This window comes from Stutzerimonas urumqiensis, assembly GCF_003640395.1.
Lineage (GTDB): Bacteria > Pseudomonadota > Gammaproteobacteria > Pseudomonadales > Pseudomonadaceae > Stutzerimonas > Stutzerimonas urumqiensis.
On sequence record NZ_RBZQ01000006.1, the window covers coordinates 56,672 to 113,523 of the forward strand.

Here is a 56,852-nt window from a genome sequence, read left to right on the forward strand (position 1 = left end):
GGTGGCGTTGGCACCGACCAGCACGCCGTTCCAGGGCGCCGGCAGCCAGTCGAATTTCTGCGAGTAGGCCAGCTCCAGGCCGTAGAGCTTGGCGCTGTCGCCATTGGCGAAGCTGTCGGCCTCATCGAACGCGGCCCAGTCGCCCGTGCCGGCGAGGTCCGTGTTGTAGATGAAGTGGTCGATGTCCTTGTAGAAGACGTAGGCCGACACCACGCCGGCGCGGCCGAGGTAGTGCTCGATGCCGAGGTCCAGGTTCATCGATTCCAGCGGGTCGAGCGTCGGGTTGCCGAAGCTCGCCTCGTCGCCGTCGATGACGAAACCGGGCGCGAGCTGGCCGAAGGTCGGGCGCACCACCGAATTGGTCCAGGCGGCGCGCGCCAGGGTGTCGTCGGTGAGCTGGTAGCGCAGGTGCAGGCCCGGCAGCCAGTGGTGGTAGTCGTTGTTTTCCTCGACCGCCTCGAAGGCGCCGTCGCGCAGGCCGGTGCCCTTGGCGCTGAACTCGGTACCTTCGAAACGCACGCCGGCGATGATGCGCAGCGCATCGATGTCGATGGTGTTCATCAGGTAGGCGGCGTCGATGTCTTCCTGCATGGTGAAGTCGTTCACCCGCGATTCTTCGGCGTTGTAGTAGTCGTCGCGGTCGAGCCCGGCGAGCAGCCGCTCGATGGCACCGGCGCTGATGCCGGGGCCGAAGTTGCCCAGGCCATAGTCGACGCGACCGTCGCCGAACTGCGTGAGGTTCAGCTCGGCATCGCTGAAGGCGTCGTCCAGGTCCTCGTACACCCAGGCTTCGAGGTCGTTGTCCTTGTCGCGGCGGCTCAACTTGCCGCCGAACTTCACCTGGCTCCAGTAGCCGTTGACGTCGTAGTCGCGGGCGAGGTCGAGGCGGATGTTCTTCTCGGTGTCGGTGGTGTCCTGCGTTTCCCACTCAACTTCGTCGAGCGTGAAGTTGCTCGCGTCGTAGAACGCGGAGCCGATCGACAGCCGCGGCTTGCGGGTGCCGCTGAAACCGGCGTCGGCGAAGTCGTCGTTGCCTTCGAAGGTGGCGCTGGCGAGGTGGCCGGGGGTGTCCTCGCTGGAGCGGCTGTAGCCGACCTGGCCGCTGACCGTCCAGAGGTCGATCATGCGCTCGCCGCCGAACACGTAGGACTGGATCTCCTGCGTCTCCTCGCGGCTCTTGAGTTCCCGCGCGCCTTCGGCGTCCCCGCGCTCGCCGGGCAGCTGCGCATCGGCGAACTCGATCACGTTGGCGTGGCGGGTCTCGGTGTCCTTGAAGCGACTGTAAAGGGTGCGCAGGTAATAGCTGGAGTAATCGTCGGGGCGGTAGTCGAAGTTGAGCCCAAGGCCGCTGCGCTCGCGCTCGATCTGGTAGTCGCGCTGCTCGAACTCCTCCAGCCGGGCGCCGTCTTCGAAGTCCCAGGCACCGCCGGTCTCGACGTTGTCGGAGCCGAACTCGCGTTCCTGCCAGCTGAAAGCGGCCGCGACGCCGAAGTTGTCGACGCCGTCGCCAAGGCTGAAGCGCTCGCTGATGGCGCCGGACAGCTTCGGGCTGGTCTCGCCGGCGTTCTCGTCGTAGCTGGCCTCGGTGCCGAGGGTATAGAACAGCCCGTCATGATCGAAGGCCGAGAGGCTCTCGACCTCGACCGTTCCGCCGAGGGAGTTGGCGTCCATGTCGGGGGTGAGGGTCTTGACCACCGACAGCGACTGCACCAGCTCGGCCGGCAGCACGTCGAGCGCCACGGCACGGCGGTCGCTTTCCGGCGCCGGCACCAGCGTGCCGTTGATGGTCACCGCGCTCAGGTCCGGCCCCAGGCCGCGCACGCTGACGAAGCGGCCTTCGCCCTGGTCGCGCTCCACCGAAAGGCCCGGCAGCCGTTGCAGCGCTTCGGCGGCATTCTCATCCGGCAGCTGGGCCACGCCGTCGGCGTGCACCACGCTCTTGACGCTGTCGGAGGCGCGCTGGTCATGCAGCGCTTCGCTGATGCTGGCGGCCTGGCCGATCACCTCGACGTGTTCGAGTTCGATCGGCTCGGCGGCCAGCAGCGGGCCGGCGGCGATGGCGAGGGTGAGGGCGCTGATGTGGAAGCCGGCGCGGCGCGCGGCGGTTGGGAACGATCGCATGGGTGGGGTCCTCCCGGTCTTTCCAGGCCGGGCGACGGCCCGACGACTGGGAGCGGACGCTAGGTGCGGCAGATGACGGTGCCGTGACAGCGATGGCCCCGCCCGCCGCAAACACCGGCGATGAAGCGCTTTTGCCGGGCCATTTGCGCCGAAATGACCCGTCGGACCGCTCGGATCGGCGGAAGAACGGCCAGCGTTCGGCCGGCTTGTCGATCATTCGCGCCAGCAACCGCGGGCGTTGCTACGGTCACCGCGTCGACAGCCGGCGCCGAATCGCAAAAATGGGCTGAGCCGAAATGACCTCCCGCCCTGCCATCTGGCTGTCATGTGGCTTTGCTCTGCTGGCGTCCGTTCACATCGGAGTGCCTATGACCGCCCTGTCCACCGTGCCGGCCCTGTTCAAGCTGCATCGCCTCAAGTTCGCCGGCCTGTTGCTGATCGCCAACCTCGCGCTGCTGGCGCACCTGTGGCTCGGCGACTCGCTGCCGGTTTCGCAATGGAGCTGGACGGACATCGCCGGCGAGGGCGGCTCGGCGCTGCTGGTGCTGGTGTGGATCGGCCTGCTGCTGCGGGGCCGTCCGGCCGGGCAGGTGACCACCTTGCTGTTTCTGGGGCTGGCCTGCCTGTTCTTCTCGTTGTGGATCGACACGCTCGACGAGGTGGTGGAGCTGCCTTTCGGCACGCGCTGGGACAAGTGGCTGGAGTCCGGGCCGATGCCGGTGGGCTTCATCCTCATGACACTGGGCATCTACCACTGGCACCGCGAGCAACTGGCGATCACCGCGCAGATGGAAAAGCGCGAGCGGCTGTTTCGCGAATACCGGTTGTTCGACAGCCTGACGCCGCTGTGCGGTGCCGAATACCTGCGTCTGCAATTGCAGCAGGCGCTGGCGCAAGCACGCGACGATCGCCAGCCGCTGTCGCTGGCCATGCTCGATATCGACGACTTCAGCGCGCTCAACCGCGCCTACGGGCACGCCGAGGGCGACCGCGTGTTGCAGGCGGTCAGCCAGTTGCTGGTACTCAACCTGCGGCGGCAGGACCTGCTCTGCCGGCTGGCGGGGGATCGCTTCGTGGTGCTGATGCCCAACACCGGCGAGCAGCAGGCGCGGGTGCTGGCCACCGAGCTGCGCGAGGCGGTGTGCCACCTGGCGCACCGCAGCAGCGAGCACGGCGAGCGGTTGCCGCTGTCGACCAGCGTCGCGGTGGTGATGGCTCAGCACGATGATCCGCAGACCTTGCTGGAGCGGCTCAACCTGGCGCTGGCACGGGCACGGCAGCCTGTCCAGGCCCGGCGCGCCTGATCGCATGAACGCGGCGGCCGGCTGGTTCGAGTGCGACACGCGCTTCATTCCGGGGCATTTCCAGCCCGGCATGCTGATCGACCTGGCGCTCGGCCGCGGGCTGAACAGCCACCGCCTGCTGCGCGGGACGGGCCTGTTCTACGAAGACATCGTCGCCGGCACCGCGCGCCTTTCCCCGCAACAATGGCTGGCGCTGATCGGCAATGTGCGCACCTTGCCGGCTGGCGAGGACATCGGCTTCCTGCTCGGCCAGCGTTCGCTTCCCGGGCATTTCGGCGCGGCCAGCCATGCCTTCGCCCAGGCCGCGCACCTGCATGATGCGCTGGACGTGCTGATCGAACAGCGCGCGCAACTCAGTCCGCTGCTGACGCCGCGGCTGGAAGTCGACGACAACCGGCTGCAACTGCACTGGCTCGACGCCTACGGCTGCGGCGAGCAGTACCGGTTCGTGCTCGAGGCGAGCATGGCGGCAGTGGCATCGGCGACGCGCTGGCTATCCGGCGAGCGCCTGCCGTGGCGCTTCGAGTTCCGCCAGGCGCAACCCCGGCACATCGAGCAGTACTGGGTCCACCTGGGCGATGCGCTGCGGTTCGAGCGCCCGCGCGACAGCATGGTGCTGCCCCGCGAGTGGCTGCATCGGCCATGGCCCGGCGCCTCGACCATCGCCGCGCAGGGCGCCCGGCTGGAGAGCCAGCGCCAGCTCGCCGAACAGCGTCTGCACAGCAGCCTGCTCGACCAGCTGCACGACTACCTGCTGGCGCATATCCGCGATCCGCTCAACCTGGAGCGCGTCGCCACGGCGTTCGGCCTCAGCCCGGCGACGCTCAAGCGCCGGCTGCAAAAGCACGGCACGCACTTCCAGGAGCAGCTCGACCTGGCCCGCCTGCACGTCGCGTTGCACCTCTACGAAGCGCGCGGCTACAGCAACGATGCCGTCGCCGCCTACCTGCGCTTCAACGACACCACCAACTTCCGCCGCTCGTTCAAACGCTGGACGGGCCAATCGCCCAGCGCCCTGCGCCAGCTGCTGGGGTGGGCGCCAGGGTAGGTTTTTCAGACAGCACGGTGTTTCCGCTCCTCGTAGGAGCGAGCTTGCTCGCGAACCGGCCGCGACCGTTGCCCCGTAGGGTGCATTCGCGAAGCCATGCACCGGTTTCGCCGTGTCGTGGCCCCGGTGGTTAAGCCGTGGTGGTGCCCCGGCGGATTGTTCGCTGCGCTCCTGAATCCGCCCTACGGAGCACGGTGGTTCCGCCTCGCGTAGGAGCGAGCTCGCTCGCGAACCGGGCACGACCGTTACCCCGTAGGGTGCATTCGCGAAGCAATGCACCGGTTTCGCCGTGGCGGTGCCCCCGGTGGATTGTTCGCTGCGCTCCTGAATCCGCCCTACGGACAGCGCGGTGATTTCGGCTTCTCTTAGGAGCGAGCTTGCTCGCGAACCGGCCGCAACCGGTAAACCCGTAAGGTTTACCAATTGCCCTGACGCGGAGGTCGGTCGTGCGGCAGTCCGAGCGAGATCAATGCCGCCAGCGCCACGAAGGCGCTCGAAATCCACAGGCAGGCCACCAGCCCGTAGGCCTGGTACACCCAGCCGGACAGCAGCGTGCCGAGCAGTCGTCCCATCGCGTTGGCCATGTAGTAGAAGCCCACGTCGAGCGATACCCCGTCGGCCTTGGCGTAGCTGACGATGAGGTAGCTGTGCAGCGACGAGTTGATGGCGAACAGCGCGCCGAACAGCAGCAGCCCGCCGATCAGGACCGGCTGCTCCGCGAGCTCGCCGGCGAGCCCCAGCCCGATCAGCGCCGGCAGGCCCGCCAGCACGGCCGCCCAGGCGAACGCCGTGCGCCCATCCGGCACCTGCCCGCGCGCCTTGCCGGTCACGCGCGGCGCGAACGACTGGACGACGCCATAGCCGATGATCCAGAGCGCAAGAAAGCCGCCGACCTGCCAGTGATCCCAGCCGAACGAGGTGGCGAGGTACACCGGCAGCGCCACCACGAACCAGACGTCGCGCGCGCCGAACAGGAACAACCGTGCCGCCGAGAGCAGGTTCACGGCCCGGCTCTTGGACAGCAGGTCGCGAAACTTCGGCGCGTTCTTCGCCTTGCCGAGGTCTTTTTTCAGCGACACCAGGCTGGCGACGAACACCAGCGCCAGCGCCGTCGCCATGACCGCCAACGCGCCCCGGAAGCCGAGCCCGGTCAGCAGCGCGCCACCGAGAAAGAAGCCCACGCCCTTGAGTGCGTTCTTCGAACCCGTCAGCACGGCGACCCAGTGATAGAGCCGACCCTGCTCGCCGTCCGGCACGAGCAACTTGAGGCTGCTCTTGGCCGACATCTTGTTGAGGTCCTTGGCGATGCCGGACAGCGCCTGGGCGCCCATCACCCACGGGACGCTCAACCAGGCGACCGGGACCGCCAGCATGGCCAGCGCGACCACCTGCATCGCCAGGCCGACATTCATGGTGCGGTTGAGCCCCAGGTGCGCGCCGAGCCAGCCGCCGATCAGGTTGGTGACCACGCCGAAGGCTTCGTAGAACAGGAAGAGCGCGGCGATCTGCAGCGGTGTGTAGCCCAGCTGATGGAAGTGCAGCACCACCAGCATGCGCAACGCGCCATCGGTGAGGGTGAAGGCCCAGTAATTGCCGGTGACGATCAGGTACTGGCGAACGGCGGGGGAGAGCGGTGGCATGGGTCGGTTCACAGATGGGATGAGTTACCGGTCGGAAACGGCGAGACACGGCGTGGCGGCGGGAAGGCGGTCGGCGCGGCTCGGCAGGCGGAGCGAATCCCGGTTAACCTTCGGCGTCCTCGTCATGTCGAACTGTCCGTGAAAAACGCTTTGCTGACCTACATCGTGCGCTACCCCTCGGCCGGATTGCTGTTCATCCAGCTGCTCGGCATCGTGCTGTACCCCTTCATGGAAGACACCACGCTGGGCCGCGCCGCCTTCGGCGCCTTTGGCGTGGTGGTGCTGGTGTCGGCGCTGCGCATGGTCAGCCGCAGCCCGACGCTGCACTCGGTCGCCTTCGTGCTCGCCGCCTCGATCCTGGCGCTGACGGTGATGGTCGAGCTGACCGACTCGCCGACCTTGCGGCTGGTGCTGGTCGTGCTGGAGTCGGCGTTCTACTTCTACGCGACCTTCAGCCTGATCGGCTACATGACGGAGGACCAGCGCACCACCACCGACGAGCTGTTCGCGGTCGGTGCGACCTTCACCTTGCTGGCGTGGGCGTTCGCCTACGCGTTTGCCGCCTGCCAGATCATCGCGCCCGGCAGCTTCACCGCGCTGCTCGATCCGGACCAGCCGCGCACCTGGCTCGAGCTGCTGTTCCTGAGCATCACGCTGCTGTCGGGGGTGGGGCTGGGCGACATCCTGCCGGTGCGGCCGATGGCCCGTGCGCTGGTCATGCTCGAAGAAATCGCCGGCCTGATGTACATCGCGCTGGTGGTATCGCGCGTGATCGGCCTGACCATCCGCCGCTGAGCCTGTCCGAACGTCGCGCCTCGGCCCGGGCGATCGCTCGTCGGGCGCGGCCGGTGCAGCCGGAACCTTCTGCGCTCGGCGGGTTTCCTCTGAAGACAACCGCTGCGCGCGGTGGCCACGCGTTCCGTGCCGCGGGGCAGGCGTCGCTGCCGCGCCGGTAGACGGACACTTCAAAGGAGTAATCCCATGACCCGTGACGAACGTATTCGCGAACTGGCTGACCAGATGTGGAATTCGGCAGGCCGCCCGGAAGGCCAGGAGAAGCGTTATCTCAAGCAGGCGCAGGACATCGTGACCGGCTTCGACGGGCCGGATGGCGGCGAGCGCATGCGCGAAGGCAGCATCCAGAGCAGTGTCGCGCCGCCGATGCCCAAGTCGGACAGCCAGGGCTGACGAGCGCGCGGCCGGCGCGGTAATCGACCGCCGTGCCGGCCCGTCCGCCTTCACGCCAGCCCGACCTTGCGTGCCAGTTCCATGGTGCGGTTGGCGTAGCCCCATTCGTTGTCGTACCAGGCATAGAGCTTCACTTGCGTGCCATTGACCACCATCGTCGACAGCGCATCGATGATCGATGAGCGCGGGTCGGTGCGGTAGTCGATCGACACCAGGGGCCGCGTCTCGTACCCGAGGATGCCGTTCAGGGGCCCTTCGGCGGCCTCTCTCAGGCGGTCGTTCACCTCCTCCGCCGTGGTGGCACGCTCCACCTCGAACACGCAGTCGGTCAATGACGCGTTCGCCAGCGGCACGCGCACGGCGTGGCCGTTCAGCCGCCCCTTCAGTTCCGGAAAGATCTCGGCGATCGCCGTCGCCGAGCCAGTGGTCGTGGGAATCAGGCTCATGCCCGACGCCCGCGCGCGACGCAGATCCTTGTGCGGCTGGTCCAGAATGCTCTGGGTGTTGGTCAGGTCGTGGATGGTGGTGATCGAGCCGTGGCGGATACCGAACGCCTCGTGGATCACCTTTACCACCGGCGCCAGGCAATTGGTGGTGCAGGACGCTGCGGTGACGATGCGGTGCCGGGCCGGATCGAACGAGCCGTCGTTCACGCCCATGACGATGTTGAGCGCGCCCGGCTCCTTCACCGGGGCACTGACGACCACGCGCTTGACGCCCTGGTCGAGGTAGCCCTGGAGCACGGCGACCGTCTTCATCTTGCCGCTGGCCTCGATCACCAGATCGCAACCGGACCAGTCTGTGTCGGCGATGGCCTTGTTGGCGGTGACGCGGATGCGGCGACCATCGATCACCAGCGCGTCGCCGTCGCTGCTCGCCTCGTGCTGCCAACGGCCATGCACCGAATCGAAGTTGAGCAGATGGGCATGGGTGGCGGCGTCGCCGGCCGGGTCGTTGATCCGGACGATCGCCAGCTCGGGCCAGTCCCAGGCAGCGCGCAGCGCCAGCCGACCGATGCGGCCGAAGCCGTTGATACCGACAGTGAGTGTCATGGGTGCTCCTTCGAAGGGGTTAGGCACGCGGGGCGAACATGATGATGGCCATGCCGAGGCCGGCGATGCCGGCGCCGAGCAGGTCCCAGCCCGTCGGGCGGATGCCGTCGACCAGCCACAGCCAGATCAGCGCCACGCCGATGTAGATGCCGCCATAGGCTGCATAGACGCGGCCGGCGGCGGTCGGGTGCAACGACAGCAGCCAGGCGAACAGGGCCAGCGACAGCGCGGCCGGCAGCAGCAACCAGGCGCTCTTGCCCTGGCGCAACCAGAGATAGGGGAGGTAGCAGCCGACGATCTCGGCCACGGCGGTCAGGGCGAACAGCGCGAAGGTCTTGAGCATGCGCGTCAGATCGTCCGCTGGTTGACGCGCTGGGAGAGCGCTTCGGCCGATTCCTTGCGCTCGGAGTAGCGGTCGACGAGGTAGTCCGCCCGTTCGCGCAGCAGCAGGGTGAACTTGACCAGTTCCTCCATCACGTCGACCACGCGGTCGTAGTAGGGCGAGGGCTTCATTCGGCCGTCGTCGTCGAATTCGAGGTAGGCCTTGGGCACCGAGGACTGGTTGGGGATGGTGAACATGCGCATCCAGCGTCCCAGCACGCGGAGCTGGTTGACCGCGTTGAAGCTCTGCGAGCCGCCGCTGACCTGCATCACCGCCAGCGTCTTGCCCTGCGTCGGGCGAACCGCGCCGAGCGCGAGCGGCACCCAGTCGATCTGGGCCTTGAAAACCGCGGTCATCGCTCCGTGCCGCTCCGGCGAGCACCACACCTGGCCTTCGGACCACTGCATCAGCTCGCGGAGTTCCTGCACCTTGGGGTGCTCGGCCGGGGCATCGTCGGGCAGCGGCAGGCCCGAGGGATCGAAGATGCGCGCGTCGGCGCCGAAGTGACGCAGCAGGCGCGCCGCTTCCTGGGTCAGCAGCCGGCTGTAGGAGCGCTCGCGGATCGAGCCATAGAGCAGCAGGATGCGCGGTTCGTGCGTGAAGGTGCGGGTGACGGCGAGCCTGTCGGTATCCGGCAGATCGACGCAGCGGGGATCGAGGTTGGGTAGATCGGTCATGGCGATTCGGAGGGCGGCCGCTTGGGGAATAAAGGCTCCGACTATACGGACTGTCGCCGCTCCGGCTAAAGCGTTGCCGCGAACGGCGCCCATTCGCGAGCAGGCTCGCTCCTACGAAAAGCCGAGCCGGCGGGACTTCTGTAGGGCTCGCGAAAGCGGGGCGTGGGCGGGCGATGGTTCGTGGATGGCTTTCTGCGATCGAGCCGACGATCGGTCGTACACGGGCCTTTATGCGGACGTGATGGCGCGCCGCTCTAGCGCGGCGATTGTTTCGTGCCGTCGGCATGGGATTAAGCCGAAGTCGGCGATTGGATGGCTCGGCCTAATCTTTTGGATGGATATCGGCGGCGTAAACGCGACGAGCAGAATCGATCCGCCCGTCGCGCCATCGGGTCGCGGCGGTGCTTGCAAAGGAGTGTCTCCCATGAAAATGCCCTCGCTGTCGTCCTCTCGTTTGCCGTTCTCCCTCTCGTTGTCACTGCTGGCGTCGTTGAGCGCCACCGGTGCGCATGCCGAAAACAACGATGCCTACCTCCAGCAATACGGCGCCGACAATGTGTCGGCCACCCTGCAGACCGGCGACGGCAACATCGCCGCGGTCACGCAGTACGGTGTGTTGAACCAATCGCAGGTCGTTCAGACCGGCGTCTCGAACGAGGTCTCGGTGATCCAGTCCGAAGAGGGTTATCCGCACGTCTCGCAGATCGAGCAGCAGGGCGACACCAACCTCATCGACCTGCAACAGCACATGGGATCGGGTTCCTACGCCACGCTGTACCAGGAAGGTACCGGCAACGTCTTCCTGATCGATCAGCAGTTTTACGCCAACAGCCTCGATGCCGCCGCGGTCGGCACGGGCAACCGACTCGAGGTGATGCAGTTCAGCTACGGCTCCGGCGAAACACGGCAGGAGGGCGCCGGCAACCGCATCGGCCTCTGGCAGGAGGTATACGGCTACGGTGGCGGTGCGGTGCTTCATCAGAGCGGGGACCGCAACCAGCTGGACATGACCCAGATCGGCGGCGGCCGCTATTACACCGGGACGGTGTACTTCGATCAGGTCGGTGCGGACAACCAGGGCAGGGTGCGCCACGGTGGCGGTTTCAACACCTTCGAGTTCGTCCAGCAGGGCGACCGCAACAGTGCAGATATCACGCAGTGGGGCCGTAGTAGCGAGCTGCATGGCCGTTCCGAGGGTGACGACAACCAGGTCACGCTGGTGCAGGACTTCGACGGAGGCGTGATCGATCTACTGCAACAGGGCGACGCCAACCTGGCCAGCGTGGTGCAGGAAGCCTACTACGCCAACGCCTCGATCACGCAGATCGGTGATGCCAACCAGGCGTCCATCAGCCAGACCATGAGCGATTTCCTGAGCCTGGGCGGCGACAGCGCGACGATCATCCAGCAGGGCAACGGCAACCTGGCGAACGCCGTCCAGCAGTGACGCCCGCGCCGCCGGAGCGCCGCTCGCCACGGCCGCGGCGTTCTAGCGGCAGCTGCCTTGCAGCGACTCGGACAGGTGACGCGTGCGGGCGGCCCGGCGCGCGCCGATGCGAGGCGGGCGCTCGTCATTCAGGCGCCCCGGTGCCGGCGGGGCGTCATCGTGGATGACCTCTTCGCTGTCGGGGCGCGTATGGGCGAAGCTGAACAGGTTGCTGAGAATCAGACCGGACGTGAGGTATTGCATGGCAGGGTCTCCAACGGAATGCCTGACTGCCGGCTAGCCTAGGCCGGCTTCGATGACCGGCTGATGACGGCGATCAAAAACCGGACAGGCGTCGGCCGCTGGCCTTCGGAGCTTTCTGCCGCTCGGCGCATGGCTTGACCGCCAGCCGGACGAGGCGGGCGGTCGACGGCGCAACCTGTCTGTGCAAGAACGGCTGGACGGACCTTCGACGAGGCGTCAACGTCCCATGCTCGGGCTTTGCATGAGGATCGGCGATGCGTACTCGCCTGATGATGGTTGGCGTGCTGGTGCTGCTGCACCTGTTCATTGGCGTGACGCTTGTCGGCGATCTGCCGTTCGGTCCGCTGGGACGCGGGTTCGGTTGGTTGTACCTGGGCGTCTCGATGGTGCTGCTGCCGCTGGGTCTGCGCTCGTCGGCCGGGAAGCGCTGGCTGGTCTGGCCGGGCCTGCTGGCGATGGGCATCTTTTCCAGCCTGGCGGTGCTGTCGCTGATGCGGGCGTTCATCGTGGCGGTCGCCGATCTGCTGGGCTGGGGCAACCGAGGGCTGGCGCAAGGCTCGGCGCTGGTCGTGCTGCTGGCGGTGGGGCTGTTCACGCTGTTCGGACTGCTCAATGCCCGGCGCACGGCACGGGTGGTCGAGCGCGACATCCGGCTCGAAGGCCTGCCGCCGGCGCTGAATGGCTTTCGCATCGTCCAGCTGAGCGATATCCATGTCGGCCCGACCATCCGTCGCGGCTACCTGCAAGCCATCGTCGAGCGGACGAACCGGCTCGAACCGGATCTGATCGCCATCACCGGCGACCTGGTCGACGGCAGCGTTGAGCAATTACGCGAGCACGTGGCGCCGCTCGCCGGGCTCGAGGCTCGGCATGGCAGCTACATCGTCACCGGCAACCACGAGTACTACGCCGGCGTCGGGGCCTGGATCATGGAGTTCGCCCGTCTCGGCCTGCCGGTGCTGCTGAACGAGCATGTGCGGCTGCGCCATGACGATGCCGATCTGGTGGTCGCCGGCATCACCGATTACTCGGCGCACCACTTCGAGCCCACCCACCGCAGCGACCCGACCGCGGCGCTGATCGGCGCGCCGGCCCATGCACCGAAGATCCTCCTGGCTCACCAGCCTCGCTCGGCCGCCGCGGCGCGCGAGGCAGGCTTCGATCTGCAGCTGTCCGGGCATACTCACGGCGGCCAGTTCTGGCCCTGGATGCACCTGGTGCGCTGGCAGCAGCCCTGGGTCGCCGGGTTGCAACGCACCGGGCGGCTCCAGGTGTACATCAGCCGCGGCACCGGCTACTGGGGGCCACCGCTGCGTTTTGGCGCGCCGTCGGAGATCACCCTCATCCGCCTGATCGCGGCCTGAGGCCGGACCGTTTCGTGGGTGCGGACAGCCTCAGGCGTGGATAGGCAGCTCGTACGGGCGGCCGTGGGCGACCGGCAGCGCATCGTCGTCGCGGCGAAAGCGCAGCAGCGAGCCGACGTAGGCTTCGCCGTTGGCCAGCACACAGCCGGCGTCTTCGACGTGCGCGTTGTATTCGAGGGCGATCATTTCCTGGCAGAAGGACGGTGACAGGCCCCGGTCGGGATCGACGAGCAGAACGTCCACCTGGTCCGCCGAGAGCAGGTCGATCACGTTGGCCAGCGCCATCGGATGCTCCGCGTGGTACAGCAGGTCGCTGCCGATGATGAGGTCGAACCGGCCGAAGTCGTCCGGGCAGTCTTCCCAGTCGAGGGCCCGGTAGCGCGGCGGGGTGAGTTCGTTGAGCCGTGCGTTGTCGGCGAGGAAGATCGGGATCAGCGGGTGGTAGTCGCTGACCGTCACGTCCGCGCCGCGCCGATGCGCCACCAGGCTGGCCAGCGCCAGGCCGGCGCCAAGCTCCAGCACCCGCTTGCCGTGCAGATCGAGCCCGAGCAGGGCGTTGGCCAGCACCATGCCGGACGGCCAGACCTGCCCGAACAGCGCCCAGCTGTCCTCGTCGATACCGAGCGCCAGGGCAGCGCCGTCGGGATCGTGGTACTGGTCGGGGTCGAGCAGGGAATGCATGACGAAGTGCATGTCGCCGACCGAAACGGTCTGGCGTTTGACGCGATAGCCGGGCACGGAATGACCTCTCGGCTGCCGGGTGGCAGCGCTCGTTACAGGCGAGCGTCGGAAGACGGGGCGTATAAATGAAGAAGCCCCGCCAGGCGGACCGCCTGGCGGGGCTTTTTGCGACAGGTGTCGTTTAGACGACTTGAACCTGATCGGCTTGCAGGCCCTTCTGGCCCTTGACCACGTTGAAGGTCACGGCCTGACCTTCGGCCAGGCTCTTGAAGCCGGCGCTTTCGATCGAACGGTAGTGGACGAAGAGGTCCGGGCCATCCTGCTGAGTGATGAAGCCGAAACCTTTCTCATCGTTGAACCACTTGACCGTACCGGATTGACGAGTCGACATGTTTGTATCTCCAGGGAGTAATTGGCTGCGGCGCTGCGACAGGCAGGCCGAGACTGGATGCAAAAGTGAAAACGACCGAGGAGATGGAACGACAAAATCAATACATCAAGCCGGGTACGCTGTAACAGCTGCAGAGCAGTGGCGGCCACTCTACTCGCTTGAGCGGCGATGTATAGCCTTTTCTGCTTTGGCTCGGGCGCATCGATTTATCCGGCTAATCGAAGCGGCCAGGCCAGGCCCGTCGAGGGCTGGCGATGCGCGTGCAGGCGTGGCGAATCAAAGATTCGGGGATACCGCTCGTCGCCTACCCGGCGAAGACGCCGATCGACTGGCTGAGCTCAGCCTGTCTGGAACGGGCAAGGCGGCCGCGGATTAAGCCGATTTCAGCCACCCATCGGCAGCCCTCAATCTGTCGATGGATATCGGCGGCGTTGCGCCAGCGACAGAATCCGGCCGGACTGTGCCGCTGCGTTCTGCTCGCGGCACCGGCAATGGCCTGCAATGGAGTGTTCCCATGCGTCGATCCTTTTATTCCCTGTCGCTTCTCGCGCTTGTCTGTTCGGCTTCCGCCTACGCGCTGGACGGCACGTCCGAGCAGACCCAATTGGGTACTGGCAACCAATCCTCGCTCACGCTCAGCGGAAGCGGCAGCGCGACCACCTTCCAGGACGGAGCGCTGAACAGCGTTGTCGTCGACCAGCAGGACGAGGGGTTCGGCCATGTCGCCCAGATCGAGCAACGGGGCGAAGGCAATGACCTTCAGCTGACCCAGGTGCTGGGCAATGGCTCCGTAGCGCGGGTCTATCAGAATGGCGCCGGTAACCAGTTCGTGGTCACCCAGGAGTATTACGCCAACACGCTCGATGCCACGGCGACCGGCAATGACAACCGTCTGACCGTCTATCAGGGCAGCTTCGGCGAGGCGACGACGGTGCAGACGGGCGACCGTAACGACATCACCGTTTCCCAGTTCACCGCAGGCTACGGCGGCGGGACGGCGTTGACCCAGACCGGCAATGACAACGTGATGGCGCTGACGCAGACCAGCGGCCAGCAATTCAGCGGGATGGTGCTGTTCGACCAGGTCGGCAACTTCAACCAGGCGGTGATCGCCCAGGGCGCGGAGCAGGGCAATCTGCAATTCACCCAGCAAGGCGACGGCAACGTCGCAACCATCGATCAGTACGGGCGCGCACCGACCATTCGCGGCCGCTCGGTCGGCAATGGCAACGAGGTCACCCTCAGGCAGAGCTTCGACGATCCGGTCATCGATCTGGTCCAGGAAGGGAACGGCAACCTCGCGAACGTTGACCAGTCGGCGCTGTACGTGTCGGCCAGCATCACCCAACTTGGCGATGCCAACCAGGCCAGCGTGCAGCAGCTGGGCGGGTTCGCCGGTGGCGACAGTGCCGTCATTCTCCAGCAGGGCACCGCCAACGTGGCGACCGTCCTCCAGCAGTGAACCTCGGGCCGGCACGCCGGCCCAACTCAGGACCACTTCCGCGCGGCCGGCCTTCCGGTCGCGCTCGCCTGAGGAGCCCTGCATGAAAGCCATGACCTACGACCGCTACGGCGATCCCGACGTGCTTCAGCTCACCGACCAGCCGATGCCGCGGGTCGGGCCGGGCGAGGTGCGCATCGAGGTACACAGCGCCGCGGTGAACCCGGTCGACTGGAAACTGATGGCCGGGATGCTGGACGGCCTGATGCTGCCGCTGTTTCCGGTCATTCCGGGCTGGGACGTGGCGGGCGTGGTGGAAAGCGTCGGGCCCGATACGCCCGAATTCGAGCCCGGCGACAAGGTGCTGGCCTACGCGCGCAAGGATTTCGTCCACGGCGGGACCTTCTGCGAATACGTCACCCTGGCCGCCCGCGCGGTGGCGCGCAAGCCTGATGGAGTCGACTGGGACCAGGCGGCGGGCCTGCCGCTGGCCGGGCTCACGGCGTATCAGCTGTTGACGCGGCTGGGCCTGCGCGAGGGCGAGACGGTGCTGATCCACAACGCGGCTGGTGGAGTCGGCGTATTAGGCGCGCAGATCGCTCGAAACCTCGGTGCGCGCGTGATCGGTACCGCGTCGGAAAAGAACCACGACTTCCTGCGCTCGCTGGACGTCGAGCCGGTCGACTATCGCGGGGATGTCGCTCAACAGGTTCGGTCGCTCGCCCCCGAGGGCGTCGACCTCGTGGCCGACTTCATCGGCGGTGTGCTCGAGACGACCCGCGCCGTGCTCAAGGCCGGTGGCCGGCACGGATCGATCGTCGATGACGCCGTCCAGCAGGCCGGCGGCCTCTACCTGTGGGTGCGGCCCGACGGTGAAGCACTGCAGGTGCTTGCCGAGATGGCCGCCCAGGGCCGTCTGGACGTCCCGATCGCCCGAACCTTCGAACTCGAGCGCCTGGCCGATGCCTTCCGCGAAAACCAGACCGGGCACGTCACGGGCAAGCTGATCGTCCACGTCAAGCGCTGATCTGCCGCCGGGTGGCGCGTGGGCGAGGTTCCTAGGGTTCGGTCGGTGCGCTGGGGTAGTGGCGACGGCGCCAGGATTGCAACTGCGCGCCCTTGGCCAGACGGCCGGCGATGTAGGCCAGCGTCTCGGGAATGGGCTTCTCGCCATCGAGCATGCTGGCCAGGCGTGGCGTCGCCAAGGCCCAGAAACGCTTCATCTCGGGTATGTCGGGCATGATCTCGCCGCGCTCGGCGGAGGCGAAGGTATGGGCGATCAGCGGGTCTTGCGACAGGCGCGCCATGATCTCCAGGTTGGCCACCGCCCCGAGCGGTTTTTCGGCGTTGATTTCGGCGAGGCCTTCGGCGCTGGTGAGGTAGTCCTCGATGAAGCGCTGGGCCTGCGCCTGGTTGGGGCTGGCGCTGTTGATGGCCGCGGCCAGCACGCCGACGAAGGGTTTGCCGGGCTGGTCGGCGCGCGCGGTCGGGATGTCCGCCAGGGCGAAGCGGATGCCGGCCTGCCGGATCTCGTTCCAGGCCCAGGGTCCGTTGACGATCATGGCGATCTCGCCCCGCTTGAAGCCCTCCATCATGCCGGCGTAGTCGGCCGCCCGGTCGAGCACGCCGTCGTCGAGCAGGCGTTTGATCGACGCGACGCCTTCCACCGCGCCGGGCGTGGCGAGGCCGACGTCGGTCAGGTCGTAGATGCCGTCCTTCTTCTTCAGGCTGTAGCCGCCGCTGCCGGCGATGATCGGCCAGGAGAAATACAGGTTGCGGTAATCCCAGGCGATGGCCCGCTTGCCCTGGGCGCGCAGGTTGCGATCCAGCTCGGCGACCTCGGCGAGGGTGCGGGGCGGGGTGGGGACGAGGTCCCGGTTGTAGATCAGGCTGACGACTTCGGTCGCCAGCGGATAGCCGTAGTACCGGTTGCCGATCGTGACCGCATCCCAGGCGAAGGCGGGCGCACGATCGAGCGCGGCCTGGCTCGGTTGGACGGTGGCGAGCAGGCCGTTGTTGATCCAGGAGCCGAAGCGGTCGTGGGCGAAGATGACGATGTCCGGGCCCTTGGCCGTGCTGGCCAGGCGATCGAAGCGGGCGGCGAGGTCGTCGGGGGTGGCGACGACGACCTCCATCCCGGTGGCCGTAGCGAAGCGCTCGCCGATCCGGGCGACGGCCTGGTGGCCTTTGTCCTGGTTGATCCAGATGCTCAGGGTGTCGCGTTCCAGCGCATGGGCCGGGGCGGCGAGCAGGGCCAGGTGGGTAAGCAATGGCAGAAGGATTGTTCTTGTTTTCATGGCTGCGTCCTGCAAAAGGGAGGGGAGCTCGCGCGCCCCTCCAGGTCACTGAATGGTCACTTGATCTGGATGTGCTCCAGCAGGTAGGCCTTGGCTCCGCTGTCGCCGACCCGCGCGGCCTCGTCGGCCAGGCGCAGGGCGCGTTCGAGGTCCTTTTCCGCCAGTGCCGCGTCGATCGCCTGGCGGTAGTACGCCTGGGTTTCGGGCAGCACCGATGGCGCGGGCACGGCAGGCAGGGTGGCGCCCATCTCGCGGCCGGTGCTGTAGGCCGGCACGTAGGTGTTGGCCTCCTGGCCGGCGACGCGGTCCTCGATCAGCACCATCTTGATGATGCCGGTCGGCGCGTGCTGGGCGACCGGGTCCGGTACGGCGGGTGGCTCGTTGCCGAGCGCCTCGGCGTAGGCCTTGGCCGGATGCACCAGGGTGGTCTGGCCGTCCATCTGCGCCTCGGAGGTGAACAGCACGAGGTAGCGCTCGTTGTTGGGGTTGTCGCGGTAGAGCCGATCGATACGCAGACGAGCGTCGAGGCTGTCGCCCTTCATGCCCGAGGCGGGCACGTAGGTGAAGTCGTCCGCATCGAGCAGCCGGGTGATGCGGAAATCGGCATCCAGCAGCATGGCGCTGGGGGCCAGCACCGTGTCGCCGGCCTGGCTGTACAGGCGGATCTCGAACGACTTGCTGTCAACCGGCAGCGCGAAGGCCCGGAAGAAGCTCTTGCCGCTGTCGAAGGCGTAGGCCGGGGCGCTGGTGTCGATCACCACGTCGCCGGAAAAGTCCGCCTTAATCGGCTGGTACGGCAGCTGGTCGATCCGCTCGCAGCAGATCGGGGCCGCCGCCAGGGCCTGGCGGGCAGTGTGTTCGGAAACTTCAAGCGGCGCGGGTGTAGGGGTCAGCGCGTCCACCCGTCGCAGCGGTTCGCTGCCACAGCCGGCCACGACTGCGGCCGCCAGTGCGAGGAGGGTAAAGCGGGTCATTCTCATGGGAATACTCCGATCGCCAAATCGAAAAGACCCCGGCCAGCCCTGGCCGGGGTAAAACACCGCCGAAACGGTGGGAGCGGAAACACGGTGAATCGAACCGGTCGGCGACGCGACCCTGGGAGGAGAGGCCCGCACGTCGCCGTCGGTCCAGACCGGGTGAGCACCGCTGCGCCTGGTCATGCTGCGTTGCAGGCATGACCGTCGCTCGCGAGGTTCCCTCACCGGTCTGGGCGACGCATCACCACCAGGCTTCGGCCTGGACGCCAAAGGTCAGACCGTCGTCGTCGCCGGCGTCGATCGACTGGCTGGCAGCCTGATAGCGGCCGCCGTCCCACATGGCGTAGGTGGCGAACACGCGGATCTGCGGGCGGGCCCAGAAGCTGCGGCCGGCCGACCACTGCTGGGCGATGGTGAATTTCTTGAGGTCGCGCGAATCCTGGTCGTCGGCTTGCGGCTCGATGTAGTCGTAGCCGAACTCGAACGCGGTGCTCATCACGTCGTTCCACTTGTACACCGGACGCACGCCGAAGGAGGCCCAGGTCTGGCCGGACTCGTTGTCGAAGTCCTTATCCTCGTAGATCTGCACGTACATCATCTCGATGTTTTCGCTCAGCCCGACCACGCCCTGGTTGACCACGCGGAGCATGTCGCCGTCGCTGTTGCCGGTGCTGTTGCGGCCGCTGCTGCCGATGATGCCGTCGGTGCCGTATTGCACGGCCAGCTTGTTGTAGCCGCCGAACCAGTTGCCCTGGGTGTGCTCGAGGGTGACGAGGTGGCCCTTCTGGTCCTCGTAGCCGTCGTCGCGCTCCTGGAAGTCGGCGAGGTTGGCCTTGCCGTAGTCGTAGCCGATTTCCAGCTTGCCACCGGGGTTGACGTCGATTTCGGCCAGGCGGAAGTCGAGGGTGTCGTTGGCGATGTTGGTGCCGGTCCCCGAGCCCTGGTAGACCCAGTCGCCGTCGGTGTTGCGCATCCAGGCCACGCTGGCCTTGGCGAAGCCGAGGTCGATGTCCTCGATGCCGGCGCCCGGACCCGACACGTCCCAGTAGTAGTAGTCGTTGATGTGCACGTCATGGCGCTTGTAGTAGCGCTTGCCGGCCCAGATGTCAGCGCCGGGCAGGGCGTCGATCAGGTTCTTGCCGATGACGTGGAACTGACGCAGCGCGACGTCGCCGGCTTCGTCATAGGGGTTGTAGTTGCCGTCGGCGTTGGTGTCGCTGCCTTCCCAGTCGTTCTCCTGGGTCGACTTGTAGGCAATCATCGTGTCGACGTAGAAGCTCTTCTCGCCCTCTTCCCAGACTTGCTGGCCCAGGCCGATCTCGGCGTAGGTCTCGCACTCGTTGCCGAGGCGGTACTTGGCGGGCGCGCCAGCGACCTGGAAGCAGGCCTGATCGCCGCCGCCAGCGGTGGCACCGACGCCCGAGCGCATGTAGCCGTGGAAATCGACGGCCGCCGCCGGGCCGCTGACGAGCAGGGCGGCCAGCAGATAGCCGGGCTTGAGCAGGAAGGTGGGTTGCTGGATGTGCTTCATGTGTGAAGTCCCTTGTTTTTGTTGTGGTCGTGCTTGAGTGGCGCCGTTCCGGTCCGCCGGCATGTCCGGGCGGCTGGCTGCGGTGCGGCAAGACTCGGTGATGGCCGGCTGACCTCACATCCTCCCGGCGGAAAAAAAGCGCGGCGGAGCGGCGGGGCGTAGCGCAGGGGTAGAAAGCGAAGCGGCCGGCGGGGAGGGGCGGAGCGCAGCGGCGGGGCGCAGTCGAGACCGCCATCGGCCTGGCCACTACGCCGGCAGGAAGTGCCTCGGGGGAGGTTTGTGCGGGACGGGTGCCGGCGCAGGCTGGCCCTGCCGGTCGGACGCACCGCCGGCAGCCATCCACCGTCCGTGGGCCTGGCCCGGCTGTCGGACGCCCGCACAAGTACAAGAACGGAGTGTTGCGATGAGCCGATCCCTGCGTGCCGCCTGCCTGGCGGCGATCCTCCTGCCCCTGACCTGCCAGACGGCGCTGGCCGACGTCGCGGGCAACAGCCCCAACGACGTGCGCTATCACGGCGGCGACGAAATCATCCTCCAGGGCTTTCACTGGAACGTCGTCCGCGAGGCGCCCAACGACTGGTACAACATCCTGCGCGACAAGGCCTCCACCGTCTCGGCCGACGGCTTTTCAGCGATCTGGATGCCGGTGCCCTGGCGCGACTTCTCGAGCTGGAGCGACCCCGCCAAGGGCACTTCCGGCGGCGGCGAAGGCTACTTCTGGCACGACTTCAACAAGAACGGCCGCTACGGCAGCGACGCGCAGCTCAAGCAGGCGGCCGCCGCCCTCAACGGGGCGGGCGTGAAGGTGCTGTACGACGTGGTGCCCAACCACATGAACCGCGGCTACCCCGACAAGGAAATCAACTTTCCCGCCGGCCAGGGCTACTGGCGCAACGACTGCGCCGATCCCGGCAATTACGCCAACGATTGCGATGACGGCGATCGCTTCATCGGCGGCGAGTCCGATCTCAACACCGGCCACCCGGATGTGTTCGCCCTGTTCCGCAACGAGTTCGGCAACTTGCGCGGCAACTACGGCGCGGGCGGCTTTCGCTTCGATTTCGTGCGCGGCTATGCGCCGGAACGGGTCGATAGCTGGATGACCGCCGCGCATGACGACGCCTTCTGCGTCGGCGAGCTGTGGAAGTCGCCGAGCGAATACCAGAGCTGGCAATGGCAGAACACCGCCACCTGGCAGGAGGTCATCAAGGACTGGTCCGATCGGTCGGACTGCACCGTGTTCGACTTCGCGCTCAAGGAGCGCATGCAGAACGGTTCGATCGCCGACTGGCGGTACGGCCTGAACGGCAACCCCGATCCGCGCTGGCGGGAAGTGGCGGTCACCTTCGTCGACAACCATGACACCGGCTACTCGCCCGGCCAGAACGGCGGCCAGCACCACTGGCCCTTGCAGGACGGACTGATCCGCCAGGCCTATGCCTACATCCTGACCACGCCCGGCACGCCGGTGGTGTACTGGGCGCACATGTACGACTGGGGCTACGGCGACTTCATCCGCCAGCTGATCCAGATCCGCCGCACCGCGGGCGTGCGCGCCGATTCGCCGATCAGCTTCCACACGGGCTACTCGGGGCTGGTGGCGACCATCAGCGGAACGTCGCAGACGCTGGTCATCGCGCTCAACTCCAACCTCGGCAACCCGTCGCAGGTCGCCAGCGGCACCTTCAGCGAAGCGATGAACGGCTCCAGCGGCGCGATTCGCGTCTGGCGCACCGGCGCGGGCAGCAACGACGGTAGCGGCGACACGGGTGGTCTGGTGCAGGTCGGCTTCACCTGCAACAACGGCGTCACCCAGCCGGGCGACAGCGTCTATGCCGTCGGCGGTGTCGCCGAACTGGGCAACTGGAGCCCGGCCAGCGCCGTGCGCCTGACCGACACCAGCGCCTACCCGACCTGGAAGGGCAGCATCGGCCTGCCCGCCGGGCAAACGGTGGAGTGGAAGTGCATCATCCGCAACGAAGCGGACGCCAGCGCCGTCAGGCAATGGCAACCGGGCGGCAACAACAGCGTCCAGGTCGCTGCCGGCGCCAGCACCAGCGGCGCCTTCTGACCCACCGCGCGCCGGCTTGCCCGGCGCATGCTTGGCGAATGCACTTACGTCTTCGCGAGCAAGCTCGCTCCTACAGAGAACGCCGCCGTTTTGGCATTCGTAGGAGCGAGCTCGCTCGCGAACGGCATTTCGGCGCGAGTGCCGGCGTCGCGCCATTGCCGGCCCCACCGCCGTCCAGGTACGCCCTGTCGGGAAGGTGCTACGCCTGCGGCTACGCCCTGGCCGGCGGTCGGCGGGGAGGATGCGGCGGGTTATTGGCGGGAACATCCTGACGGGCATAACAAAAACGCTGCCCGTCAGCCAGGAGTACCTCCCATGTCCCGTCCCGTTCTGCACAGGCGCTTCGCGCTGGGTTTCCTTCCGCGGCTGTACCTGCTCATTGCTGCGCTCGTGGCGTTGCTCATGCTGGTCGGCGGTGCCAGCCTAATGGCGATCACGCGGTTGCAGGACAACACCGAACAGATGGCCGGGACGGCGTCGCGGCTGCTGGTCAGCGAGAGCTTTTTCAGCGCCTTGCAGAGCCTGACGCAGAACCTGTCCAACGCGCTGGCCGAGGATCAGCCCGGCGCGCTGGGCGCCTACGCCGAGCAGCACCGTGCGCTGCATGCGAAGGCCGTCGAACTGCTGCAACGGCTCGAACGGCTGACGCCCGACCAGCCTGCCGCGCGCGAGCGGCTGGAGCGCATCCTGCCGGAGCTCGATAGCCGCAGCCTGGCGCTGATCGACGCGCATGCCGCGCAACTGGCGCGGATCGAGCGCAACGCCGTCGGCCTGCGCGACCTGCAATTGCAGTTCTCGCGACTCAAGCAGGACCTCCTGCAGGCCCAGTTCGCCACCAAGGACGATCTGGTGGCCTATTCGATCAAGCAGTTCATCATTCCGCTCGAGCAGGCCGAGGCGCTGCTGTTCGACGCCATCGGCGCCGGCTCGAGCGTGCGGCTGGACGAGGCGAGCGCGACCTTGGCCCAGCGTGTGCCGGATCTGGAGAAGAAGCTCGACAACGTGCTGATGGATCTCGAGCCGCACCAGGACAGCCGGACCGACTACGCGCATACCTTCCGCCCGCAGTTCGCCGAAATCCTGCGGCACGCGGCGATCGAGGGCGATGGCGCGCTGGGCGACTATTACCAGTGGTTGCGCGACAAGCAGGACAACCGCCAACAAAAGGGCGCGCTGGCCGAACTGCAAGCCCAGGCCCGCGCCGACATCGGTGAACTGATCGCCGCCGCGCAGGCGGTCAACCAGGCCCGGCTCGACGAAGCCCGCGCCACCTACCGGCGCGGCGTGAACACGGTGTTGTCGCTGGCGGCGCTGTCGATCGGGATCGCGCTGTTCATGGGCATCTGGCTCAGCCGCACCATGCGCCAGGCGCTCGACGCCGTATCGACCGCGTTGCGGCGCCTGGCCGAGGGCGACCTGGGCGGGCGCTGCGAATACCGCCGCGCCGATGAGTTCGGCCGCGTCTCGGCGCACCTCAATCAGGTGGCCGCCAACATGCGCGATGCGCTGGCGCAACTCGGCCACAACGCCAACGAACAGGACGCCATCGCCCGCAGCAACGCCGAGGCCTGCGCCGGTGCGCGCGACGGGCTGGCGGCGCAGCGCGCGAGCATCGGCTCGCTGGTGGCCAGCCTCACCGAACTGGAAGCCAGCTTCGGCGAGGTCGCCCGCCATGCCGAAGACACCGCCGTGCGCGTCGGCAGCGTCGAAGACCTGACCAGCCGCGGCAGCCGGATCATGGCCGGCACCAGCGACAGCACCCGCAGCCTGGCCGATCAGCTCGAAGCGAGCGTCGCCGAGATCGCCAACGTTGAGGCGCTGAGCGAGCAGATCGGCCAGATTCTCGACGTCATCCGCGGCATCGCCGAGCAGACCAATCTACTGGCCCTCAACGCCGCCATCGAAGCCGCGCGCGCGGGCGAGCAGGGCCGGGGCTTCGCGGTGGTCGCCGACGAGGTGCGCGGGCTGGCGCAGCGCACGGCGCAGTCCACCGGCGAGATCCAGCAGCGCATCGAGCGGTTGGCGCAGGGCATCGCCGCCGCCGTGCACTCGGTAGAGAAGAGCCGCGGGCACATGCAGGCCAACCTCGATCAGGTCGGCCAGGCCGATGCGGTGATGCAGGACATTCGCGAGCAGATCGCGCACATCGCCGTCATGTCACGGCAGATCGACCAGGCCACCGCGCAGCAACGGCTCGCCGCCGAGGAGGTCTCGCGCGGCATGCACGAAGTCGACGACGCCGCCGAACGCAACATGGGCAGCGTGATCGCCATCGCCGAGCGCAGCGATCGCCAGGCCCGCATGTCGGCCGAGCAGCAGGCGCTCTGCGCGCGTTACCGCACCTGATTCCCGGCGCCGCTCAGGCGGTGCCGGCCGCGGCGCGCTCGCCGACCTGCCAATCGAGCGCCTGGGCCTGGGCGATACCCAGCGCCTGTTCCAGTGCGGCGCGGTCGGCGGTCGGCTCGTTCGCCAGCGCGCCGGCGGCGAGCAGGTCCTGATGGTGCTCGGCGACCATCCGCTGCATCCAGCCGATGCGCTTGAGGGTCAGCGGCGTACAGGTCTGGCCGCCGAGATCGTCGGCCAGATCGAGCCGGTGCGAGCGCCAGGCCTCGCGCAGGTACAGCGCCTCGACCGAGCCGGCGAGCGCCCGGCTCCAGTCGTCGAGAATCCGGTCCAGCCGCTCCAGCACGTGCGCTTCGGCGCCGCGTGCATAGAGGCCGGTGCGCCAGGCGCGGTAGGCCTCGCGGGCGATCGCCTTCTCCAGCCGGAACGCCGCCAGTGCGCGTTCCGAGCCGTGCGCTTCCTCGCCCAGCAGCCAGGCGAAGAACTGCCGCGTCTCGAAGCGTTCGGCCGGGTGGAAACCGGGGCAGGCGAGGCCGTCGCTGTTGTACTCGCGCAGCGGGTCGAAGCGGTACATGTAGCCAAAGTCGAACAGACGGATCCGCCCGTCGTCGAGCACATTGCCGGGACACAGGTCCCACTCGAACAGGCCGTTGGCGCTGAGCGTGATCAGGGTGTCGAACAGGTCCAGCAGGCGCGGCTCATCCCAGCGGGCGACGGGCGCGCCGTCGATCCACGGCGACAGCAACACGCCGCGGCGAAAGCTGGCGTAGCAGGTGTCGACGATGCCCGACAGCCGCTCGGCCAGCGCCGGCTGCTGCTTGAGACGGCGCAGGTCGGCGCGTCGCTGCACCTCGTTCAGGAACGAGGTCTGTCCGTCGATTCCCTGGACCAGGCACTTTTCGCGGGCGCGCTTGAGCGTCCAGCTGCGGCCCGCCGCCTCGATGCGGTAGACGTGCGCGGTAAGGCCGCCGGGCAGGCGCTGGCTGACGTAGGTTTCGCTGCCGTTGGTGGCGGCGAGCTGGTCGAGCGGCAGCGGGCAATCCCGCGGGTCGCCGACTTCCAGCTCCTGACCACTGGCGACGAAGGCCAGTTGGGCGTGATGGCGGTCATTCTGCGGCGTCATGGGCAGGCTCCTGTCCAGAGGGGTTCGAGACGTGGGTGGAGGTCGATCGGCCCGGCGGCGAGACGGGCGCAGCCGATTGCCGGCAGGGAGTCGACCGCGCCTGGGCAAGGTCGATAGCACAGAGAGACGGGAGGCAGACATGGCGGACATCTACAAGCCCGAAACCCTTTCCAGCGAAGAGGTCGATTCGCTCGACGGCGTGACAGCGCTGGATTTCGGCACCAACTGGTGCGGCCATTGCCGCGCCGCCGAGCCGTACATCGAGCGGGCGCTGGCCGAGTACCCGCAAGTCCGGCACATCAGGATCGAGGACGGCAAGGGCCGCCGGCTCGGCCGGCGCTACAAGGTCAAGCTGTGGCCGACGGTGGTGCTGGTGCGCCTGGGGCAGGAGCGGGCGCGCGTGGTGCGGCCCGCCGACGAGGAGTCCGTGAAGGACGCCATCGCCCAGGCGCTCGGCCAGATCAGCGGTTGAGCGCATCGTCGCCACCGGCCTGAACCACGATCACCCGGTCGTCGCCCTTCACGCGGGCGAAGGCGTAGGGCTGTTTCGACAAGGGCCGATGCTCACCGGCACCGATGGCCGGGTGGCGTGAGCGGAACTGGCCGATGCGCCGCCAATGCTCGATCAGTGCGGCGACCTCAGGCATTTCGTGGCGGCTCCAGTCCATCGAGGAACGCGTGCCCTGGAAGGGGTCCGAACCGCTCGGGCCGAACGGGCGGGCGCTCTCGTCGCCGTAGAAGATCTGCACCGCGCCGGGCGCCAGCAGCAGCGCCGCGGCGAGGCCGCGCTGTCGGGCGAGACTGTCGGCGGCCTTGTCGCTGAACAGGGCCGTATCGTGGGACGAGGCATAGCTCATGAAGTTGTGGCCGGCATTCCTGGCCAGCAGCCCGGCGTAGTGCTGGTAGCTGGTTTCGGCACGGGCCAGGCATTCGCTGGCGGGCAGGGCGACTTCATCCTGGAAGGCGAAGTTGATCAGTGCGTCGAAGCCGTTGTCCTGGTACAGGCTCGGTTCCGGGCCGTGGCCGAAGACCTCGCCCACCATCCAGAACGGCTGCCCGGCGAGCGGATCGTCCGGGTGCGCCGCCGACCACTCGGCGCGGGCCTTGTCCGCCGCGGCGCGCAGTTCGGCCCAGGCTTCGGGCTCGACATGCCGGACGGTGTCGGCGCGGAACCCATCGACGCCGAACTCGCGCACCCAGAAGGTGAGCCATTCGATGAGGTAGTCGCGCACGCGGTAATCCTCGCGTGCGACGGCACGGGTCGGCTGCTTGTGCTGAAGGAAGACCGGCAGGCCGACGTGCGCCTCGCTCTCGGTCTTGAAGTCGGGCAGGAAGGCCAGCAGGCCCTTGACCGGGTCCACGACCACGCTCGGCGGCTGGTCGTAGTCGCCGATGCCGGCGCGCACCCACTCCTTGCCCCACCAGTCGGCCCAGTCGGGGTGCTGGTAGTCGATCAGGTTGTGGTAGGCGTGCAGGTTCTCGAAGGATTCCGGCTGCCAGCGGGTCCACTGCTCGGGCAGGTACTGCGCCATGCCGTCGCGCAGGCCGCCGAAGTCGAAGGTCTGCATGTCGGCGAGGGTCGAGTAGCCGGGATGGTTCATCACCACGTCGAACAGCACGCGGATGCCGCGGGCGTGCGCCTGTGCGATGAGTTCGCGCAGGTCGTCTTCCTCGCCCATGTTGGCGTCGAGCTGCGTGTAGTCCAGCGCGTAGTAGCCGTGATAGGCGTAATGGCGGAAGTCGCCCTTGTCGCCGCCGCCGACCCACCCGTGGATCTGCTCGTACGGCGCGCTGATCCAGAGCGTATCGACGCCGAGCGCGTCGATGTAGTCGAGGCGCGCGGTCAGCCCTTCGAGGTCGCCGCCGTGGAAGGTGCCGATTTCCTGCTGGCCGTCGGGCTGACGCCCGTAGCTGTTGTCGTTGGACGGGTCGCCATTGGCGAAGCGGTCGGTGATCACGAAGTACACCGTCGCATTGCGCCAGTCGCGTCCGGCCGGCTGCGCGTCGCTGTCGGCGCGCTCGAGCAGCAGCAGGCCGTCGCTGCCCGCCGCGGGCGTCATGCGGATGCGGCCGTTCTCGACCCTGGCGGTCTGGCCGCTGTAGCCATCGCGCAGCAGCGTTCCGTCGGCGAACACCTCGCCGACGGCGACCTCCACCGCCTCGCCGTTCCACGGCTGGCACGCCACGACGGCCGGGGCGGCCGGCTTCTCCTTTATAGGCAGCAGGCGCAGCGACGGGGATTCCCCGGTTTCGACGATCAGGCGATAGCGGCCCGGCGCCGGAACTTCGAAGCGATAGGCGCTGCCCGAGGCAAGGGGCTGGCGCCGGTAGGGCGCGAGCGGCTTGGCCGGCTGCGTCGCGTCGCCGATCAGCAGCACGCCCGGCGCCAGTTCGACTTCGGTGCTGTAGCGCCCGGATTGCATGTCCGCCCACTCGAGGCTGACCGATCGGTCATCCAGGCGGACCGGTAGCTCGGGGTCGGCGAAGGCTGCGCAAGCGGGGAGCAGCAGGCCCATGACCAGCGGGTGACAAGCGGACGGAAGTCGGTGCATTGTGTCGCTCCGTTGTTGTTTTCGTCGCATTTAACGGCTTGATGGCCGCCAGGTGCAGGCGTAATCGGGGGTGTCGTCGGCGGGTTTCGGATGCTGCGCAGCGGCGATCTACGCCCTGTTTCTACGCCCTCGTCCTCCTCCCGCGGGGAGGATGCGCCGACCCGGGGCCTGGCCGAGTATTCACGGACCGCAAACGCCCAGGGGCCTCGCGGGTGGGATCAACAATAAGAAGCCACGAGGAAAATCGAGAATGAACAAGAAGCTGTGGGGTGCAGCCACCATCGGTCTGGCTGCGACGCTGAGTCTCCCATTGCAGGCCATCGCGGCCATCGAAGAAGGCAAGCTGGTCGTCTGGATCAACGGCGACAAGGGCTATAAGGGCCTGGCGGAGGTGGGCGAGAAGTTCACCGCCGAGACCGGCATCCCGGTCGAAGTCGCCCATCCGGACAGCGCCACCGACAAGTTCCAGCAGGCCGCCGCCACCGGCAACGGTCCCGACATCTTCATCTGGGCCCATGACCGCATCGGCGAATGGGCCAAGAGCGGCCTGATCAGCCCGATCACGCCGAGCGCCGACACCAAGGAGGAGATCGCCGACTTCGCCTGGAAGGCGGTGGGCTACGACAACAAGCTGTGGGGCTACCCGATCTCCCTCGAGACCATCGGCCTGATCTACAACAAGGACCTGGTGCCCACGCCGCCCAAATCCTTCGACGAGGTGATCGCGCTCAACGAGAAGCTCGCCGCCGACGGCAAGCGCGCGATCCTCTGGGACTACAACAACACCTACTTCACCTGGCCGTTGCTGGCCGCCAACGGCGGTTACGTCTTCGAGGAGACCGAGAACGGCTACAACGTCAAGCAGACCGGTGTGAACAACGCCGGTGCCAAGCAGGGCGCGCAGGTTCTGGTGGATCTGATCGAGAAGGGCGTGATGCCCAAGGGCGCCGACTACAGCGTCGCCGAGGCCGCCTTCAACAAGGGCGAGTCGGCGATGATGATCAGCGGCCCCTGGGCCTGGAGCAACATCGAGAAGAGCGGCATCGACTTCGGCGTGGCGCCGATTCCGGCGATCAACGGCGAACCGGGCAAGCCCTTCGTCGGCGTGATGGCTGCGACGCTCAACGCCGCCAGCCCGAACAAGGACCTGGCCGTCGAATTCCTCGAGAACTACCTGCTCGAGGTCGAAGGGCTCAAGACGGTGAACGCCGACGTACCACTGGGCGCCGTCGCCAATGAGGCCTACATGGAGGAGCTATCCTCCAACCCACACATCAAGGCCACTTTCGAGAACGCGCAGATGGGCGAGCCGATGCCGAATGTCCCCGAGATGGGCACGTTCTGGTCGTCGATGGCCGCCGCGCTGACCAACATCACCTCGGGCCGGCAGACCGTTGACGCCGCCCTGGACGATGCAGCCAAGCGCATTACCCGTTGAAACCTGCGCCGGCGGCCGCGTGCCGCCGGCGACATGTCTTCTGGCTCGAAAGGACCCTGCTGTGAATGCCCGTGCCGAGTTGCCAAGCCCTGCCATGATGAGTCGATCCTGGACGCTCCACCCCACGCTGAAAACCGGGTTGCGCTGGCTGGTCTGGCTCACCTTCAATGCCTTCGCCCTCTACCTGGTGGTGGCGCTCTATGCCCAACGGCAACTGGCCTTCGCGCTGCTCGGGCTGGTGGTGACCGGCCTGGCCAGCTACGTCTTCATCAATCGACGCGCCTATGCCCACCGCTACATCTACCCGGCGGTCGCCGGCATGCTGGTGTTCGTCATCTTTCCGCTGCTATACACGGTGGGCATCGGCTTCACCAACTACAGCGGCAGCAACCTGCTCAGTCAGGAGCAGGTGCAGCAGTATCACCTCAACCAGACCTTCCTGGCCGGCGAGCGCTACCGTTTCACGCTACACGCCAGCCCCGAAGGCGATCGCGTGCGGATCGACAAGGGCGAGCAGGGCGTGTTCGTCAGCGAGCCGCTGACCGGCGAGCCCGATCCGCAGACGCCGCTGGCGATGCGCCCGGCGAGCGAAGTCGAACTCGGCGAAGCGCTGCCGCTGCGTGACGTCATCAAGCGGCGCAACGAGCTGGACCAGCGCGTACTCGCCGGCCCTGGCGGCGACCTGTTGCGCATGTACGGCCTACGTGAATTCGCCGCCGCGCAGCCGCTCTATCGCCTGGCCGAAGACGGTGCGCTGATCAGCAACAAGACCGGCGAGCGCCTGGTGCCCGACCTCGAGCGCGGCTTCTACGTGGACGAGCAGGGCGAGATCGTGCCGCCCGGCTTCAGCGTCTTCGTGGGGATGGACAACTTCGCCAAGGTCATCACCGACCCGAGCATCCGCGGACCCTTCCTGCAGATATTCGTCTGGACGGTGGCCTTCGCCGGACTGACGGTGGTCTTCACCCTGGCGGTCGGCCTGGTGCTGGCGAACCTGCTGCAATGGGAGCTGGTGCGCGGCAAGCCGTTCTACCGGGTGATGCTGATCCTGCCGTACGCGGTGCCGGCGTTCATCTCGATCCTGGTGTTCCGCGGCCTGTTCAACCAGAACTTTGGCGAGATCAACCTGCTGCTCGACACCCTGTTCGGCATCCGCCCGGACTGGTTCAGCGACCCGACGCTGGCGCGCAGCATGATCCTGATCGTCAACACCTGGCTCGGTTACCCGTACATGCTGCTGCTGTGCATGGGCCTGTTGCAGGCGATCCCGAAGGATCACTACGAGGCCTCGGCGATGGATGGCGCGACGCCGCTGGACAACCTGCTGCGCATCACCCTGCCGCAGCTGATCAAGCCGCTGATGCCGCTGCTGATCGCGAGCTTCGCCTTCAACTTCAACAACTTCGTGCTGATCACGCTGCTCACCCGCGGTGGCCCGGACATCATCGGCGCCACCACGCCGGCCGGCACCACGGACCTGTTGGTCAGCTACACCTACCGCATCGCGTTCCAGGATTCGGGGCAGAACTTCGCCCTGGCCGCCGCCATCGCCACCATGATCTTCATGCTGGTCGGGGCGATGGCCTGGCTGAACCTGAAATTGTCGAAAGTGAAGGTCTGAGGAGTACCCGCGATGGCTATGGTCCAACCCAAATCCGTGAAGTACCGCCTCTGGCTCACCCACCTGGGGCTGCTCGGCTTCATTGCCCTGATCGTGTTCCCGCTGCTGATGGTCATCAGCATCTCGTTCCGCGAGGGCAACTTCGCGACCGGCGCGCTGTTCCCGGAAAACCCGACGCTGGAGCATTGGTCGCTGGCCCTGGGGATTCCCTACACCCAGGACGACGGCACCGTCGTGCAGCCGCCGTTCCCGGTGCTGCTGTGGCTGTGGAACTCGATCAAGATCGCGCTCATCAGCTCGGCGCTGATCCTGATGCTCTCGACCACCAGCGCCTACGCCTTCGCGCGGATGCGCTTCGGCGGCAAGGCGCCGATCCTCAAGGGCATGCTGATTTTCCAGATGTTCCCGCCGGTGCTGTCGCTGGTGGCGATCTACGCGCTGTTCGACCAGCTCGGGCAACACGTGCCCTGGCTCGGCGTGAACACCCACGGCGCGGTGATCGTCGCCTCGCTCGGGGGCATGGCGCTGCACATCTGGACCATCAAGGGCTACTTCGAAAGCATCGATGCCTCGCTCGAGGAGGCCGCGGTCGTCGACGGCGCCACCACCTGGCAGGCGTTCTTCCACATCCTGCTGCCGATGAGCGTGCCGATCCTGGCGGTTGTGTTCATCCTCGCGTTCATCACCTGCGTCACCGAATACCCGATCGCCTCGGTGCTGCTCATGGATGTCGACCGGCTGACGCTGGCCGTAGGCGCGCAGCAGTACCTCTATCCGCAGAACTACCTCTGGGGCGACTTCGCCGCGGCGGCCGTGCTGTCGGGCCTGCCGATCACCCTGATGTTCCTGTACTGCCAGAAGTGGATCGTCGGCGGACTCACGGCAGGCGGGGTGAAAGGCTGAGTACACAGCGGCCCGACCGATATGTCGCGTCAGGATTCGAACAAGGACAAGAAAGGGAAGAACCCTATGAACGCCGCGTTACCAACGCCCCTACCGTTGATTCCGGCCAAGCTGCAAGCACCCTCCCTGCCCACCGGGCTGCTCGATCGGCCCCGATTCGACGAGTGGTTCCAGCGCCTGCCGGAGGTTCGGCTGGCGCTGCTCCAGGCCGCCAGCGGTTTCGGCAAGACGACCCTGGCCTGCCAGTGGGGCCGCGATTTCGCTGGGCCGACGGCCTGGTTCCGGCTGCATCCGGGCGATAACGATCCGGCCCAGTTCGGCCGTTACCTCGCCCAGGCGCTCGATCAGCGCGTGGAGGGCGGTTGTCCGATCGCCGTGGCGCTGGCCGAGCAGGGCGCCCCCGGTATCGAGGCGCTGGTCACGCGCCTGCTCGCCGAGCTGCCGGTCGAGCACTCGCCGCTGCTGCTGGTGTTCGACGAATTCGAGGTGATCTACAACCGCGAGCTGATCGCGGCGCTGCGCTTCTTCCTGCGCAACATGCCGACCTGGCTGACCTTGCTGGTGTGCAGCCGTACCGTGCCGGACCTCGGCGTCGCCGAACTGCGGGTCAAGCACCAGCTGCTTGCGCTCGATGCGCGGCAGCTGGCCTTCGAGGACGACGAAGTCCAGGCGCTGCTCGACCTCGGCCTGCCGGTGAACATCAACCGCGAGCAGGTCGAACGGCTCAACCGCCGCATCGGCGGCTGGCCCTGTGCGTTGCAGCTGGCGTTGCAGGAAGTCCAGACCACCCGCGGGATGGATCAATTCCTCGAAAACCTGCAACTGGGCCATCCCGACATCCGCGACTACATGCGCGAGCAGGTGATCGAAGGGCTGCCGGGGTCGCTGTATGACTTTCTCGAAGCGACCTGCCTGCTCGATCGCTTCAATGCGGCGCTCGCCGACCGCCTGACCGAGGGCTGCAACGGCCGCGAAATGCTCGAACGGCTTGAGCGTGGCGGCCTCTTCGTGCAGGCCCTCGACGGGCTGCGCCAGTGGTACACCTACCATCCGCTGTTCGCCGTGTTCCTCCAGGGCGAGCTGCGCACGCACCAGCCGCAGCGCGTCTTCGAACTGCATCTGCGCGCCTCGGAGGCGCTATTCGCCGAGAACCTGTCCGAGGAAGCGGCACGCCACGCGGTGCAGGCGCGCAACCCGGAGCGCGTGTGCGAAGTGCTCGAACGCCACGGCCGGGCGTTCTACCGCCAGGGCCGCCTGGCCTTGCTCAAGCAATGCCTGGACACCCTGCCCGAGACCACCATCGCCGGGTCGCCGCTGTTCACGTTGCTGCAGGCCTGGGTTTCGCAGAACTCCTATCAGTTCGATCAGGTCGAGCGCTGGTTCAAGGCCGGCGAGCAGGCCCTGCAGGAGCGCTGCTCGGAAGAGGAGTGGGCGCGGGTGGTCGGCGAATTCAACGCCGTACGCGCGCAGGTCGCGATGAACCAGGGCGACGAGCAGCGAGCGATCGCGCTCGCCGAAGACGCGCTGGCGCGCGAGCCGTTGATCATGCGTACCTCGCGCGTCGCGGCGATGTCGGGGCTGGCGGAGGCGCATTTCGTGCAGGGCGCGCTGACGCAGGCGCAGAAGCAGTACGAAGAGGCCGAACGCCGCGCCCGTGAAATTCGTGCGTCGCATCTGGTGGTGTGGAGCCTGGGGCAGCTGTCCGAAATCGCCATTGCCCAGGGTTACCTGCAAAAGGCCTATACGCTGCAAGAGCGCGCCATCCAGTACGTCGAGCAGGAAAAGCTGCAAACCACGCCCATCATGGAGTTCATCTACCGGGTGCGCGGCCAGGTGCTGTGGGAGTGGCACCAGCTCGACGCCGCCGAGCAGTGCGCGCTACAGGGCTTGCAGATGCTCGACGACCTCGGCGACCACTGGCGGCTGCAAAGCTACGCGCTGCTCGCCGGCATCGCCCACGCGCGCGGCCAGCAGAGCGCCTGCGCCGACTACATCGGCCAGTTGCAGGGCATGCTCGCCGACGACAACTACCACATCGACTGGCTCGCCAACGCCCACGCCGTGATGCTCACCTACTGGGATTCGACCCAGGACCGCGAAGCCATCCGCCAGTGGCTGCACACCGCGCCGCCGCTCAAACCGGGTGCCAACCATTTCGCCCAGTTCAATGCGCGCAACCACGTGCGCGCCTACCTGTCGCTGAGCCAGACCGACAAGGCGCTGCCGATCCTGCGGCAGATGCAGGCGGACGCCGAGCGCCACGGCCTGGTCATGGACCTGAACCGCAACCACATCCTCCAGGCGCAGCTGCACTGGATGCGCGAGGAGCGCCAGCAGGCGCTCGACCACCTGCACAAGGCGCTGACGCTGGCCAGCACCACCGGCGCGATCGGCAGCTTCCTGCGCGTCGGCAAGCTGATCATCGCCATGCTCAAGAGCCTGCAACACGAGCGCCGGCTCGACGAGCTCGAAGCCCAGCGCACGGTGCGACTGATCCAGCTCGCCCAGCAGCAGCGCGACTTCAGCCGCGCCATCCGCATCACGCTCGACGAAGCGGTGATCCAGGACATCATCAACCGGCCGGATGTGCCCGAGCTGATCCGCCACTCGCCGCTGACCCGGCGCGAGTGGCAGGTGCTGAGCCTGATCCACGCCGGCCAGTCGAACGAGCAGATCGCCGAGCATCTGAACGTCGCGCCGACGACCATCAAGACGCACATCCGCAGCCTCTACCAGAAGCTCAATATCACCCATCGCAGCGAGGCGGTGCAGCTGGCGCGGGACCTGTTGAGCAAGATCCAGGGCGAGTGACTGGACGGTCCCTGAGCAAAATTTTGTAAGCAGGCTTCAGAACGCGGGCCGACGGACGATAGCAGGGCATGAGCAACGCTCTTGCCCCTATCTCCCGAGGTTTTTTCATGCTGTACCTCAAAACCATCCAGGCGCGCTATATCACAGCGTTCGCCGGCTTCATCGTGGTTGCCGTTGGCGCGACCTTCGTCGGTATCGACCAGTTCGTCTCGTCCAAGCTCGAGGAAACCGAAGTCCAGCTGCTGGAACACCGGGTCGACGAGCTGGGCGAGCAGATCCAGCAGAAGATGGTCCGCATCGAGAGCCAGTCGCGCAGCATCGGCCAGACGGTCGTCCAGCTCGAGAGCGCTGAAATCGATCGCCTGTTGCCTGGCCTCGTCGACCAATACGGCGATCCACAGGTCTTCGGCGGCGGCATCTGGCCGTTGCCAGGCGCACGCACGCCGGGCGTCGAGAAGCACAGCACCTTCTATCACCGCGACGCCAGCGGCCAGCTCAAGGTCAACACCTACTGGAACAGCGCCGAGTCGCTGAAGTACTTCGAACAACCCTGGCACAAGGCCGGCATGCAGGCGGCGGCTGGTCGCTGCGTCTGGGCCGCCGCCTACAAGGACGACGCCAGCGCCCAGCCGCGCACCAACTGCGCCATGGCCATCAGCAAGGACGGGCGCCCCTATGGCGTGTCGACCATCGACCTGACCCTCGGCTTCTTCAATGAACTCGCCGACAAGACGGGGCAGGCGATTCAGGGCCAGGTGATGATCGTCGAAGCGGACGGCAAGATCCTCAGCAACCTGCCGGGCCTCGGCGGCGAGAACGTACTCAAGAACGTGTCCGAACTGGCCGGCCGCTCGCCGTTCGTCGCCCAGATCAAGGCGGCGCTCGACAGCAAGACCATGCAGCACGGCAGCACCTTCTCGGCGCCGGATGGCGAGGCGATGTCCTTCTTTCTCCGGCCCGTCGAAGGCTCGCCCTGGCTGGTGGCCGCCGCGCTGCCGACCGAGCTGCTGACCGCCAAGACCGAGTCGGTGCTGTCCACGCTTGCGTTGATCCAGCTGCCGATCGTTGCGCTGCTGTTCGTGCTGATGGTGTTCGCGCTGCGTACGCTGATGCAGCGCCTCGGCGTGCTGGCCGGCAACATCCGCTCGCTGTCCTCGGGCGATGCCGACCTGACCCGGCGCATTCCCATTGCCGGGGAAGACGAGGTTGATCGCATCGGCGAGGCCGTCAACGCCTTCCTCAAATACCTGCAAAGCATGATCGCCGACCTGACCGAGTCGTCCCGCGAGATCACCCGCGAGCTTGGCCAGCTCAAGGAGCAGTCGACCCATACCAACGGCATCCTGGCGCGCCATGCCAGCGAAACCGATCAGGCCGTCACCGCCATCACGCAAATGAGCTCGACCGCCGATTCCGTCGCGCAAAGCGCCAACGAAACCGCCGCCTTCACCCAGAAGGCCAACGAGAACGCCGCCAATTCGCGCCGCGTCGTCGATGAAGCCGCCGGCAGCGTACTGGCGCTCGTGGAGGAAGTGGACGCCGCGACCGGGCGGGTACAGGCGATGCAGGCCGATGCACGGCGCATCAACGACGTGCTCGGGGTGATCGGCGAGATCGCCGGCCAGACCAATCTGCTGGCGCTCAATGCGGCGATCGAAGCCGCGCGGGCGGGCGATCAGGGACGTGGTTTCGCGGTGGTCGCCGATGAGGTTCGCGCATTGGCGGGCCGCACCCAGCAGAGCACTTCCGAGATCAACGAAATGCTCGCCGGCCTGCAACAGGCGGTGGACGCCGCGGTTGCGGCGATGGAAGCGACCAAGCGCAGCTGCCAGGCGACCGCCGACAAGACCGCGCGGGTCAACACCGGTCTCGACGAGATGGCCGATGCGGTCAACCGCATTCATGACCTCAGCGCGCAGATCGCCACCGCGGCCGAAGAGCAGAGCGCGGTCAGCGGCGAGATCAACCAGAACATGGTCGCGGTACGGACGATGGTCGACGAACTGGTCGAGTCCGGTACGACCGTGGGCCGCAGCACCGAAGGCCTGGCCAGCTCGAACAGCCGCCTGATCGCGATGGTCAGCCGCTTCAAGGTCAGCTGATCGACCGTACCCGGGCATCCCGGCACGGCCTGGGTGCCCGTCGCCGGCTCGCCGGACTATCGAGTCTGATGAACAAGGCGGCCACCCTGCGTGCTCGCCTGCGCCAGCCTCCCTTTCGTCGAGTCGGCTCGCAATGCGGGTCGGTGCCGATCTTGCTGCTGTACCATCCCAGCGCCCAGGCACAACCATCCGGAGCCGGTTTGATCCCGCTGCGCAACCTTCCCAGCCATGCGCCCGCTGACCCCCGGGTCACCTGCGACACCTGCACCGCCCGCTGCTGCCGCTTGCAGGTGATGCTGCTCACCGACACCGGCGTGCCCGAGCGCTACATCGAAGTCGACGCGCAGGGCAGCGAGTACATGGCCCGGCTCGATGACGGCTGGTGCGCTGCGCTCGACCGCAACACCCTGAACTGCACCATCTACGACCGACGCCCGCTGATCTGCCGCGAGTTCGAGATGGGCGGAGAGGATTGCCTGATCGAACAGCAAGGCCCGGACTAGAGCGGTCCAAAGCGCCACTACGGCCGGATGAACGGTCGCTGTCGGCGGCTCGCGCCGTCGGCTCGCGCGACTACACTGGCGACCATCCCGGGCCCCGCGCCCGTCATGCGAGGGAAGCCGATGAGGCGCGTGTATCGTTCGAAGGTGGATGGTTGGTTGGCGGCGGTGCTGGCTGGCGGCGCGGCGGTGTCGACGCTGGCGGCGTTCGGCATGATTCGAACAGGCTCGACGCCCAGTCTGCTGGTCGCGCTGTTCGTATTGGGTCTGGGCGTGGCGCTGCCGATCTGGCTGGTGACGTCCACACGCTACATCCTCGAACCGACGCAGCTCATCGTTCGCAGCGGTCCGTTCACCTGGCACATCGAACTGGCCGACATCAGCGATATCGCGCCGTCACGCAGCGCGCTTTCCAGTCCGGCGCTGTCGCTCGATCGCTTGCGGATCACCTATGCGCGAGGCCAGACGCTGCTGATCTCGCCGCGCAACCCGGTGGGGTTCATCGCCGAGGTGGAGGCCAACCGAGAGCGCACCCGCCATGTCGCCGATCCCGGTGCACTGGCTCACTGAAATCGGCGAAACACCTTGCGGATGCGAACCGGCTCGCGATCGCGCTGCTCGCTCCCGCTGCGGCACGCAACACGTGCCTCGGACGCTGAGCGAGCGGTGATCGCCCCAGCCTGCGTCTGAACCCTGGCCGGCAGACGCGTATCTGCCGAGCCGGTCCTTACCTCAGTTGTCGTAACCCAGGTTCGACGAGAGCCAGCGCTCGGCCACGTCCAGCGATTGGCCCTTGCGCGCGGCGTACCGCTCGACCTGGTCCTTGTCGACTTTGCCGACCGCGAAGTACTGCGCCTCGGGGTGGGCGAAATACCAGCCGCTGACGGCGGCCGTCGGGAACATCGCGTAGTGCTCGGTCAGGAACACGCCGCTGCGCCCGGCCTGGCCTTCGGCAGCTTCGGGGTCGAGGAGGGCGAACAGCGTGCCTTTCTCGGTGTGGTCGGGGCAGGCCGGGTAGCCCGGCGCCGGGCGAATGCCCTTGTACTGCTCGCGGATCAGGGCTTCGTTGTCCAGCGCCTCGTCCGGCGCGTAACCCCAGAATTCCTTGCGCACCCGCGCATGCAGCCACTCGGCGCAGGCCTCGGCGAGGCGATCGGCAAGCGCCTTGACCATGATGGCGTTGTAGTCGTCGCCCTTGTCCTGGTACGCCTTGGCCACTTCTTCGGCACCGATGCCGGCGGTGGTGATGAAGCCGCCGACGTAGTCGGTCAGGCCGCTGTCCTTTGGCGCGACGAAGTCGGCGAGCGACAGGTTGGGCTTGTCGTCGGGCTTGATGATCTGCTGGCGCAGGTGGTGCAGCCGGGCGAGCGGCTGGCCGTCGTCGCCGTACACCTCGATGTCGTCGTCCTCGACCTGGTTGGCCGGCCAGAAGCCGAACACGGCGCGTGCCTTGATGAGCTTTTCGTCGATGAGTTTTTTCAGCAGCCCCTGCGCGTCGTTGAACAGCGAGGTAGCGGCCTCGCCGACGACCTCGTCCTCGAGAATGCGCGGGTACTTGCCGGCCAGGTTCCAGGACACGAAGAAGGGCGTCCAGTCGACGTAGTCGAGCAGCTCGCGCAGGTCGATGTCATCCAGCACGCGGGCACCGGTGAACGTCGGTTTCGGTGGCACGTAGCCACTCCAGTCGAACCGCGGCTTGTTGGCCAGTGCCTTGTCGTAGGGCAGCCGCTCGGTCCGTGAGCTCCGCGCGGCGGTGCGTTCGCGCACCACGGCATATTCGCTGCGAACCTTGTCGACATAGGCCGGCTTGAGCTCCTTGGATAGGAGCTGCGTCGCGACGCCGACCGCACGCGACGCATCGGTGACGTACACCACGGCATCGTTGCGGTAGTGCGGGTCGATCTTCACCGCGGTGTGGGCCTTGGAGGTGGTGGCGCCGCCGATCATCAGCGGCAGGGTGAAGCCCTGGCGCTGCATCTCCTTGGCGACATGGACCATCTCGTCGAGCGAGGGCGTGATCAGGCCGGAGAGGCCGATGATGTCGCACTTCTCCTCGATGGCCGTCTTGAGGATCTTGTCAGCAGGGACCATCACGCCCAGGTCGACCACGTCGTAGCCGTTGCAGCCGAGCACCACGCCGACGATGTTCTTGCCGATGTCGTGCACGTCGCCCTTGACAGTGGCCATGAGGATCTTGCCCTTGGCTTCGGGCGTGTCGCCTTTTTCGGCTTCGATGAAGGGAATCAGGTGGGCCACCGCCTGCTTCATCACACGGGCCGATTTCACCACCTGCGGCAGGAACATCTTGCCGGCGCCGAACAGGTCGCCGACCACGTTCATGCCCGCCATCAGCGGGCCTTCGATCACTTCGATCGGCCGAGCCGCGCGTTGCCGAGCCTCTTCGGTGTCCTCGACGATGAAGGTGGTGATGCCCTTGACCAGCGCATGTTCGAGCCGCTTTTCGACCTCGTAGCTGCGCCATTCCTCGCTTTCGGCTTCCTTGACGCTGCCGTCGCCGCGGTAGTTCTCGGCAATGGCCAGCAACGCCTCGGTCGCGCCGGCGTGGCGGTTGAGGATCACGTCCTCGACCTTGTCACGCAGCTCCTTCGGGATCTCGTCGTAGATCTCCAACTGCCCGGCGTTGACGATGCCCATCGTCAGGCCGTTCTGGATCGCATGGAACAGGAACACCGAGTGGATCGCCTCGCGCACCGGGTTGTTGCCGCGGAACGAGAACGACACGTTGGACACGCCGCCCGACGTCAAGGCGTAGGGCAGGTGGTCACGGATGTAGGCGCAGGCTTCGATGAAGTCGACCGCGTAGTTGTTGTGCTCCTCGATGCCGGTGGCGACGGCGAAGATGTTCGGGTCGAAGATGATGTCTTCCGGCGCGAAGCCGACGTCGTCGACCAGGATGTCGTAGCTGCGCTGGCAGATTTCCCGCTTGCGCGCGGCGGTGTCGGCCTGGCCGACCTCGTCGAACGCCATCACCACCACCGCCGCGCCGTAGCGCTTGCACAGGTGGGCGTGGTGCTTGAACTGCTCGACGCCTTCCTTCATGGAGATCGAGTTGACGATGCCCTTGCCCTGGATGCACTTGAGGCCGGCCTCGATCACGTCCCACTTCGAGGAGTCGATCATGATCGGCACGCGGGAAATGTCCGGCTCGGAGGCGATGAGGTTGAGGAAGGTGACCATCGCCTTCTTCGAGTCCAGCATGCCCTCGTCCATGTTGATGTCGATGACCTGGGCGCCGGCCTCCACCTGCTGGCGCGCCACGTCCAGCGCCTCGGCATAGTTCTCTTCGCGAATCAGCCGGGCGAACTTGGCCGAGCCCGTGATGTTGGTGCGCTCGCCGACGTTCACGAACAGCGAGTCGCGGTCGATGGTGAACGGCTCCAGGCCCGAGAGCCGGCAGGCCTTGGGAATCTCGGGAATCGCGCGCGGCGGGTACTTGGCGACGGCCTCGGCGATCGCCTGGATATGCGCCGGCGTGGTGCCGCAGCAGCCGCCGACGATGTTCAGGAAGCCCGACGCGGCGAATTCCTCGACCACGGTGGCCATTTCCGCCGGGCTTTCGTCGTACTCGCCGAAGGCGTTCGGCAAGCCGGCGTTGGGGTGCGCGGACACGTGCGTGTCGGCCTTGGTCGCCAGCTCTTCGAGGTAAGGCCGCAGTTCCTTGGCCCCGAGGGCGCAGTTCAGGCCGACCGAAATGGGCTTGGCATGGCGTACCGAATTCCAGAAGGCTTCGGTCGTCTGGCCGGACAGCGTGCGGCCCGAGGCGTCGGTGATGGTGCCGGAGATCATGATCGGCAGCTCGACGCCGTCTTCCTCGAACACCTGCTGCACGGCGAAGATCGCCGCCTTGGCGTTGAGCGTGTCGAAGATGGTTTCGATCAGGATGAGGTCGGCGCCGCCTTCGATCAGCCCGCGGGTCGCCTCGGTGTAGTTGTCGACTAGTTCGTCGAAGGTGACGTTGCGGTAGCCGGGGTTGTTCACATCGGGCGAGAGCGAGCAGGTCCGGCTGGTCGGGCCGAGGACGCCGGCGACGAAGCGTGGGCGGTCCGGCGTTTCCAGCGTCTTGGCATCGGCTACCTCGCGGGCGACACGGGCGCCGGCCACGTTCAGCTCGAAAACCAGTTCCTCCATGCCGTAATCGGCCTGGGAGACGCGCGTGGCATTGAAGGTGTTGGTCTCGAGGATGTCGGCGCCGGCGTCGAGGTAGGCGCGCTCGATCTCGGCGATGACCTGGGGCTGGGTCAGCAACAGCAGGTCATTGTTGCCCTTGACGTCGCTCGGCCAGTCGGCGAAGCGCTCGCCACGGTAGTCGCCTTCTTCCAGCCTGTAGCTCTGGATCATGGTCCCCATGCCGCCATCGAGGATCAGGATGCGCTTGAGGAGCGCCTGGTGAAGGGCCTGAAGACGTGCGGCGCGGGAGGTCTGGGAGGACGACATGGGGACTACCTGGAGCATTGAACGAAGGTGCGCCAGCATAGCAAAGCTGTGTGCTTTTTGATCGCCGCCGCGCTTTGCATGAACATGGCTCATGTTGTTGTCGAGCGGCGGCATATCCGAGTAAAACCGTTGGTCTTTTGTGCGGTACCAACATTGACGTACACTGCGCCGCATGTCTCGCGAGGAATTTCCATGAGCGCTATCACCGTTACCGACGCAGCACACGATTACCTGGCCGAGCTGCTGGCCAAGCAGAACACCAGCGGCATCGGCATTCGCGTTTTCATCACCCAGCCGGGCACGCCCTACGCCGAAACCTGCATCGCCTATTGCAAGCCGGGCGAGGAAAAGCCCGACGACATCCCGCTCGGCCTGAAAAGCTTCACCGCCTGGATCGATGCCACCAGCGAGCCGTTTCTGGAAGACGCGGTGGTCGATTACGCCACCGACCGCATGGGCGGGCAGTTGACCATCAAGGCGCCAAACGCCAAGGTGCCGATGGTCAACGAAGACAGTCCGCTGAACGAGCGCATCAACTATTACCTGCAGACCGAGATCAACCCGGGGCTGGCCAGCCACGGCGGTCAGGTCACCTTGATCGACGTGGTCGAGGAGGGCGTCGCGGTGCTCCAGTTCGGCGGCGGTTGCCAGGGCTGCGGGCAGGCGGACGTGACCTTGAAGGAAGGGATCGAGAAGACGCTGATGGCGCGCATTCCCGAACTCAAGGGAGTGCGTGATGTCACTGACCACACGAACCGCGAAAACGCCTACTACTGATCCCGGTCCGCGTTGCTCGGGCTTTGGGTGGCCGTAGACAGCCGGTCACCTCCTCCTGCTTTCTCTTTAGTGGCGTTGTGACATTATTAGGCCTTCGCACGCCATCCCGGCGTGCTGTCGGCTCGTCAGTCGGTCGCTCCGGTAGAAGAGAATCCACGCATGCCCGCGCTTTCCCTGCTTATCTGCGATGACTCGAGCCTGGCTCGCAAGCAGCTCGTGCGCGCATTGCCGGCCGATTGGGACGTCCAGATCAGCCAGGCTTCCCAGGGGCGCCAGGCGCTCGAACGGTTGCGCCAGGGGGGCATCGATCTGCTGCTACTCGACCTGACGATGGACGAGATGGACGGCTTCCAGGTGCTCCAGGCCCTGCGCGACGAGGCGTTCCGTTGCCCGGTCATCGTGGTGTCGGCGGACATCCAGGAAGAGGCCGTGCGCCGGGTGCTCGACCTGGGCGCGCTGGCCTTCCTGAAGAAGCCGGTGGACCCGGTCCAGCTCCGCCAGACCCTCGTCAGCCATGATCTGATCGACGCGCGCCTCGGGCTCGCCGGGCGTACCAGCGATCACCCCATCGCGTTTCGCGAAGCCTTCGCCGAGGTGGTCAACGTCGGCATGGGCCGCGCCGCGGCGCTATTGGCGCGGGTGCTGGGCGTCTATGTCCAGCTGCCGATTCCGAACGTCAACGTGCTTGAAGTCGGCGAGCTGCAGATGGCGCTGGAAGATGCGGCGCGTGGCGACAAGGTGACGGCCGTCTGCCAGGGCTACATCGGCAGCGGCATCGCGGGCGAGGCGCTGCTGATTTTCCACGACTCGGAAATCGACGACATGGCCCGCCTCATGCGCCTGGACCGCTACGAAGACATGGAAATGCTGCTGGACCTTTCCAGTCTGCTGATCAGCGCCTGCCTGAGCGGCATCGCCGAGCAGATCGACGTGGTGTTCTCGCAGGGCCACCCGCAGGTGCTGGGGCAGCGCGCGGCGATTTCCGAGCTCATCCAGGTCAACCGGCAGCGCTGGAAGAAGACCCTGGCGGTCGAAATCAGCTACAGCCTGGAAGGGCACGACGTGCACTTCGACCTGCTGCTGCTGTTCACCGAGGATTCGGTGGCGCTGCTGTCCCGCAAACTCACTTACCTGATGAGCTGAGCCATGGTCGAGCCGATGGAGCTGAACGAATTCCACTGGTTGCTGGCCATCGTGCAGAGCATCGATGTCGGCGTGGTGGTGTTCGATCGCGAGTACCGCGTCGAGGTGTGGAACACCTTCATGGAGAATCGCTCCGGGCTAATGCCGTCCGAGGCGCACCACCGCTCGTTCTTCGAACTCTTTCCCGAGGTCGACGAGCTGTGGTTTCGCAACAAGGTGGAGAACGTCGCGACGCTCGGCACGCCGTCGTTCACCATCTGGGAGCAACGGCCTTATCTGGTGCGCTTCAAGAACTACCAGCCGATCACCGGGCTGGAAGATTTCATGTACCAGAACACCACGCTGCTGCCGCTCAAGGGCATCAACGGCGACATCGAGCACATCTGCCTGATCATCTACGACGTCACCGACGTGGCGATCAACCGCAAACGACTGCAAAAGGCCAATACCGAATTGCAATGGTTGTCGAACACCGACCGCCTGACCGGGCTGTACAACCGCGGCTATTGGGAGGAACGCCTTCGCCAGGAGCACGTCCGGCATCGGCGCTACGACAGCCAGGCCGCGCTGGTAATGTTCGACATCGACCACTTCAAGCGCATCAACGACACCTACGGCCACCAGGCCGGCGACAGCGTGATCCGCAAGGTCGCCGAGGTGGTCAAGGAGAGCCTGCGCGAGGTGGACGTGGCCGGCCGTTATGGCGGTGAGGAGTTCGCCGTGCTGCTACCCGACACCGACCGCCAGGGCGGTCAGATCTTCGCCGAACGGCTGCGCGCTGCGATCGAGGCGCTGACGGTGCGCTATCAGGAGCACGAGATCCGCTTCACCGTCAGCCTCGGCGTCGCCGACCTCGGCGAACCCACCGAAAGCCATGCTCAACTGATCGAGTGGGCCGACGAGGCGCTCTATCACTCCAAGGCCTCCGGGCGCAACCGCGTCACCGTTCACGAACCCTGAGCGGGGGCGGCGGCCGTGCGGCGCCACAGCAGCGGGACCAGCACGGCAAGCAGCACCACCGGCAGCACCCCCAGGTTGACCGCATTCCAGCCGATGCCAGTGACCAGCAGGCCGGACGTGAACGACATGACCGCCGCCACCGAGCCGTTGCCCAGCTCCATCAAGCCTTGCGCCTGGCTGCGCTCGGCCGGCGAATGGCCTGCGCCGAGCAGCGTCGTGCCGGCGACCAGCATCAGATTCCAGCCCACGCCGAGCAGGCAACTGCTGATCAGGAAGTGAACAAGCGTCTCGCCCGCCAGGGCGATCAGTGCACTGGTGGCGATCGCTCCGGCGCCGAACCAGCCGACCTGTCGACTGCCGAGGCGATCGACCAGCGGACCAGCAATGAACGCCGGCAGGAACATGCCGAGCAGGTGCCACTGAATCACCCGCGCGCCAGTCTGCACGTCGAAGCCGCAGAAGCTCATCGCCAGCGGCGTTGCGTTCATCACCAGCACCATCACGCCGTGACCGGTCGCGGTGGTGATGATTGCCGCGCGGATGGCCGGTCGCGCGAGCAGTCCGCGGCGACTGCCCGGTAGGGAAGCGCCCGAAGCCGGTGCCGCTTCGCTTCGAATGCCCGTCAGCACCAGCAGGCCCGACAATCCCAGGACCGCGATCAGCAGATAAGCCCCGACGAACGGCACGGCGAGGGCGTTGCGGGCCAGCTCGCCGAGCGTCGGCGTGAACACCGCGGCGAGCACGCCGCCGCCAACGACATAGGCGGTGGCGCGGCCCTTGTAGCGTTCGTCGACCGCCTCGAGCGCGGCGAAGCGGTAATACATCGCCGAGGCCTGGTAGCTGCCGAGCAGTAGCGCGCCCAGGCAGAAGAGCGCGAAGCTCGATTCGATGATCGCCCAGGCACAGACCAGCCCCGAAACGGCACCGGCGAGCGCGCCGGCCTGAAACCCTGCGCGACGGCCGGCGTGCTGCATCCAGCGGGCGAGTGGTTGCAGGGTCAGCAGATGACCGAGCACGGTCAGCGCCAGCGGCAGGGTCGCCAGGCTGTCGGTCGGCGCGAGCTGAAGGCCGACCAGGGAGGTGAGCGTGATGCCCAGCATGGCGCAGGACCAGAACAATGCCTGGGCCAGGAACAGGCGAGCGATCTGGCCATTCAATACGATGCGCATGATTCATGTCCTCCGGTTGGCGAGTACGCGGTCCAGCGAGGCTGGAAAGCGCTGTAGCGCTTCGGGCGGCCGCACCGGACGGCTGACGAGCTCGCCGGAGCAGTTGGGGCAACGCCCGCCGAGACGTTCGCCGCAGGCGCTGCAGAACGTGCATTCGAACGAGCAGATCAACGCGTCGCAGGCATCGGCCGGCAGATCACGGTCGCAGGCTTCGCAGTTGGGCCTGAGTTGCAGCATGTCTCTCTCCCCTGGTCAGACGAATCGAGCGGCCAGCTCCTGCGGGCTGACCGACAGGTGCTTGCGAAAGGTGCGGCGCATGTTCTCCGGATGGCCGAAGCCGGTCAGTCGCGCCACCGTACCGACCGATGCCTGCGCACCGACCAGCAGGCTGCGCGCGGCTTCCAGGCGTACTCGCTCGACGTAGCGGCCCGGCCCCATGCCGAGCTCGCTGGCGAACAGGCGGCACAGCGTCCGGGGCGTCAGGTGGGCACGTTCGGCGAGCGCCTCGATGGACAGGTCCTCGGCCAGGTTCGCCGGTATCCAGGCGAGCAGGGCGGCCAGCCGGTCCCGCCCGTGGCCGCTGGGCGCGAGCAGGGGGCTGAACTGCGCCTGGTCGCCGGGGCGGCGCAGGAACATCACCAGCCGCTGCGCGACCGCCAGGGCCAGGGTGCGTCCGAGGTCCGCTTCGACGAGCGCCAGCGTCAGGTCGATGCCAGCGGTCACGCCGGCTGAGGTGAAGAGGTGGGAAGCCCTGGCGTCGTCAGGGTCGTAGGTATGCAGGCGCTCACCCTGCACGTCGACGGCCGGATAACCGCTGCGCAGGCTGTCCACGTCGGCCCAGTGCGTGGTTGCGGCATGGCCATCGAGCAGGCCGGCCTCGGCGAGCAATAGCGCGCCCGAACACACCGAGCCAAGGCGCCGCACGCGCGGCTCGGCTTCGCGTAGCCACGCCAGCAGCGCGGGGTCCTGGCATTGCCGTCCAACGCCCAGACCGCCCGGAACCAGCAAGGTGTCGATGTCGAGCGGATGCTCGCGCCAGGGCTGGTCGGGACACAGGCGAATGCCGCACGAGGTCGCCACCGGCTCGCGGCCATCGGCCAACAGTTGCAGGCGGTAGAGCGGTTCGAGCCCTTGGCGGGCACGTTCCACATTGGCGGACGCGAACACCTGGATGGGCCCGGTGACATCCAGGCTCATGACATCGGGGTAGATCAGGCAGGCAACGAGGCGGGGCGGGGTCATGGGTCGCTCGGCAGCGTGAACGGAGCCTCAGTGTCACGGTGCGAGCGGTTGGCAGCAATGACAAGCGTCCCACGGATCTCGCCATTGCGAAGGGGGCGCCGGCCTGGCCGGCGCCCGGGGGGTGGTTACTTTTCCTTTTCCGAGGTGTTGCGCATGAGGATTTCGATCGCGGCGACCATCTCGTCGATGGCCTCGCGGAACTGCCCGGGGTTGTTGTTCGTCTCGGCCTGGTCGGCATGGGTGCGAGCGGCGGTGAGGTGGTCGCGAACGGAGGAATAGTCACCGATCATCGTGCGTCTCCTGGTCAGTTGAGGATTGACCCTCCGGAGCCCGGGGGCCTCTCAGTAATGACCAGACCGGGGGCAGGGCGTTCGTGCCGCACATCAGCGTGCGCGTGGGTGGCCGAGTGCCATGGTCCAGGTTCGGTTGTCGCAGCGTGGACAGGCTTGCGCCTGGCCCGGCTCCAGCGGCTGGGTGAAACCGCATCGCGTGCAGGCATAGACGCCGCCGTGCGGCACGGCCCGGTGTTCGGTGCGATGATCGTCCGGCAGCACCGACAGGCCCATGCGGACCTCGTCGCGATCATAGAAGAACAGGCTCACGTCTCCGTCGATCTCGAGAATGCCGAGGCGAACCTGGCCCAGGTGTTCGACGCCCTGCTGGCGCAGCTCCATGAAGAACTCATCGGAGGAGATGCTCAAGCCGTTGAGGCTAGACAGCTCGTACAACCCGTCACGGATGATGGTCACCGGCTTGCCTTCGAGCCATCGGCCGAATCTCGGGCTGTGGCTCATGCCCCAGACCGACAGGCGGTAGATGGCCAGCAGAGTGACGAAGACCACGGTGATCGGCAGCAGCGGCACGTCCTCATAGAACGACACGTCGCCGGCGGCCGAGCCGAGGGTCAGGATGATCAGTACTTCGAACAGGGACAGCTGGCGAATGCCGCGTCGCCCGGAGATGCGCAGGAAGAGGAACACCGCCAGGAAGGCGAATGCCGCCCGCACGGCCACTTCGGCCAGGAACATCAGGGGGAACTGGTCGAGCAGCATCCGCTGCCAGTCGAACGCCGTGATCGAGTCGCTCATTCGTTCGATACGCCCGGCTGATGAGGCATCGACCAGGGGGCGAGCGAATGGCCGTCCCGGCTCAGCTCCAGGCGCAGGTGCTCGATGAGGGCCGCGAGGTGCCGGCTGTCCTGGTACTGGCTGCGCGCCACGTGGGCGACGGAGGTGAGCATCCGGTCGTGCTCGTCGACGACGCGCAGCGAGAAGCTCGCGTCCTCTCGATCGGCCGTGGTGACCGCACGGTAGGGCAGGAAGGCCAGTTCGGCGATGCAGGTCGCTTCGGCGAGCGACAGAGCGTTTCGAGGGGTGAGCATGGCGTGCCTCGTCTGCGTCAGTTATCGGCCGGGCCGATCCGGTAATGCAGATTGATGCCATCGCCGCTGCCGTCGCCGATGACGGACCCGGCAATCGGCTCGCAGGTAACGGTTCGTCCGGGATAGGCCTCGCATAGATGCGAGCGGGCCACGTCAGCGATGCGCTGGAGAAGGTCGGTGTACTGGGTGTCGCGCGGAACGATGAAGTGCAGGGTCACGGTATGGGCCTGCGCATCCTGCGGCAGTCTGCTGAGGCCGCAGGTGTTCCACTGATCGTTGACGTAGGCTTGTGCGCCTTTCATGGAGGCCTCCTGTCTGTCTTGTGGTTTCAGACAGCGAAAGCGCCTCAGGGATTCACTCGGGCGCGGCCCCGAACGGGTCGGGGCCTGCCGGCCTCACTCGGGCATGTGCCAGGGGGCGAAGTGAACGCCATCGCGGCTCAGGTCTTCCCGGGCCTGCTCGAGCGTCGCCGCCAGCTGGGCCGGGTCGCTGTAGACGGCCTTGGTCAAACGGCGACGGCCCAGAGTGCGGGAGTGGGTGCGATCGATGACGGTGATGCTGACCTCGCCATTGCCCTCGGGCAGCGTCCAGGCAACGCACTGGAAGGGCTTGAAGGCCCGGTCGGTGATAAGAAGCGCCTCATTGAAACGAAGCTGAGTGTTCATGTGTGGGTGTCTCTCCGCGTGTACCCAATCCGAAACTGCATTCGTGCAGGCCTGCTGGCCCGCGTTACGAACATGGATGTACGCAGATGACTGCAAAGTCACACGTCAGTTCGAAAATGGCGACTTTTCCGCAGGAAACCTGACGAAGATCGCTGAAACGCCGCGGCGGCAGGTCGTGTGAGGGCGTAGCGAGTGCAGATCAGGGGAGAACGAGGCGCTTGCACAGAGGCAGGGGAGAGAGCGGATTGGCCCGCATGCCCGTTTACCAGCGGTAAACGAGCATTCGATCGGAACCTGCGCGAGAGCCTGCCCGGCATGACCGAGCGCAGCACACGTTGGAATCGCCCGGCGGGCTGGATACCGGAGCGGTATCCAGCGCCCAGTGAGCCGTCGGTCAGACCTTGAACTGAGACAGCAGGCGGTTGAGCTCGCCGGCGAGCACACCCAGCTCCCGGCTCGCTGTGCTCGAGCGATCGGCCGCCAGGGTGCTGTCCTGCGCGAGCCCGGCGGCCTGGGTCATGGTCTGGCTGATCTCTTCGACCACGTGTGACTGCTGCAACGTGGCGCTTGCCATCGAGGCGTTCAGCGAGGCGATGTTGCGCAGCGCCTGGACGATCTGGCCGAGGCTCTCGCCGGCCTGGCTCGCCTGTTCCACCGTGGCCTGGGAGGCACGGCTGCTTTCGGTGATCACCTTAACCGCGGCGTTGGAATTGCCCTGCAGGCGCTCGATCATCGTCTGGATCTCGGCGGTCGATTTCTGCGTGCGCTGTGCCAGCAGCCGCACCTCGTCCGCGACCACGGCGAAGCCACGGCCTTGCTCGCCGGCACGCGCGGCCTCGATCGCGGCGTTGAGCGCGAGCAGGTTGGTCTGCTCGGCGATGGAGCCGATCACTTCGAGCACCGATCCGATCTGGGTGGTCTCGTTGGCGAGCGACTGGATCACGCTCACCGCCTCGTCGATGGTGCCCGACAGCGCATCGATCTGGCGCAGGCTGGCATCGATATTGGCCAGGCCCTGTTTGGCCTGGCGTTCGGCGCTGTCCACTTCGCCGGACGCCTGCTCGGCATTCTTGGCGACTTCCTGGATGGCATAGGTGACCTCGTTGACCGCGGTCGCCGCCATCTCGACCTGCTGGCTCTGCTGTTCGCTGTAGCGATAGGTCTCGCTGGCGAGTCCATCGAGCGAGCGTGAGGAGCCGTCGAGCGAGCCGGCGGTATCCAGCAGCTTGGCAACCAGCTGCCGCACTTTCTGCGTGAAGGCGTTGAAATCACGGCCCAGCGCCGCGAGCTCGTCGTTACCGTCGACATCGAGCTGGCGGGTCAGATCGCCTTCGCCGCGGGCGATATCCGCCATCGCGGCGCGTGCATGTTCGAGCGGAACCGTCAGGCTGCGGATGAGCACCGCGACCATGCCGGCCAGCAGCAGGGCGATGGCTCCGCCGACCAGGGAGAAGCGAACGAGGAAGGCCGTGAACTCGGCCTCGACGTCATCGACGTAGATACCCGAGCCGATGATGAGTTGCCAGGGCTCGAACAGCTTGATGTAGGAAATCTTGCGCGAGGGCTCCGTCTCGCCCGGCTTGGCCCATTGGTACTCGACCAGGCCGGCACCGTCACGCTTGGCGACATCGACCATCTCCATGAACAGCGCCTTGCCGGTCGGGTCCTTGTAGGTGGTCAGGTCCTTGCCCTGCAGGTCGGCGACCATCGGGTGCATGACCATGCGCGGCTGCATGTCATTGATCCAGAAGTAGTCTTTCTGGTCATAGCGCAGCGCGCGGACCGTCTCCAGCGCGGCCTGCCGGGCCTGTTCGTCGGTGAGCGTGCCGGCCTGCGCCAGCCGATGGTAGTGCTCCAGCACGCCGTAGGCCGTTTCGACGACATGCCGCGTCATCTCCTGTTTGCCTTGGTACAGGTCATCTTTCATCTGGAATGTCATGACCAGTCCAAGCATGAACAGCATGACGGTGGAGACGACGGGTATCAGCCACAGGCGATGGCGAATGGAAAAGGTACGAAAGAGGCTCATGGGACGCTCCGGAAAGGCAAGTCTTGTCGTTTCTTATGGGTCGCTCGCCAGCAGCGGTTGCGGCAAGTCCTGCATAGCTTTTCGGCGGCTTGTCGCTAAAAATGAGCCCCTCGCGCATGGGAGGTGAATTTCCAGCCCAACGGCGAGTCAGAGAAGCGCCGAGCAGGGCCCGGCACCTTTTTTTCATGTTCTAAGCGCGATCGCGGTATCGCTGACGGGGATTAGATGGACCTTTGGATTGCCGCCCAGGCACTCATTCTCGGTATCGTGGAAGGCATTACCGAGTTTCTTCCGGTGTCGAGCACCGGTCACCAGATCATCGTGGCAGACCTCATCGGATTCGGCGGTGAGCGGGCACTGGCCTTCAACATCATCATCCAGCTCGGCGCCATCCTGGCGGTGGTCTGGGAGTATCGACGCAAGATATTCGGCATCGTCGTCGGGCTCCCGCGCGAGCGGGAAGCGCAGCATTTCACGGTCAACCTGTTGATCGCCTTCCTTCCGGCCGTGGTGCTGGGCGTGGCGCTCGCCGACCTGATCCACGAATACCTGTTCAACCCCATCACGGTCGCGACGGCGCTGGTCATCGGTGGGGTGGTCATGCTCTGGGCGGAACACCGCACGCACTCGATCAAGGCCGAGACGGTCGACGACATGACCTGGGATCTGGCGCTCAAGGTGGGCTTCGCACAGTGCCTGGCGCTGATCCCGGGCACCTCCCGCTCCGGCTCGACCATCATCGGCGGCTTGCTGTTCGGCCTGTCGCGCAAGGCCGCCACCGAGTTCTCGTTCTTCCTGGCCATGCCGACGATGGTGGGGGCCGCGGTCTATTCGGGCTACAAGTACCGCGACCTGTTCCAGCCGCAGGATCTGCCCGTCTTCGCGATCGGATTCGTGACGTCCTTTCTGTTCGCCATGCTGGCGGTGCGAGCCCTGCTGAAATTCATCGGCAATCACAGCTACGCGGCATTCGCCTGGTACCGGATCGTCTTCGGCCTGGTGATCCTGGCGACCTGGCAGTTCGGCGTGATCGACTGGAGCACCGCGGTCGGCTAGCCCGCCATCGGTGCCGACGGTGCCGCTCAGGCGCCGTCGCGGTAGAACACCTCGATGAGGTGGTAGCCGAACTGGCTCTTGACCGGCCCATGGACGGTTCGGGTCGGTTTGCGAAAGATCACCTGGTCGACCGGGCGCACCAGTTGCCCCGGTCTGATTTCGCCCAGATCGCCGCCACGCTTGACGGATGGGCACAGCGAGTGCTTGCGAGCCAGCACATCGAACGCCTCACCTTGCGCCAGTCGCTTCTTCAGGCGCGAGGCCTCCGCCTCGGTCCCGACGAGAATATGGCGTGCCATGGCCTTCATGCGGCGGGCTTCTCCTGAGCGGAAATCTGCTGGGCAATCTCGATCATCTGCTCGCGCATCCAGCGGTTGGCCGGGTCCTGGTCGGTACTCTCGTGCCAGTAGATGTGGGTTTCCAGATCCGGTACGTCCACCGGCAGCGCTACGAAATGGAGGTCGTGCCGGCGTGCGAAGCGCTCGGGCACGGTCATCGCCATGTCCGTCTGCTGCAGCACGAGGGTCGCCATCATGTAGTGCTGCGAGCGCAGGGCGACCTTGCGCTGGACGCCCATCTTGCCCAGCGCCAGGTCCATCAGGCCGAGGCCGCTGCGGCGACTGGAAATGTGGATATGGGTCAGCGCGAGGTATTCCTCCAGGCTGATCCGGTCCTTGGCCAGCGGATGACCGCGACGCATGGCGCAGACGTAGCGGTCCTCGAGCAACTTGACGTGGCGTACCTGGGGGTCGGTGTTGAGCGGCGCGTCGACCGCGAAGTCGAGCCGGCCGGCGGCCAGTTCCTTGGTCGTCTCGCGGCGCTTGGCCAGGAAGCTTTCGATCTTCACGTTCGGCGCAAGGCGGCGCAGCCGTTGAAACAGCGGCGGCAGGATCACCGCCTCGGTGAGGTCGGTCATGCTGATGCGGAACGTCTTGTTCGCCTGCGACGGGCTGAAGGTGCGGCTTTCCTGGACCGATACACGCAGGAGCTGCAAGGCGTTGCGCACCGGGCCGATGATGTTCTGCGCCATCGGCGTCGGCACCATGCCCTGGGCGGTGCGCACGAACAGCGGGTCATTGAACGTTTCCCGCAGCCGCGCAAGGGCGTTGGATACCGCTGGCTGGGTGATCCCGACGATCTGGCCCGCACGCGTCAGGTTGGCTTCGGTGTAGATGGCGTCGAAGACGATGAACAGGTTGAGATCGACCTTGCTGAGGTTCATGGTGCATGCGCTCCTGCGTCACGAATCCGAGCGATCATATATCGGTGATGAATGTTTATACACGCAGAAAATAGCTTCGATAAATCCAAACCCCTCCACTAGCATTTGTCTGACAACCGCCATCACCAGCAGGACGAGTTCATGAATTTCGCCTACTCCCCCAAGGTTCAGGAGCTCCGTGAGCGCGTTCAGGCGTTCATGGATGCCCACGTTTATCCCGCCGAAAAGATCTTCTATCAGCAGGTCAGCGAGGGCGATCGCTGGCAGCCGACCGCCATCGTCGAAGAGCTTAAGGCAAAGGCCCGGGCGGAAGGCCTCTGGAACCTCTTCCTGCCCGACTCGGAGCTGGGCTTCGGGCTGACCAACACCGAGTACGCACCGCTGGCCGAGATCATGGGCAGCTCGGGTCTGGGCCCGGAAGCCTTCAACTGCTCGGCGCCGGATACCGGCAACATGGAAGTGCTGGTGCGCTACGGCAGCGACGCGCAGAAGAAGCAGTGGCTCGAGCCGCTGCTGCGTGGCGAGATTCGTTCGGCCTTCGGCATGACGGAACCGGGCGTGGCGTCATCCGATGCGACCAACATGCAGGCGCGTGCGGTACGCGAAGGCGACGAGTGGGTCATCAACGGGCGCAAGTGGTGGACGTCAGGCGCCTGCGACCCGCGCTGCAAGATCATGATCTTCATGGGACTGACCAATCCGGATGCGCCTCGTCATCAGCAGCACTCGATGATCTTGGTGCCGATGGACGCACCTGGCCTGAAGGTGCTGCGCCCGCTGCCGGTCTTCGGCTATGACGATGCGCCGCACGGTCATGCCGAGGTGCTGCTGGAAAACGTTCGAGTGCCCTACGAGAACGTGCTGCTTGGCGAAGGCCGTGGCTTCGAGATCGCCCAGGGCCGTCTTGGCCCGGGCCGCATCCATCACTGCATGCGCTCGATCGGTGTCGCCGAGCGTGCGCTCAAGCTGATGTGCGAGCGCGCCGTGAGCCGAACGGCGTTCGGCAAGCCGTTGGCGCGTCTGGGCGCCAACCTCGATCACATTGCCGAATCGCGCATCGAGATCAACCAGGCACGGCTACTGACCCTCAATGCCGCCTACATGATGGATACGGTCGGCAACAAGATCGCGGCGAGCGAGATCGCCCAGATCAAGGTCGTGGCGCCGAACGTCGCGTTGCGGGTGATCGACCGGGCGATTCAGATTCACGGCGGGGCCGGCGTTTCTGAGGATTTCCCCCTCGCGCACTGGTACGCGATGCAGCGTACGCTGCGGCTCGCGGACGGTCCGGATGAAGTGCACCGAGCATCCATCGGCAAGCATGAGCTGGGCAAGTACGTTCCGAGAGAAATGCTGCGCGGCCACTGATCTCGAATTGGTGAAGAAAGAAGCCCCGGCACGCCGGGGCTTTTTCATTGGTGCAGCCATCCGGGCGGGCGAGCGCCTCAGCACCAATAAAAAGCCCCGCACGTGGCGGGGCTCCTGTTCAGCGCTACGACTCAGCCTTTCCAGCGACGCAGCACCAGCGTGGCGTTGGTACCGCCAAAACCAAAGCTGTTGCTCATCACGGTGTCGACCTGGGCGTCCTCGCGGGTCTCACGAAGGATCGGCAGATCGGCAACCTCAGGGTCGAGCTCATCGATGTTGGCCGAACCGGCCAGGAAGTTGCCTTCCATCATCAGCATGCAGTAGATGGCTTCGTGAACACCGGCGGCGCCGAGCGAGTGGCCGGACAGGCTCTTGGTCGAGCTGATCGCCGGAATCTTATCGCCGAACATGTTGCGTACGGCCTTCGCCTCGGCCACGTCGCCGACGGGCGTGGAGGTGCCGTGGGTGTTCAGGTAGTCGATGCTGCCGTCGACCGTGGACATCGCCTGTTGCATGCAGCGCAGCGCGCCTTCGCCGCTCGGCGCAACCATGTCGTAGCCATCGGAGGTCGCGCCGTAGCCGACGATCTCGGCGTAGATCTTGGCGCCGCGCTTGAGTGCATGTTCGAGCTCTTCGACGACCACCATGCCGCCGCCGCCCGCGATGACGAAGCCGTCGCGGTTCGCGTCATAGGCACGCGAGGCCTTCTCGGGGGTCGCGTTGTACTGGCTGGAGAGGGCGCCCATGGCATCGAACAGACAGCTCTGGCTCCAGTGCTCTTCTTCACCGCCACCGGCGAAGACGACGTCTTGCTTGCCCATCTGGATCTGCTCCATCGCATGGCCGATGCAATGCGCGCTGGTCGCGCAGGCCGAGGCGATCGAGTAGTTGATGCCCTTGATGCGGAACGGGGTTGCCAGGCACGCCGAGACGGTGCTGCTCATGGTGCGCGGCACACGGTATGGGCCGATGCGCTTGACGCCCTTGTCGCGCAAGGTGTCGATGGCTTCCATCTGGTTGATGGTCGAGGCGCCGCCGGAGCCGGCGATCAGGCCGACGCGCGGGTTGGAGATATCGTCCTCGGAGAGGCCGGAATCCTTGATTGCCTGCTGCATGGCGAGATAGGCGTAGGCCGCCGCATCGCCCATGAAGCGCAGGACCTTGCGGTCGATCAGCTCTTCGATGTTCAGGTCGACGGAGCCGGAAACCTGGCTGCGCAACCCCATGTCCGCGTATTCCTGATTGAAGCGAATACCAGGGCGTCCGGCGCGCAGGTTGGCCGAAACGGTGTCTTTGTCATTGCCCAGGCAAGAAACGATGCCCAGGCCAGTGATCACGACGCGACGCATGCGGATGTCCTTCAAAAGCTATCGGTGGAGGTGAACAGGCCGACCCGTAGGCCCTCGGCGCTGTAGATCTCGCGCCCATCGACGCTGACGGTGCCGTCGGCGATACCCAGGATCAGCGAGCGATTGATGGTGCGCTTGATATGAATGTTATAGGTCACTTTCTTCGCGGTCGGCAGGACCTGGCCGAAGAACTTCACCTCGCCCGAGCCCAGCGCCCGGCCACGACCGGGATTGCCTTGCCAGCCGAGGTAGAAGCCAACCAGTTGCCACATCGCATCGAGGCCGAGACAGCCGGGCATGACCGGGTCGCCCTCGAAATGGCAGGCGAAGAACCAGAGGTCCGGGTTGATGTCCAGCTCCGCTACGAGTTCGCCCTTGCCGAACTTGCCGCCGGTTTCGCTGATGTGGACGATGCGATCGACCATCAGCATGTTCGGTGCGGGCAATTGCGCATTACCTGGGCCGAAGAGCTCGCCGCGGCTGCAACGCAGCAGATCTTCCCGAGTAAAGGCGTGTTGTTTGGTCATGCGTGTTCCTCATGGTCCTTCTGCGGACGGATTGGCGCCTTGCGCGAGCCGGGCCGCGCGTGAACGTGTCATAGACAGCGGCGCGCTGTCGAAAGTCACAGCCTGGCGTTTCCGCCGCCGGAGGCGGGCCGGAAAAAAGGCGCGCTACTTTAACACTCCTTTGCGCGTGCGTTGGCGAGCCCTTGCCCTGATCGCCTGCGACCATCCGCCGATTGCGCCTGGCCCGGCGTTTGCGGCGCGCACATGTTTTCCAGCGTTCTG

50 protein-coding genes (1 of these 50 cut by a window edge) are annotated in these 56,852 nt (G+C 66.3%); 23 read left to right on the forward strand and 27 right to left on the reverse strand.

The features are described 5' to 3' along the window. Positions 1 to 2,121, reverse strand: partial view of a TonB-dependent receptor gene (locus D7325_RS12930; RefSeq protein ID WP_120996242.1) — the 5' portion only. The gene continues 402 nt to the left of window position 1, outside the view; the window shows 2,121 of its 2,523 coding nt (coding positions 1-2,121); the start codon lies at positions 2,119 to 2,121; its stop codon lies off the left edge, out of view. Positions 2,122 to 2,489: 368 nt separating this feature from the next. On the opposite strand from D7325_RS12930, the gene D7325_RS12935 reads away from it, so the two are divergent. Next, positions 2,490 to 3,425 carry a GGDEF domain-containing protein gene (locus tag D7325_RS12935; protein WP_425452304.1) on the forward strand — a complete coding sequence of 312 codons (936 nt, stop codon included), beginning with the start codon at positions 2,490 to 2,492 and terminating at the stop codon, positions 3,423 to 3,425. 4 nt (positions 3,426 to 3,429) lie between these two features. Further along, a complete protein-coding gene (locus tag D7325_RS12940) occupies positions 3,430 to 4,473 on the forward strand; it encodes an AraC family transcriptional regulator (protein ID WP_120996244.1) in 1,044 nt (347 codons plus the stop codon). 416 nt (positions 4,474 to 4,889) lie between these two features. Here D7325_RS12940 and arsJ read toward each other — a convergent pair whose 3' ends face one another. After that, positions 4,890 to 6,113: an organoarsenical effux MFS transporter ArsJ gene (arsJ, locus tag D7325_RS12945; protein WP_120996246.1), complete on the reverse strand. Its 1,224-nt coding sequence runs from the start codon at positions 6,111 to 6,113 to the stop codon at positions 4,890 to 4,892. Between the two features lie 150 nt (positions 6,114 to 6,263). Here arsJ and D7325_RS12950 point away from each other — a divergent pair, with 150 nt between their 5' ends. Continuing rightward, positions 6,264 to 6,908 carry an ion channel gene (locus D7325_RS12950; protein ID WP_120996248.1) on the forward strand — a complete coding sequence of 215 codons (645 nt, stop codon included), beginning with the start codon at positions 6,264 to 6,266 and terminating at the stop codon, positions 6,906 to 6,908. A gap of 186 nt (positions 6,909 to 7,094) precedes the next feature. Further along, a complete protein-coding gene (locus D7325_RS12955) occupies positions 7,095 to 7,301 on the forward strand; it encodes a DUF2934 domain-containing protein (protein ID WP_120996250.1) in 207 nt (68 codons plus the stop codon). A 50-nt stretch (positions 7,302 to 7,351) separates the two neighbouring features. Here the strand turns inward: D7325_RS12955 and D7325_RS12960 are convergent, their stop codons facing one another. The 3 genes from D7325_RS12960 to arsH are packed head-to-tail and all read right to left on the reverse strand — an operon-like array spanning position 7,352 to position 9,412. Next, complete coding sequence (locus D7325_RS12960; RefSeq protein ID WP_120996252.1) at positions 7,352 to 8,353, reverse strand: ArsJ-associated glyceraldehyde-3-phosphate dehydrogenase; 1,002 nt, start codon at positions 8,351 to 8,353, stop codon at positions 7,352 to 7,354. Between the two features lie 19 nt (positions 8,354 to 8,372). Continuing rightward, positions 8,373 to 8,696, reverse strand: a complete 324-nt coding sequence (locus tag D7325_RS12965) for a YnfA family protein (RefSeq protein WP_120996254.1) — start codon at positions 8,694 to 8,696, stop codon at positions 8,373 to 8,375. Between the two features lie 5 nt (positions 8,697 to 8,701). After that, entirely contained in the window at positions 8,702 to 9,412 is a 711-nt protein-coding gene (arsH, locus tag D7325_RS12970) for an arsenical resistance protein ArsH (protein ID WP_120996256.1), read from the reverse strand. Between the two features lie 424 nt (positions 9,413 to 9,836). Between arsH and D7325_RS12975 the strand changes: the two genes are divergently transcribed. Beyond that, positions 9,837 to 10,859: a hypothetical protein gene (locus D7325_RS12975; RefSeq protein WP_162988048.1), complete on the forward strand. Its 1,023-nt coding sequence runs from the start codon at positions 9,837 to 9,839 to the stop codon at positions 10,857 to 10,859. 42 nt (positions 10,860 to 10,901) lie between these two features. Here D7325_RS12975 and D7325_RS12980 read toward each other — a convergent pair whose 3' ends face one another. Then, entirely contained in the window at positions 10,902 to 11,102 is a 201-nt protein-coding gene (locus D7325_RS12980) for a hypothetical protein (protein ID WP_120996258.1), read from the reverse strand. 254 nt (positions 11,103 to 11,356) lie between these two features. Here D7325_RS12980 and D7325_RS12985 point away from each other — a divergent pair, with 254 nt between their 5' ends. After that, entirely contained in the window at positions 11,357 to 12,466 is a 1,110-nt protein-coding gene (locus tag D7325_RS12985) for a metallophosphoesterase (protein WP_120996260.1), read from the forward strand. 30 nt (positions 12,467 to 12,496) lie between these two features. Here the strand turns inward: D7325_RS12985 and D7325_RS12990 are convergent, their stop codons facing one another. After that, positions 12,497 to 13,204: a class I SAM-dependent methyltransferase gene (locus D7325_RS12990; protein WP_245962079.1), complete on the reverse strand. Its 708-nt coding sequence runs from the start codon at positions 13,202 to 13,204 to the stop codon at positions 12,497 to 12,499. 124 nt (positions 13,205 to 13,328) lie between these two features. Beyond that, positions 13,329 to 13,538, reverse strand: coding sequence for a cold-shock protein (locus D7325_RS12995; protein ID WP_120996262.1), 210 nt, complete (start codon positions 13,536 to 13,538; stop codon positions 13,329 to 13,331). 514 nt (positions 13,539 to 14,052) lie between these two features. On the opposite strand from D7325_RS12995, the gene D7325_RS13000 reads away from it, so the two are divergent. Further along, the gene (locus D7325_RS13000; protein ID WP_120996264.1) at positions 14,053 to 15,000 is read left to right on the forward strand and encodes a hypothetical protein; all 948 of its coding nucleotides are present in this window, start codon (positions 14,053 to 14,055) and stop codon (positions 14,998 to 15,000) included. An 82-nt stretch (positions 15,001 to 15,082) separates the two neighbouring features. After that, positions 15,083 to 16,006: an NADP-dependent oxidoreductase gene (locus tag D7325_RS13005; RefSeq protein WP_120996266.1), complete on the forward strand. Its 924-nt coding sequence runs from the start codon at positions 15,083 to 15,085 to the stop codon at positions 16,004 to 16,006. A 31-nt stretch (positions 16,007 to 16,037) separates the two neighbouring features. Here D7325_RS13005 and malE (D7325_RS13010) read toward each other — a convergent pair whose 3' ends face one another. From malE (D7325_RS13010) to D7325_RS13020, 3 genes are all read right to left on the reverse strand, one after another. After that, complete coding sequence (gene malE, locus D7325_RS13010; protein WP_120996268.1) at positions 16,038 to 17,276, reverse strand: maltose/maltodextrin ABC transporter substrate-binding protein MalE; 1,239 nt, start codon at positions 17,274 to 17,276, stop codon at positions 16,038 to 16,040. Between the two features lie 56 nt (positions 17,277 to 17,332). After that, the gene (locus tag D7325_RS13015; protein ID WP_120996270.1) at positions 17,333 to 18,250 is read right to left on the reverse strand and encodes a MalM family protein; all 918 of its coding nucleotides are present in this window, start codon (positions 18,248 to 18,250) and stop codon (positions 17,333 to 17,335) included. A 244-nt stretch (positions 18,251 to 18,494) separates the two neighbouring features. Further along, positions 18,495 to 19,784, reverse strand: a complete 1,290-nt coding sequence (locus D7325_RS13020; RefSeq protein WP_120996272.1) for a maltoporin — start codon at positions 19,782 to 19,784, stop codon at positions 18,495 to 18,497. A 403-nt stretch (positions 19,785 to 20,187) separates the two neighbouring features. Here D7325_RS13020 and D7325_RS13025 point away from each other — a divergent pair, with 403 nt between their 5' ends. Together D7325_RS13025 and D7325_RS13030 are read left to right on the forward strand one after the other, a co-directional pair. Beyond that, positions 20,188 to 21,855 carry a glucan 1,4-alpha-maltotetraohydrolase domain-containing protein gene (locus tag D7325_RS13025; RefSeq protein ID WP_120996274.1) on the forward strand — a complete coding sequence of 556 codons (1,668 nt, stop codon included), beginning with the start codon at positions 20,188 to 20,190 and terminating at the stop codon, positions 21,853 to 21,855. Positions 21,856 to 22,170: 315 nt separating this feature from the next. Further along, positions 22,171 to 24,201 carry a methyl-accepting chemotaxis protein gene (locus tag D7325_RS13030; RefSeq protein WP_162988049.1) on the forward strand — a complete coding sequence of 677 codons (2,031 nt, stop codon included), beginning with the start codon at positions 22,171 to 22,173 and terminating at the stop codon, positions 24,199 to 24,201. A 13-nt stretch (positions 24,202 to 24,214) separates the two neighbouring features. Here D7325_RS13030 and D7325_RS13035 read toward each other — a convergent pair whose 3' ends face one another. After that, on the reverse strand, positions 24,215 to 25,321 hold the full coding sequence (locus D7325_RS13035) for a protein kinase family protein (RefSeq protein WP_120996278.1): 1,107 nt from the start codon (positions 25,319 to 25,321) through the stop codon (positions 24,215 to 24,217). A gap of 139 nt (positions 25,322 to 25,460) precedes the next feature. On the opposite strand from D7325_RS13035, the gene D7325_RS13040 reads away from it, so the two are divergent. After that, complete coding sequence (locus D7325_RS13040; protein WP_120996280.1) at positions 25,461 to 25,793, forward strand: thioredoxin family protein; 333 nt, start codon at positions 25,461 to 25,463, stop codon at positions 25,791 to 25,793. On the opposite strand, the gene D7325_RS13045 is transcribed toward D7325_RS13040, so the two are convergent. Then, positions 25,783 to 27,837, reverse strand: a complete 2,055-nt coding sequence (locus D7325_RS13045) for an alpha-amylase (RefSeq protein WP_425452313.1) — start codon at positions 27,835 to 27,837, stop codon at positions 25,783 to 25,785. The genes D7325_RS13040 and D7325_RS13045 overlap by 11 nt on opposite strands. Positions 27,838 to 28,123: 286 nt before the next feature. Here D7325_RS13045 and malE (D7325_RS13050) point away from each other — a divergent pair, with 286 nt between their 5' ends. The 7 genes from malE (D7325_RS13050) (at position 28,124) to D7325_RS13080 (ending at position 37,818) form a co-directional block, all read left to right on the forward strand. Further along, positions 28,124 to 29,311: a maltose/maltodextrin ABC transporter substrate-binding protein MalE gene (gene malE / locus D7325_RS13050; RefSeq protein ID WP_120996284.1), complete on the forward strand. Its 1,188-nt coding sequence runs from the start codon at positions 28,124 to 28,126 to the stop codon at positions 29,309 to 29,311. A 61-nt stretch (positions 29,312 to 29,372) separates the two neighbouring features. Then, complete coding sequence (gene malF / locus D7325_RS13055; protein ID WP_177431799.1) at positions 29,373 to 30,932, forward strand: maltose ABC transporter permease MalF; 1,560 nt, start codon at positions 29,373 to 29,375, stop codon at positions 30,930 to 30,932. Between the two features lie 12 nt (positions 30,933 to 30,944). After that, the gene (gene malG, locus D7325_RS13060) at positions 30,945 to 31,835 is read left to right on the forward strand and encodes a maltose ABC transporter permease MalG (RefSeq protein ID WP_120996286.1); all 891 of its coding nucleotides are present in this window, start codon (positions 30,945 to 30,947) and stop codon (positions 31,833 to 31,835) included. 66 nt (positions 31,836 to 31,901) lie between these two features. Then, positions 31,902 to 34,646 (forward strand): HTH-type transcriptional regulator MalT, encoded by a 2,745-nt coding sequence (gene malT / locus D7325_RS13065; protein WP_120996288.1) that lies wholly within the window; start codon positions 31,902 to 31,904, stop codon positions 34,644 to 34,646. Between the two features lie 107 nt (positions 34,647 to 34,753). Further along, positions 34,754 to 36,748 (forward strand): methyl-accepting chemotaxis protein, encoded by a 1,995-nt coding sequence (locus D7325_RS13070; protein WP_120996290.1) that lies wholly within the window; start codon positions 34,754 to 34,756, stop codon positions 36,746 to 36,748. A 209-nt stretch (positions 36,749 to 36,957) separates the two neighbouring features. Further along, positions 36,958 to 37,251 carry a YkgJ family cysteine cluster protein gene (locus tag D7325_RS13075; protein WP_245962085.1) on the forward strand — a complete coding sequence of 98 codons (294 nt, stop codon included), beginning with the start codon at positions 36,958 to 36,960 and terminating at the stop codon, positions 37,249 to 37,251. Positions 37,252 to 37,380: 129 nt separating this feature from the next. Continuing rightward, positions 37,381 to 37,818 carry a PH domain-containing protein gene (locus D7325_RS13080; RefSeq protein ID WP_218565185.1) on the forward strand — a complete coding sequence of 146 codons (438 nt, stop codon included), beginning with the start codon at positions 37,381 to 37,383 and terminating at the stop codon, positions 37,816 to 37,818. Positions 37,819 to 37,980: 162 nt separating this feature from the next. Here D7325_RS13080 and metH read toward each other — a convergent pair whose 3' ends face one another. Then, entirely contained in the window at positions 37,981 to 41,703 is a 3,723-nt protein-coding gene (gene metH, locus D7325_RS13085; protein WP_120996618.1) for a methionine synthase, read from the reverse strand. A gap of 192 nt (positions 41,704 to 41,895) precedes the next feature. Here metH and nfuA point away from each other — a divergent pair, with 192 nt between their 5' ends. The 3 genes from nfuA to D7325_RS13100 all read left to right on the forward strand — a co-directional run bounded on the left by nfuA (position 41,896) and on the right by D7325_RS13100 (position 44,583). Beyond that, entirely contained in the window at positions 41,896 to 42,480 is a 585-nt protein-coding gene (gene nfuA, locus D7325_RS13090) for a Fe-S biogenesis protein NfuA (protein WP_120996296.1), read from the forward strand. Between the two features lie 159 nt (positions 42,481 to 42,639). Then, the gene (locus D7325_RS13095; RefSeq protein WP_120996298.1) at positions 42,640 to 43,623 is read left to right on the forward strand and encodes a response regulator; all 984 of its coding nucleotides are present in this window, start codon (positions 42,640 to 42,642) and stop codon (positions 43,621 to 43,623) included. A 3-nt stretch (positions 43,624 to 43,626) separates the two neighbouring features. Then, positions 43,627 to 44,583: a sensor domain-containing diguanylate cyclase gene (locus D7325_RS13100; RefSeq protein ID WP_120996300.1), complete on the forward strand. Its 957-nt coding sequence runs from the start codon at positions 43,627 to 43,629 to the stop codon at positions 44,581 to 44,583. Here the strand turns inward: D7325_RS13100 and D7325_RS13105 are convergent. From D7325_RS13105 to D7325_RS13140, 9 genes are all read right to left on the reverse strand, one after another. After that, complete coding sequence (locus D7325_RS13105) at positions 44,571 to 45,752, reverse strand: MFS transporter (RefSeq protein ID WP_120996301.1); 1,182 nt, start codon at positions 45,750 to 45,752, stop codon at positions 44,571 to 44,573. The two genes, D7325_RS13100 and D7325_RS13105, sit on opposite strands and share 13 nt — an antisense overlap. Positions 45,753 to 45,755: 3 nt before the next feature. Continuing rightward, positions 45,756 to 45,989, reverse strand: coding sequence for a DUF1272 domain-containing protein (locus D7325_RS13110; protein ID WP_120996302.1), 234 nt, complete (start codon positions 45,987 to 45,989; stop codon positions 45,756 to 45,758). Between the two features lie 15 nt (positions 45,990 to 46,004). Then, positions 46,005 to 46,994, reverse strand: a complete 990-nt coding sequence (locus D7325_RS13115; RefSeq protein ID WP_120996304.1) for a GlxA family transcriptional regulator — start codon at positions 46,992 to 46,994, stop codon at positions 46,005 to 46,007. Between the two features lie 125 nt (positions 46,995 to 47,119). Beyond that, positions 47,120 to 47,284 carry a hypothetical protein gene (locus tag D7325_RS19105; RefSeq protein ID WP_162988050.1) on the reverse strand — a complete coding sequence of 55 codons (165 nt, stop codon included), beginning with the start codon at positions 47,282 to 47,284 and terminating at the stop codon, positions 47,120 to 47,122. Positions 47,285 to 47,377: 93 nt separating this feature from the next. Next, on the reverse strand, positions 47,378 to 48,070 hold the full coding sequence (locus tag D7325_RS13120) for a DUF421 domain-containing protein (protein WP_120996620.1): 693 nt from the start codon (positions 48,068 to 48,070) through the stop codon (positions 47,378 to 47,380). Positions 48,071 to 48,078: 8 nt separating this feature from the next. Continuing rightward, positions 48,079 to 48,375, reverse strand: coding sequence for a DUF1652 domain-containing protein (locus D7325_RS13125; RefSeq protein WP_120996305.1), 297 nt, complete (start codon positions 48,373 to 48,375; stop codon positions 48,079 to 48,081). A gap of 17 nt (positions 48,376 to 48,392) precedes the next feature. After that, entirely contained in the window at positions 48,393 to 48,677 is a 285-nt protein-coding gene (locus tag D7325_RS13130) for a hypothetical protein (protein ID WP_120996306.1), read from the reverse strand. A gap of 93 nt (positions 48,678 to 48,770) precedes the next feature. Then, positions 48,771 to 49,040 (reverse strand): hypothetical protein, encoded by a 270-nt coding sequence (locus D7325_RS13135; RefSeq protein ID WP_120996307.1) that lies wholly within the window; start codon positions 49,038 to 49,040, stop codon positions 48,771 to 48,773. A gap of 394 nt (positions 49,041 to 49,434) precedes the next feature. Next, positions 49,435 to 51,069, reverse strand: coding sequence for a methyl-accepting chemotaxis protein (locus D7325_RS13140; RefSeq protein ID WP_120996309.1), 1,635 nt, complete (start codon positions 51,067 to 51,069; stop codon positions 49,435 to 49,437). Between the two features lie 225 nt (positions 51,070 to 51,294). Between D7325_RS13140 and D7325_RS13145 the strand changes: the two genes are divergently transcribed. Further along, positions 51,295 to 52,125 (forward strand): undecaprenyl-diphosphate phosphatase, encoded by an 831-nt coding sequence (locus tag D7325_RS13145; protein WP_120996310.1) that lies wholly within the window; start codon positions 51,295 to 51,297, stop codon positions 52,123 to 52,125. Between the two features lie 26 nt (positions 52,126 to 52,151). Here the strand turns inward: D7325_RS13145 and D7325_RS13150 are convergent, their stop codons facing one another. Beyond that, complete coding sequence (locus tag D7325_RS13150) at positions 52,152 to 52,433, reverse strand: peptidylprolyl isomerase (protein WP_120996312.1); 282 nt, start codon at positions 52,431 to 52,433, stop codon at positions 52,152 to 52,154. Further along, entirely contained in the window at positions 52,430 to 53,347 is a 918-nt protein-coding gene (locus D7325_RS13155; protein ID WP_120996313.1) for a LysR family transcriptional regulator, read from the reverse strand. Before D7325_RS13155 ends, D7325_RS13150 begins: the two co-directional genes overlap by 4 nt. 141 nt (positions 53,348 to 53,488) lie before the next feature. Here D7325_RS13155 and D7325_RS13160 point away from each other — a divergent pair, with 141 nt between their 5' ends. Next, a complete protein-coding gene (locus D7325_RS13160; RefSeq protein ID WP_120996314.1) occupies positions 53,489 to 54,715 on the forward strand; it encodes an acyl-CoA dehydrogenase in 1,227 nt (408 codons plus the stop codon). Positions 54,716 to 54,846: 131 nt separating this feature from the next. On the opposite strand, the gene fabB is transcribed toward D7325_RS13160, so the two are convergent. Both fabB and fabA read right to left on the reverse strand, forming a co-directional pair. Next, positions 54,847 to 56,064, reverse strand: a complete 1,218-nt coding sequence (gene fabB / locus D7325_RS13165) for a beta-ketoacyl-ACP synthase I (RefSeq protein ID WP_120996315.1) — start codon at positions 56,062 to 56,064, stop codon at positions 54,847 to 54,849. Positions 56,065 to 56,075: 11 nt separating this feature from the next. After that, positions 56,076 to 56,591, reverse strand: coding sequence for a 3-hydroxyacyl-[acyl-carrier-protein] dehydratase FabA (gene fabA, locus D7325_RS13170; RefSeq protein ID WP_120996316.1), 516 nt, complete (start codon positions 56,589 to 56,591; stop codon positions 56,076 to 56,078). Positions 56,592 to 56,852 lie beyond the last annotated feature (261 nt).

Bases quoted from the DNA above. Each gene is read 5' to 3' on its own strand.
- D7325_RS12935 (WP_425452304.1), top strand. From the start codon at position 2,490: ATGACCGCCCTGTCCACCGTGCCGGCCCTGTTCAAGCTGCATCGCCTC.
- D7325_RS12940 (WP_120996244.1), top strand. From the start codon at position 3,430: ATGAACGCGGCGGCCGGCTGGTTCGAGTGCGACACGCGCTTCATTCCG.
- arsJ (WP_120996246.1), bottom strand. From the start codon at position 6,113: ATGCCACCGCTCTCCCCCGCCGTTCGCCAGTACCTGATCGTCACCGGC.
- D7325_RS12955 (WP_120996250.1), top strand. From the start codon at position 7,095: ATGACCCGTGACGAACGTATTCGCGAACTGGCTGACCAGATGTGGAAT.
- D7325_RS12960 (WP_120996252.1), bottom strand. From the start codon at position 8,353: ATGACACTCACTGTCGGTATCAACGGCTTCGGCCGCATCGGTCGGCTG.
- D7325_RS12965 (WP_120996254.1), bottom strand. From the start codon at position 8,696: ATGCTCAAGACCTTCGCGCTGTTCGCCCTGACCGCCGTGGCCGAGATC.
- arsH (WP_120996256.1), bottom strand. From the start codon at position 9,412: ATGACCGATCTACCCAACCTCGATCCCCGCTGCGTCGATCTGCCGGAT.
- D7325_RS12975 (WP_162988048.1), top strand. From the start codon at position 9,837: ATGAAAATGCCCTCGCTGTCGTCCTCTCGTTTGCCGTTCTCCCTCTCG.
- D7325_RS12980 (WP_120996258.1), bottom strand. From the start codon at position 11,102: ATGCAATACCTCACGTCCGGTCTGATTCTCAGCAACCTGTTCAGCTTC.
- D7325_RS12985 (WP_120996260.1), top strand. From the start codon at position 11,357: ATGCGTACTCGCCTGATGATGGTTGGCGTGCTGGTGCTGCTGCACCTG.
- D7325_RS12995 (WP_120996262.1), bottom strand. From the start codon at position 13,538: ATGTCGACTCGTCAATCCGGTACGGTCAAGTGGTTCAACGATGAGAAA.
- D7325_RS13000 (WP_120996264.1), top strand. From the start codon at position 14,053: ATGCGTCGATCCTTTTATTCCCTGTCGCTTCTCGCGCTTGTCTGTTCG.
- D7325_RS13005 (WP_120996266.1), top strand. From the start codon at position 15,083: ATGAAAGCCATGACCTACGACCGCTACGGCGATCCCGACGTGCTTCAG.
- malE (WP_120996268.1), bottom strand. From the start codon at position 17,276: ATGAAAACAAGAACAATCCTTCTGCCATTGCTTACCCACCTGGCCCTG.
- D7325_RS13015 (WP_120996270.1), bottom strand. From the start codon at position 18,250: ATGACCCGCTTTACCCTCCTCGCACTGGCGGCCGCAGTCGTGGCCGGC.
- D7325_RS13020 (WP_120996272.1), bottom strand. From the start codon at position 19,784: ATGAAGCACATCCAGCAACCCACCTTCCTGCTCAAGCCCGGCTATCTG.
- D7325_RS13025 (WP_120996274.1), top strand. From the start codon at position 20,188: ATGAGCCGATCCCTGCGTGCCGCCTGCCTGGCGGCGATCCTCCTGCCC.
- D7325_RS13030 (WP_162988049.1), top strand. From the start codon at position 22,171: ATGTCCCGTCCCGTTCTGCACAGGCGCTTCGCGCTGGGTTTCCTTCCG.
- D7325_RS13035 (WP_120996278.1), bottom strand. From the start codon at position 25,321: ATGACGCCGCAGAATGACCGCCATCACGCCCAACTGGCCTTCGTCGCC.
- D7325_RS13040 (WP_120996280.1), top strand. From the start codon at position 25,461: ATGGCGGACATCTACAAGCCCGAAACCCTTTCCAGCGAAGAGGTCGAT.
- D7325_RS13045 (WP_425452313.1), bottom strand. From the start codon at position 27,837: ATGGGCCTGCTGCTCCCCGCTTGCGCAGCCTTCGCCGACCCCGAGCTA.
- malE (WP_120996284.1), top strand. From the start codon at position 28,124: ATGAACAAGAAGCTGTGGGGTGCAGCCACCATCGGTCTGGCTGCGACG.
- malG (WP_120996286.1), top strand. From the start codon at position 30,945: ATGGCTATGGTCCAACCCAAATCCGTGAAGTACCGCCTCTGGCTCACC.
- malT (WP_120996288.1), top strand. From the start codon at position 31,902: ATGAACGCCGCGTTACCAACGCCCCTACCGTTGATTCCGGCCAAGCTG.
- D7325_RS13070 (WP_120996290.1), top strand. From the start codon at position 34,754: ATGCTGTACCTCAAAACCATCCAGGCGCGCTATATCACAGCGTTCGCC.
- metH (WP_120996618.1), bottom strand. From the start codon at position 41,703: ATGTCGTCCTCCCAGACCTCCCGCGCCGCACGTCTTCAGGCCCTTCAC.
- nfuA (WP_120996296.1), top strand. From the start codon at position 41,896: ATGAGCGCTATCACCGTTACCGACGCAGCACACGATTACCTGGCCGAG.
- D7325_RS13095 (WP_120996298.1), top strand. From the start codon at position 42,640: ATGCCCGCGCTTTCCCTGCTTATCTGCGATGACTCGAGCCTGGCTCGC.
- D7325_RS13100 (WP_120996300.1), top strand. From the start codon at position 43,627: ATGGTCGAGCCGATGGAGCTGAACGAATTCCACTGGTTGCTGGCCATC.
- D7325_RS13105 (WP_120996301.1), bottom strand. From the start codon at position 45,752: ATGCGCATCGTATTGAATGGCCAGATCGCTCGCCTGTTCCTGGCCCAG.
- D7325_RS13110 (WP_120996302.1), bottom strand. From the start codon at position 45,989: ATGCTGCAACTCAGGCCCAACTGCGAAGCCTGCGACCGTGATCTGCCG.
- D7325_RS13115 (WP_120996304.1), bottom strand. From the start codon at position 46,994: ATGACCCCGCCCCGCCTCGTTGCCTGCCTGATCTACCCCGATGTCATG.
- D7325_RS19105 (WP_162988050.1), bottom strand. From the start codon at position 47,284: ATGATCGGTGACTATTCCTCCGTTCGCGACCACCTCACCGCCGCTCGC.
- D7325_RS13125 (WP_120996305.1), bottom strand. From the start codon at position 48,375: ATGCTCACCCCTCGAAACGCTCTGTCGCTCGCCGAAGCGACCTGCATC.
- D7325_RS13130 (WP_120996306.1), bottom strand. From the start codon at position 48,677: ATGAAAGGCGCACAAGCCTACGTCAACGATCAGTGGAACACCTGCGGC.
- D7325_RS13135 (WP_120996307.1), bottom strand. From the start codon at position 49,040: ATGAACACTCAGCTTCGTTTCAATGAGGCGCTTCTTATCACCGACCGG.
- D7325_RS13140 (WP_120996309.1), bottom strand. From the start codon at position 51,069: ATGAGCCTCTTTCGTACCTTTTCCATTCGCCATCGCCTGTGGCTGATA.
- D7325_RS13145 (WP_120996310.1), top strand. From the start codon at position 51,295: ATGGACCTTTGGATTGCCGCCCAGGCACTCATTCTCGGTATCGTGGAA.
- D7325_RS13150 (WP_120996312.1), bottom strand. From the start codon at position 52,433: ATGAAGGCCATGGCACGCCATATTCTCGTCGGGACCGAGGCGGAGGCC.
- D7325_RS13155 (WP_120996313.1), bottom strand. From the start codon at position 53,347: ATGAACCTCAGCAAGGTCGATCTCAACCTGTTCATCGTCTTCGACGCC.
- D7325_RS13160 (WP_120996314.1), top strand. From the start codon at position 53,489: ATGAATTTCGCCTACTCCCCCAAGGTTCAGGAGCTCCGTGAGCGCGTT.
- fabB (WP_120996315.1), bottom strand. From the start codon at position 56,064: ATGCGTCGCGTCGTGATCACTGGCCTGGGCATCGTTTCTTGCCTGGGC.
- fabA (WP_120996316.1), bottom strand. From the start codon at position 56,591: ATGACCAAACAACACGCCTTTACTCGGGAAGATCTGCTGCGTTGCAGC.